The sequence below is a fragment of the Paraburkholderia sp. J63 genome (genome assembly GCF_905220245.1).
In the GTDB taxonomy this organism is placed as follows: Bacteria; Pseudomonadota; Gammaproteobacteria; order Burkholderiales; family Burkholderiaceae; genus Paraburkholderia.
This window is the reverse complement of sequence record NZ_CAJMZF010000003.1, coordinates 286,920-344,590: the sequence shown is the minus strand read 5'-3', so window position 1 is coordinate 344,590 and position 57,671 is coordinate 286,920. Positions and strand designations below refer to the sequence as shown.

The window sequence follows — 57,671 nt, the reverse complement described above, 5'->3', positions numbered from 1 at the left end:
CGAACTCAGCGCGCGCCTCGCTGGCGCGGCCCAGTTTCGCGAGCAGGTCGCCGCGCGTGGCTGGCAGCCATGGATAGTGGCGCAACGCCGGCGCTTCGCAGAGCGTATCGACGATGGCGAGCGCCGCTTGCGGCCCATTCGCCATGCCGACCGCCACCGCGCGATTGAGCTGCACGACGGGCGAAGGGTCGATGCGTAGAAGCGCATCGTAGAGCGCGACGATGCGCGCCCAGTCGGTTTCCTGCGCGGCCGGCGCGCGCGCATGGCAGGCGGCGAGCGTGGCCTGCAACGCGTAGGGCCCGAGCGCTGGGGTGGCATCTCGTTGTGTCGATTGCGCTAGCGCATGCGCCTTCGATTGAGCCTCCGACGGCTCCTGCGATTGCACCGCGCACTGCTCCGCGCGCGCGAGCGCGTCAAGGCCGCGACGGATCAGCAACGCGTCCCAGCGCCCCCGGTCCTGGGCGGCGAGCAGCACGGCGCGGCCTTGCCTGTCCACGCGCGCCGGCATTCTGGACGCCTGCAATTCCAGCAGCGCCGCCAGCCCGTGCACTTCGGATTCCTCAGGTATCAGTCCAGCGAGCATGCGGGCAAGCCGCAGCGCTTCCTCGCAGAGTGCCGGCCGCATCCAGTCCGCGCCCGCCGTCGCCGCATAGCCCTCGTTGAAAATCAGATAAATCACTTCGAGCACCGAAGCAAGCCGCGCCGCGCGCGCCTCCCTGTCCGGCACCTCGAACGGCACATTCGCCTGGGCCAGCGTGCGCTTCGCGCGCACGATGCGCTGCGCGACCGTGGCCTCGGAGACTAGAAAGGCGCGCGCGATCTCGGCCGTGGTCAGCCCGCCCAGCAGCCGCAACGTAAGCGCCACGCGCCCCTCGCGCGGCAGCACCGGATGACTGGCCACGAACAGGAGCCGCAGCAGGTCGTCGCCGATATCGTCTTCGCGCACGGCGTCCAGTGCCTCGACGAAGTCGGGCGCGAAATGCGCCTCGAGCGCTTCGAGATCGGCGCCCAGCGCTTCGTGCGCGCGCGCATGCGAAGCGGCGCGCCGCAGGCGGTCGAGCGCACGATGCTTCGCGGCGGTCATGAGCCATGCTCCGGGATTGACGGGGATGCCGCTCGCGGGCCAGCTTTCGAGCGCCGCGACCAGCGCGTCCTGAGCGGCGTCCTCGGCCAGTCCCACGTCGTGCAAAAGCCGCGCGGCGTGGGCGATCACCTTGGCGGATTCGATGCGCCAGACCGCGGCAATCGCGCGGTACGTCGCGGCCTGTCCCGCATCGTCGCGATCGCCATGATCCTCGCCGCCCTCCTCGTGCATCACGAGCCGTTCGCCCCCTTCTCGATCGCTTGCGCAGACATATACATCAGCTCCCAGATGTGGCCATCAGGGTCTTCGAAGCTGCGGCCGTACATCGAGTCGCCGCACTCCATCGGCGGGCGCTTCGAGCTGCCGCCCGCCGCCAGCGCCTTTTCCACGAGCGCGTTGACTTCGTCGCGCGACTCGCACGAGAGGCACACGAGCACTTCGGTCTGCTCGCGCGCGTCGACGAGCGCCTTGTCGGTGAAGCCGCGCATGAAATCGGTGGTGAGCAGCATCGCGAAGATGTTCTCGCCGATCACCATGCAGGCGGCCTTGTCGTTGGTAAATTTGGGCTCGAACGTGAAGCCGACTTTGCCGAAGAAGTCCATCGAGCGCTTCAGGTCGCGCACGCCCAGATTGACGAAGATATGTTTGTGCATGATCGTGTCCTTTTCTATATCGTTCGGATTGCTTACTTTGCGTGGCGCTCGTTTTCGAGCTTGCGAAAGCGTTCGATGCCCTCGCACTGCGCGAAATCGTCGAGTTCATAGAGCTGGCGCACTTCGATCTCGCCGTCGTCGTGCTTGCCGAACGGCGCCGGGAAGCGGCGCGCCCATTCGAGCGCTTCGTCGCGCGAGCGCACCTGGATCAGCGTATAACCGGCGATCAGCTCTTTCGTCTCGGCGAACGGGCCATCGACGATGGCGGGCTTGCCTGCGGTGTAGCGCACGCGAAAGCCGCGCGCGCTCGGCTGCAGGCCCGAGGCGTCGAGCAGCACGCCCGCCTTGGCCAGTTCCTCGTGGTAGGCGGCCATCTCAGCGAACATCTCCAGGTCGTCGGGCGTCTCTCCGGCTTCGCTCAGCGCGTTGGCACGCACCATGATCATGAATCGCATTGCTTTCTCCTGGCTAGATGAGGTGAAGGAAGCGGCATCTTTTCGATGCGCTCATCCCCACGACGCGCGATGCTCACGCCAATCGACATCGCCCGGCCATTTTTTAGCTAACCCAGGGAAACACCCTAAGTCGATGTCGACGGTCGATCCTGATGGTTAGCCGCACGAGACTAACGAAAGCACGGCCCCGTCTCGCGCACCTCCACGCTCGCCCACTCCGCCGCCGGGCACGCGCGCGCGATGGCGAGCGCCTCCTCGCGCGTCGCGCAGTCGAGCAGAAAAAAGCCGCCTACCATTTCCTTGACCTCCGTGAACGGCCCGTCGACCACGCTCGCCCGCCCTTCACGCACCTGCACGCGGGCGGCCTCCTTGTCGGAGACCAGCGATTGCGCGTCGATCAGCACGCCGCGCGCAGCGAGATCATCGGCGAAGCGCAGCATGCGCGCGTAAAGCGCCTCGCCCTCGGCCTGTGTGCGCGAGTCGCGCTGGCCGCGCGGCTCGGCGATGAGCAGCATATATGCCATGAGATGCCCGGTCCTATATCGATGCGCCGATGAATGCCGGCGCCGGGGAAGCGCGTTGCCGCGCAGGGATGAAAGCAACCGAAAGGATATCGCAGGGAAAGACGGCCGAAAACACAGCCGTCAGCGTGAGGCCGATGCCGAGCCAGCCGCATGCCCGCCCCATGACGGGGATTTCCCCAGGCTGACACAGGCTGCTTTCCGACATTAAATAAATCAACTTGATTTATTTAGTCGCCAGCACCGCTGCATCAGGTCGCGGGCGCAACCGGAGGAGACGCGTGAGAAGTCCGCATGTCGGTCAGGGCAGCAACTCGGCCAATGTACGCCGCTTCAACGAGCGCCTGCTGCTGCAGGCGCTGCGGCGCGCCGGCGAGGCCTCGAAGGCCGATCTCGCCCGCCTTGCGAATCTCACCAGCACGGCCGTGGGCAGCATCATCACCTCGCTCACGGCCAGCGGCCTGATCGAGATGAGCGGGCGGCGTCTCGACGGCGGACGCGGCCAGCCCGCCTCTCTGCTGCGTCTCGCACCGCGTGGCGCATTCGCGATCGGCGTGCGCCTCGACCGGACCAACATCGAAACCGTGCTCGTGGACTTCGCGGGCCGGATGATCGCGCGCCGCTCGCACGACATGCTGCTGCCCGCGCCGCCGCTCGCGCAGGAAATCGTCCAGCGCGACATCGGCGAACTCTCAGGATTGCTTGATAAATCCGAGCGCAGCCGTCTAGCGGGCATCGGCGTCGCGCAGCCGTACAACCTCGACAGCTGGCTGAGCGAGCTGGGCCTGCCCGCCGACATCTTCCGCGCATGGAGCAACGTCGATTTCGCGGGCGAGCTGGGGCGCGCGCTCGGGCTGCCCGTGTTCAGCGAAAACGACGGCAACGCCGCCGCCATCGCCGAGATCTTCTACGGCTGCGGGCGTCAGCGCGACGACTTCCTTTATCTGTTTCTGGGCCCGGCCATCGGCGGCGGCATCGCCATCGGCGGCGACTGCGTGCGCGGCCTCACCGGCAATGCGGGCGACTTCGCCGTGATGCCCGTGCCGCCGAGCGCGCTGCCTTCGGCGCACAAGCCCGCTGGCAAATGGGACATCCTGCTCTCGCGCGCCTCGCTCATCGCGCTGCGCCGCCATCTGCAATATCACGGCGAGAAAGTCGACAACCGCGCCGATATCGAGGCGTGCATCGCGCGCGGCCATCCGGCCGTCGAGGAATGGCTCGACGACTGCATCGATGCGCTCGCGCCCGCGCTGCGCGCCGCGCTATGCGTGCTCGACGTGCCGGCCGTGGTGCTCGATGCCGACGTGGACGCGGGTCTCATCGACACGCTCATGCAGCGCCTGCGCGTGGCCGTGGCGGCCACCGCGCCCGAGGCGCGCGGCACGCCGGCGCTGGTGCGCGGCACCTTCGGCCCCGACGCGGGCGCGCTGGGCGCCGCCACGCTCCCCATGTTCTTCAACTTTTCGCCACGTGCGGGCATCCTGATGGGCGCCGGCGCACAAACTTACGTACAAGCGCAGGAGGAGAGCCATGTCGCGCTCTGAATCGACGCCCCCGCTGCTGGAAATGCGGGGCATCAGCAAGACGTTTCCCGGCGTGCGCGCGCTCGACAACGTGCGCCTCTCGGTCTGGCCCGGCGAGGTGCACTCGCTGATGGGCGAGAACGGCGCGGGCAAATCCACGCTCATGAAGATTCTCTCCGGCGCCTATCAGGCCGATCCCGGCGGCGAGATCCTCATCGGCGGCAAGACCGTCACGATCGACGGCCCGCTCGCCGCGCGCGAGCTGGGCGTAGCCGTGATCTATCAAGAGCTGAGCCTCGCGCCGAATCTATCGGTGGCCGAAAACATTCACGCGGGCCGCGAGCTGCGCCGTGGCGGCCGCCGCTTCGGCATGGTCGACCGCGCGGCCATGGAGCGTGGCTGCGAAGACGTGCTCAAGCGTCTCGGCGCGACCTTCGGGCCCACGACGCTGGTGGGTTCGCTCTCGATCGCCGAGCGGCAACTGGTCGAGATCGCACGCGCCGTACATAGCGACGCGCGCATCATCGTGATGGACGAGCCCACCACGCCGCTCTCCTCGCGCGAGACCGAGCGCCTCTTCAAGCTCATTCTCCAGTTGCGCGAGGAAGGGCTCGCGATCATCTACATCAGCCACCGCATGGCCGAGATCTACGAGCTATCCGACCGCGTTTCGGTGCTGCGCGACGGCAGCTACGTGGGCACGCTGATGCGCGACGAGCTCAACGCGGAAAGCCTCGTGAGCATGATGGTGGGCCGCGATATTTCGGGGTTCTACAAGAAACAGCACGCGCCCTACGACCCCGGCAAGGTGGTGCTCACCGTGCGCGACGTGGCCGATCACAACCGCGTGCGCGGCTGCAGCCTCGACCTCCACTCGGGCGAAGTGCTCGGCATCGCGGGTCTCGTGGGCGCGGGCCGCACCGAGCTCGCGCGCCTGATTTTCGGCGCGGAGCCGCGTGCGCGCGGCGATATCGCCATCGACGGGCGCACGCTCAACGTGCACGGACCGCGCGACGCCATCGAAGCCGGCCTCGTCTATCTGACCGAGGACCGCAAGCACCAGGGTCTCTTTCTCGACATGAGCGTGCGCGACAACATCAATGTGGCCGTGGCCGGACACGACGCGCGCCTCGGCGTGCTCGATCTCGCGCGCGGCTCGTCGCGCGCGAAGGACGCCATCCGCGCGCTCTCCATTCGCGTGCCGAGCCTGCGCGTAAATGTGGGCGCGCTCTCGGGCGGCAATCAGCAGAAGGTGCTGCTTTCGCGTCTGCTGGAGACGAAGCCGCGCGTGCTGATCCTCGACGAGCCGACGCGCGGCGTCGACATAGGCGCGAAGTCGGAGATCTACCGCATCATCAACGACCTCGCCAAAACCGGCGTGGGCATCATCGTGATCTCGAGCGAACTGCCCGAGATCATCGGCGTGGCCGACCGCGTGCTCGTCATGCGCGAAGGCGTATTCGCCGGAGAGCTGGGCGGCTACACCGGCAAGCCCATTACCCAGGAAGCCATCATCGAACTCGCCACCGGCTCGCAAGGCGCGCTGGACGAGGCCGCCTGATTCCGACGGACCTGTCCGACGAACCCGCCGAAGAGATATTGAGGAGCACGACACCATGAAGAACATTCTTCCCCGCCACGGCGTTGCGCCATCGCCCGCCCAGGGCGCCCAGCCCGCGCAACCGCTCCAGGCCGCGCGCGGCAGCACCGCGATCGACGGCCATCGCGCACGCATGAAATCCCTCATGCGCACGGCCGGCATGCTGCCCGTGCTCGTGCTGCTGTGCATTGGCTTCGGATTCCTGACCGATGGCTTCGCCACGCTCCAGAATCTTTCGATCGTCACGCAGCAGGCGTCGATCAACATCGTGCTCGCCGCCGGCATGACCTTCGTGATTCTCACGGGCGGCATCGACCTCTCGGTGGGCTCGATCCTCGCCGCATCGGCGGTCGCGGCCATGCTCTGCTCGACTATCGCGGGCTGGGGCTGGCTCGGCATTCCCGCCGCGCTCGGCGTGGGCCTCGGCTTCGGCGTCATCAACGGCGCGCTGATCTCGCTGCTGCGCCTGCCGCCCTTCATCGTCACGCTCGGCTCGCTCACCGCCGTGCGCGGCATCGCTCGCCTGATGGGCCACGACACCACGATCTTCAACCCGCAGCTCTCGTTCGCCTTCATCGGCAACGGCACCGTGTTCGGCGTGCCCTGGCTCGTGATCATCGCGCTCGTGGTGGTGGCCGTCTCGTGGTTCGTGCTGCGCCGCACGGTGCTCGGTCTGCACATCTACTCGGTGGGCGGCAACCCCGAAGCGGCGCGCCTCTCGGGCATCAAGGTCTGGGGCATCGAGATGTTCGTCTACGCGGTCTCGGGCCTGCTCGCGGGCCTCGGCGCGGTGATGTCGGCCGCCCGCCTGTACGCCGCGAACGGCCTGCAGCTCGGCCAGTCGTACGAGCTCGACGCCATCGCCGCCGTGATCCTGGGCGGCACGAGCTTCGTGGGCGGCGTGGGCTCGATCGTCGGCACGCTGATCGGCGCGCTCATCATCGCGGTGCTCTCGAACGGCCTCGTGCTGCTGGGCGTCTCGGACATCTGGCAATACATCATCAAGGGCCTCGTGATCGTGGGCGCCGTGGCGCTCGACCGCTATCGCCAGCGCGGCTCGGCGCGCACCTGAAACGGTTTATCCCATTCGAAAGCGGGCGCAGGCGGTCCTCCTGCACCCGCGCTGCACGACACACACCAACCGGACCCCTCTGGAGACAAACTCATGTTCAAGAAAAAGGCCGCTTTCGCGGTTCGCGCCGCTGCCGCGCTCGCACTCGGCTTCGCCCTGCAAGGCGCGCACGCCGCCGACAAGCAACTGAAGTCGATCGGCATCACCGTGGGTTCGCTTGGCAATCCTTACTTTGTGACCATCGTGAACGGCGCGACGGCGAAGGCGAAGCAGATCAACCCGAACGCGAAAGTCACCGCCGTGTCCGCCGACTACGACCTGAACAAGCAGTTCACGCAGATCGACAACTTCATCTCGGCGCACGTCGACATGATCCTGCTGAACGCCTCCGATCCCAAGGCGATCGAACCCGCCGTGCGCAAGGCGCGCGCCGCGGGCATCGTGGTGGTGGCCGTGGACGTGTCCGCGGCGGGCGCCGATGCCACCGTGCAAACCGACAACGTGAAAGCCGGCCAGATCTCGTGCGACTACCTTTCGAAGAAGATCAACGGCAAGGGTAACGTGATCATCGAGAACGGGCCGCAGGTCTCGGCCGTGATCGACCGCGTGAACGGCTGCAAGCAGGTGCTCGCGAAGTCGCCGGGCATCAAGATCCTCTCCGACGATCAGGACGGCAAAGGATCGCGCGAAGGCGGCATGAACGCGATGCAGGGCTATCTCACGCGCTTTCCGCAAGTGGCCGGCGTGTTCACCATCAACGATCCGCAGGCCGTGGGCAGCGATCTCGCCGCCAAGCAGCTCAATCGCAGCAATATCGTGATCACCTCGGTGGACGGCGCGCCCGATATCGAAACGGCGCTCAAGTCCAATACGCTCGTGCAGGCCTCGGCAAGCCAGGACCCGTGGAAGATGGCGCAGACGGCCGTGCAGGTGGGCTACGACATCATGAACGGCAAGAAACCCGCGAATCCGATGATCGAGATGACGCCTACGCTCATCACGCGCGATAACGTCGGCAGCTACAAGGGCTGGTCGTCGCCGCACTGAGCGCGTTTGCAATACGTGCGACCGCCCGGGGGCGGTCGCATTGACGTGCTCATCATCAGCCGCGCGAGCCGGTCACGTCCTCACCGGTGCATCGCCCGTTTTCCATTTCCACCAGGCCCAGTTGGCATCCGGATTGCCATCCGCATAATCCGGCCAAAGGCTCGCGTCGTGTTGCTTCGCCAGCAGCCCGACCCGGTTCCAGTCGGTGTCCCAAGCGTACATGTACTGGGTATAGAAGGGTTTGGTTTCTCCCTTGTTGTAGTAATCGAATGTATATCCCTGCCAGATGCGATCATAGGGATAGGTATTCGCGATAGCTGCCCCACCGCCTGCACCAGCCGCCCCTCCGACCATTGCGCCCACTGGGCCGCCAGTGACAAAGCCGACTACGGCCCCGCCAGCAGATGCACCTGTCACCGTCATCGTCTGCTCGAACTTGCTGAGGTCGCTGGTGGTCAATTCCGGCACATGCGCGCTGGCGATAACCTTGCTCCCATCCGGAAATTCGAACTGGCGCACGTGTGGATTGCCGTCCACGGGCTTGCCGTACTGAAAGAACCGGCCCTGCGTGTCCCAACTGGCGCCGGATGCCGCATACGCGCTCTGGTAGCCGGTGGGTGCGCCGTTCGGGGCGCTGTCGGCGAATGAGAAGAGCGTCACCGTGCCGTTGTTGTCGAATTGCAACTGGGCAAGACTGCCCGGTGGTTGTTGGGCGGTAAAGCCATCCGTCTGGTTATGGTGTGTGCCATCGGGAGATGGTGCTCCGATCTCGTGAAAATCACGACTTGCCGGTTGAGCGGAGCTGATGGTGGCGAGCCGCTGAAAGAATTCCTGCTCGTAGCCGGCATTGCGTTCCATTGCATCGCGGAGCGCTGCCCGATCAGATGCAAATGCCTGCGCTTCACGGGTCAATGAAGCATAGTTACTGGGGAGCCGTACCGGATAACCCAGTTCATGCATCACACGCTGCGCGAGAATCTCTGTCGGCCCCACATGGTTTCGACGCTCGTCGCCGACCGGGTCTTTGGCACCGGTAAGATGATGCACGAGTTCGTGAATCAATTCGTCTCTCCATATGGGCAGATTTTCCGAGTTCTCATTGGGTGCGACCCCGATGTTCACATTCCCCCAGCCGCTCCCCATGTGCGGTTGGTCCGATCGCAGGGGACTGGCAAAGATCGGCATGGTCTCTCCCGGGTGGTCTCGCAGATAGTTGGCCATGTCGCTAAAACGCACAGGTGCACCTTCATAATTCGGATTGGATTCGTACAGGTTAGAAAAAATGATTTGATTGAGTCCTCCGCCATCATTGTTCGAGCCATAGCTCACCATATTCCGGAAAGTGGGTGACCGGTCCAGAGCATCAACAAGGGTTCTTCCGATCGTGGCGGCCGTATAGGAGTCGGCCAGATAGGGGAGACTCTGCTCGACGGACTGGACGACGTTCCAGCGTTCGGCGTCCAGGTTAGCCCCGGTAAGCGGCGTTTGCTGCCCCTGCGAGACGACATAGTCCGCAAAAGCATCGTCCGTTCGCTTGGGCGCGTTAACTGCGTCTCGCTCGGGACGCGAGCCTGATTCGGGCAACGGTTTTGGATCTGCGGAGTTTGAACCTGCGGAGTTGATGAAATTCTGGGACGGTACCGAGCCCTCGATTTTCTGCAAGGTCGCTCCCTGTGCCACAGGATTCCCCGGAACGTTGCCATCATCAGCGGATGACTTGCCAAAGCCCACAGCGGCGCCCGAAACGGCCGACGGGGTTCCTTCAGGCAAGCGATTCTGCGATCCGGAGTCGGCGCCTTGCTGTATGCCTTCCCCACCGGGCATCCGAGGGGGGACGCTATATTCGCTGGTCGGCTGAGGCACTCCGCCTGCAGCCGAACCACTCCGTGTTTCGGAAGACTTATCGTTCTGTACACCGGAGTATTGGTTTGCTTGATCGTGATTGCCGGTATCGCTCCGTGTCGGCGACGCATTGTCCGATGGAGCATTCGCCGCCTTTTCAGGGACATCGATTTGCTGACGGCCATCGTTTGCCGATGCCAAGGTATCGCCCCCGTTGGCCTCCTTCGAAAGTTGCGGCGTGCCGGTCGACGACGAACTCGGCGCTGCTTTGGAGACATCGTCTCGATGAGAATTGTCGTCGGCCGGTGCTTGGGAATCGCCGCTGCCACTGCTCGAAGACGGCGACGTATTTGCCGGATCAGAACTTGGCGTCGCTTTGGAGGCATCGTCTTGATGATCGTCGGCCGCCACATGCGCTTCGTCGCCGCTACCGCCCGAAGATTGAGGCGCATTCTCCGGCTGCTGAGAACTCGTCTGCTCACTCGTCTTGTCTTCCTCCCCGCTATAATTCTGCGCCGCATACGGGTCACTGGAACTCACGCTAGACACGCTCATACAAGGACTCCTGAAAAGATAAGATCGCGCGCCCGTTGACTACTGGCGAGCGACCGCTTTCAGGTCGTCACGCAGTATCGTGCCGCGCTACTGATCAGTTTCCGGAATCCTTCGCTTGCGAGGTAATACGCCGTCATGCGGCGGCTATTTTCCCTGAAAGTTGCGTTAGCAACTAGTTGGCGTCCTGACTATCCAGGTTTGGGAGCGCCCGCCCCAAGTGCAGGCCTCGGCGCGCCAGGACGTCGGCAGCTACAAGGGCTGGTCGTCGCCGCACTAAGCGCGTTTGCAATACGTGCGACCGCCCGGGGGCGGTCGCATTGACGTGCTCATCATCAGCCGCGCAAGCCGGTCACGTCCTCACCGGTGCATCGCCCGTTTTCCATTTCCACCAGGCCCAGTTGGCATCCGGATTGCCATCCGCATAATCCGGCCAAAGGCTCGCGTCGTGTTGCTTCGCCAGCAGCCCGACCCGGTTCCAGTCGGTGTCCCAAGCGTACATGTACTGGGTATAGAAGGGTTTGGTTTCTCCCTTGTTGTAGTAATCGAATGTATATCCCTGCCAGATGCGATCATAGGGATAGGTATTCGCGATAGCTGCCCCACCGCCTGCACCAGCCGCCCCTCCGACCATTGCGCCCACTGGGCCGCCAGTGACAAAGCCGACTACGGCCCCGCCAGCAGATGCACCTGTCACCGTCATCACCTGCTCGAACTTGCTGAGGTCGCTGGTGGTCAATTCCGGCACATGCGCGCTGGCGATAACCTTGCTCCCGTCCCCAAAATCGAACTCGCGCATGTGCGGGTTGCCATCCACGGGCTTGCCGTACTGAAAGAACCGGCCCTGCGTGTCCCAACTGGCGCCGGATGCCGCATACGCGCTCTGGTAGCCGGTGGGTGCGCCTTCCGGGGCGCTGTCAGCGAATGGGAAGAGCGTCACTGTGCCGTTGTTGAAATGCATATGGCCGAGATCTCCCTGAGGATCAAGAGCATACGTGTGGTTGTTTTGGTACGGCTGCGGAGGGGGTTGGACATACGTGTGGTTATTGCCAACGGCTCCAGGAAGTGGCGCCTCAAGTTCGTGAAAATCAGGACTTGCATCTCTACTGCCATCCACAACTATATTTCCGGCTCTATCGGCTGTTTCTCGGATGGTTTCGAGGCGCTGGAAGAAATTGCGCTCCTGGCCCGAATTACGTTGCACCGCTTCAAGGAGTGCTGCCCGATCGGCCGCATCGAAATAAGCATCCCGCGCTCGCGATGTATAGCCGGGAAAGCTCGGCGGGTTCATACCCAAGTCGTGCAGGACACGGCTTGTGAGAATCTCGGTCGGTCCCATCTGACTTCGCCGTAGATCCCTGGGCGGGTCGTCCGAATGAGTAAGTTCATGTACGAGTTCATGCACCAGCTCCTGTTGCCATGCCGCGAAGTACGGCGAGTCGCGGTTTGGTGCCGCGCCGACATTCACAACTGGCCCCTCACCGTCGTACCTTGGTATCGAAGACGAATCGGCCCCGATCGGCATGTTATTGGCACTGAATTGTTGCAAGTAGCTTAGTGTCATATCTGGAATCGGTCTACGTTCACCTCTGACGTCTGGATTGAATAGATACGAGTTGGTGTACATGACATCACCGAGCTGATCGCCGCCATGGTTCAAGCTGTAACTTATGAGCGCGCGAAAAGTTGGCGACTGGTTGATAGCGTCGAGCACAGTGTTTCCGATCGCGTCCACCGTAGCTGGATCGGCGAGCCTGCTATGACTCGCGGTCACAGCGTTGATCAGCCCCCTGCGTGCTTCATTCAACTGGGACTGATCAAGAGGTGATTGTTCGCCGAGGCGTTGCACGTAGTCGGCATATTCTTCGCTCCAGGCGGGGGGAATATCCGTATCGTCGCGCTTCGGCCTGGTTGAGGAAGGTACCGGGTATTGCTTATCGTTGCCGGCACCGACAACCGGACGGAACTCGTGTACTTGCGACCCATATGGCTCTTGCCCTAGTCTATTCACCTGCTGAACATCGGGGTTCCCAAGAGGCTGATTGTGGCCGCCGATAGTACCCGGTTGCGGTAACAAGAATTCCCTTGTGGTCCGATTCTCGTCGTGTTCGTCCGAATTCGGTTCATGGCTCCCATGGTCCCCGGCGGCGCCAGGGAAGAGCGGCTGGTTACTTTCAGGCGGGCGATTCTCCGATCCGGGGATACGGGAATATTCGTTCGCTTGATCGTGACCACCAATATCGCTCCGTGTCGGTGGCGTGTTTTCCGAAGGAACACGCCCCGTCTTTTCGGGGACTTCGATTTGCTGACGGCTGTCATTTGCGGACGCATGGGTATCGCGATCGTTGACGTCCTTCAGGGGCTGCAGCGTGCCACTCGACGTCGAACTCTCCGTCGCTTTGGAGACATCGTTCCGATGATAATTGTCGTCGGCTGGTGCCCGGGAATCGCCGCTGCCGCCGCTCGAAGACGGTGACGTATTTGTCAGATCCGAACTCGGCGCCGCTTTGGAGACATCCTCCCGATGAGAGTTGTCGTCGCGCGGCGCCTGGGAATCGCCGCTGCCGCTGCTCGAAGACGGCGACGTATTTGCCGGATCAGAACTTGCCGTCGATTGGGAGACATCGTCCTGGTGGTCGTCGGTCGAAGCGTGCACTTCGTCGCCGTTACCGCCCGAAGATTGAGACATATTCTCCGGCTGCTGAGAACTCGTCTGCTCGCCGGTCTTGTCTTCCTCCCCGCTATAACGCTGCGCCGCATACGGGTCGCTGGAACTCACGCTCGACACGCTCATACAAGGACTCCTGAAAAGATAAGATCGCGCGCCCGTTGATTACTGGCGGGCGACCGCTTTCAGGTCGTCACGCAGTATCGTGCCGCGCTACTGAACAGTTTCCGGAATCCTTCGCTTGCGAGGTAATACGCCGTCATGCGGCGGCTATTTTCCCTTCATGTTGCGTTCGCAACTAATCGGTGCGCTGCTTATCCAGCATTGAGGGCGTCCGCCACAACCCCGCTTCTATCTACGCCAGCACCGCATCCTTCGTCACCACCCGGCGCGGAATGATCTTGAGGTCGTAAAACGTATCGGCGATCTTCTGCTGATCGGCGAGCACGGGCGCGTCGATGGCCCGGTATTCGTGCGCGTAATGCTTGAGCCCGGTCTCGAGGATCGCGGCGTCCAGACCTTGAATCGGCGCGAGCTGCGCGGCTGCGGCCGCCGTGTTCTGGCGCACCCATTGCCCCGTCTTGCCGAGCTCGTCGAGAGCAATCGCAATGACTTCGCCGCGCTTTTGCGCGAACTCGCGCTGGCTCAAGAAGAACTGATGATGGCTCGCCACGCCGCTCGCGTCCGCGATGAGGCGCGCACCGTCCTGCGCCTCCACGGCGGCGAGAAACGGATCCCAGATCGCCCATGCGTCGATGGAGCCGCTTTGCAGCGCCGCGCGCGCATCGGCGGGCGCAAGCCACACGGTCTGCACGTCGCGCACGCCAAGGCCGTGCTTCTCCAGCAGCGCGACGAGGAACCAGTGCACGTCAGAGCCGCGATTCAAGCCGATTTTCTTGCCCTTCAAATCGCTCACCGAGCGGATGGGCGACGGCTTCGCGACGACCACGCCTTCCGCGCGCGGCGTGGGCAATTCATAGGCGCTATAGACAAAGTCCGCGCCCGCAGCCTGCGCAAAGATGGGCGGCGCTTCGCCCACGTAGCCAAAATCGATCGCGCCCACATTCAGGCCTTCAAGCAGTTGCGGCCCGGCGGGAAACTCGTTCCACGTCACCTTGATGCCTTGGGGCGCAAGGCGCTTTTCGAGCGCGCCATTGGCCTTGAGCAGCACGAGCGTGCTCGCGGCCTTCTGGTAGCCGATGCGGAACTGGTCGGGCTGAAACTTCGCCCAGGCGGGCAGCGCCGCACCGGCCAACGTGGCGCCGAGCGCGGCAAGCACGGCGCGGCGGCGCTCGCGGTGGTTCAACGGGGTCGTTTTTTCGCGGGTCATGGTCAATGCGTAGCGTGAAAGTTTTGCGCGCGATGGCGAACGGCGCGGGGCAAGTCTGCAAAAAATGCTACCTGTCACGCCGCGCGCGCAGAAGTAACGAATCGCGCTAAGCAAATCACGCTGCAGGGATAGCGCTTCCGACGTTCGCGCGTCGGGGCGTCAATGCCCCGCTGTCACGGCCGGATCGGCGCACACCTCGGTGCCGGCGCCGCGATACCAGCGGCTGAAGACGTCGGCCGGCATCGGCTTCGCGTAGAGGAAGCCCTGAATATAGTGCGCGCCGCGTTCGCGCAGATACTCGAACTGGGCCTGCGAGGCCACGCCTTCGGCCACGATGCTCGCGCCAAGGCTATGCGCGAGGCCGATGATCGCATCGAGCACGACGGCGCTACGTCCCTCGGCGTCGATCGTGAGCACGAAGCCGCGATCGATCTTCAGGATATCGAACGGAAATTTCTCGAGGTAGGACAGCGAACAGAAGCCCGTGCCGAAGTCGTCGATCGCCACTTGCACGCCGTCGGCGCGCAACGCCTCCAGGTTGCTGCGCGCCTGCTCGGTGTTGCGCATGATCGAGCGCTCGGTGATCTCCAGCACCGGCTGAATCCGGCGTCCCGCGATCACGCCCATGAAGCGCCGCACGTCGGGCAGCAGATCTGCGCCCGAGAGATGCTCGGGCGCGAAGTTGATGCCCAGGTGAAAGCCGGGCCGCGTGCCCCAAAGCATGACGTCGCGCGCAATCAGCTTGAGCAGATGCTGCGTGAGCGGTACGATCACCCCGTCTTCCTCGGCGCCCGGGATGAACTCGTCGGGACGCACCGTGCCGATGCCGGGGCGCGTCCAGCGCAAGAGCGCCTCGGCGCCCTCGCAGCGCCCCGACTCCACGCCGTAGAGCGGCTGATATTCGACATGGAATTCGCCCGCGCGTATCGCGCGCAGCAACTGCTCGCGGCGCGACTGGCGGCTGCGCTGCGCGCGGTTCACGAGCCACACGAGCAGCGCCGAGAACGCCACGACCCACGGCAGGTAGCGCAGCAGCAACGCGCCCCAGGTTTCGTTGAGGTGCGCGGGCTCGCCGTAAAGGCGCAGGTCGATCACGCTGCCGACGAACAGCTTGCGCGTGTCGGCGACGAGCGGGCTCGATGCCACCGGCGTATCGGCGCTCGCCTCGCGCAGCGACGTGCCCGTGCCCACGCGCAACTCGGCCTGGCGGTACGCGGAGAGCGGCGCGGCCGCGTGCAGCAGATCGAGCAGATATTGCGAATCGACCACGGCGATCACGGCGCGCGCGCCCGGCGCACGCACGCCCACGAGCAGCGCCGGGCGATCGGTGACCATCGGCGTGCTGGGCACGATCGCGAGCCAGTCGCCGCGCGGCAGGCGCCCTTCGCCGGCCATGAACGCGTGCGTGGCGATCGCCTGCTGGCCGAGCGCGGAGGAACAGGCGAGACGATCGCCGTCGACGATATTGAGCGTGCGGATATAGGGCTCCGTGGCCGTGCCCAGCGTGAGCTCGGCTGCGAGCTTCGTGCACGGCTCGGCCGCGCGCGAGACGAAGCCCTGGGCCGCCTCTCGCGCACGCCCGGCAATCGCCACCACCTGATTGACGACGAAGTTGGAGGCGAGCTCGGCTTCGGTGCGCACGAGGCGCGCCGCCTCGTAACGCGTCAGCACCACGCACAGCAGCACCGGCAGCGCCGCCGCGAGCGCCATCACCGCGATCTGCGAGGCGCGCGCCCACCCGCGCTTCGCGCCGGAGTACGCGCGGGTCTGCGGTTCGGGCGACGCCCTGGAATCGAACTCCGGCACATGCGCCTCCATGCCGCCAGGTGGCGGCGTGCGGCGATACCCTCGGCCGCTTCAGTGCCCCTTCAGACGGCATGCGCCGCGACTGCGGCGAACGCCACCGGGGCCATCCGCGTGCGAAAGCTATCGGCCTGCTGGAACGTTACACCAAGGGCCAGAATGAAGAACGGACCGTGCCGCGCAAGGGCGCCGCCGGTCCTTCGCTCACGGAGCGCGGCTCAAGCGCACTCGATGCGGTTGCGCCCGCCTTTCTTCGCGCGATAAAGCGCGATGTCGCTGCGCGAGAGCGCGGCTTCGGCGCTCGGGTCGTCGGCGCACAGCTGCGTAACGCCGATGCTGACCGTGAGCATCACCGTGCCCGCCGCGCGCTCGAGCGGCGCGCCGGCGATGCAGTCCTGGATGCGGCGCGCGACCGTGCACGCGCCGTCGCGGTCGGCGCCGTCCAGCAAGACCGCGAACTCCTCGCCGCCGATGCGCCCGGCCACGTCGCCCACGCGCAAATGCGTGCGCAGGATCCCGGCGAAATGGCGCAAGGCTTCGTCGCCTATCGCGTGGCCAAAGCGGTCGTTGATCGACTTGAAATGATCGAGGTCGCACATGAGCACGGCGGCGCTCATGTTGCCCACGTTGTTCATGTTCCCCACGCCGCCGGCTTGCTCCGCGCGCCGCAACAGCGCGTGCTGCGCCTCGAGCCGCGCCATGAAGTGGCGCCGGTTCGCGAGGCCCGTGAGGCCGTCGGTCGTGGCGAATTCGTGCAGCTCGGCCTCGATGCGCTTGCGCTCCGTGACGTCGGTGATGAAGCCATGCCAGACGATGGTGCCGTCGGCGAGACGCTGCGGCTTCGCATCGCCCTGCCGCCAGCGCAACCCCTGGCGCGGCAGGCACACGCGATATTCGAGGTGCCACGGCGTGAGCATGGCCGCCGAGACCGCGAACGACGCGCGCCACGCGTCGAGATCGTCGGGGTGGATCAGCGCCTCGATCGCGTGCCCATGCGCCGCGATCTGCGCCGGCGCGAGCTCGTAGATCTCGGCAATGCCCGCGCTCGCGTAGGGAAAGCTGGTGTGGCCGTCCGGCGTGCGGCGGCACTGGAACACGAGGCCCGGCACCTCGTTCGTGAGATTGGTGACGAGGCTCGCCGACTCGCGCAGGCGCTCGGCCATCTCGTGCATCGACGTCACATCGGTCGTCGTGCCGATCATGCGTAGCGCCCGGCCTTCGTCATCGCGCGCGGTAACCTTGCCGCGGCTGCAGATCCATTTGTAGCGGCCGTCCTTGCAGCGGATGCGGTGCTCCACTTCGTACTGGTCGGTGCGGCCTTCGAAGTGGGCCAGCATCGTCGCCTTCACGTAGTCGACGTCGTCGGGATGCAGGCGCAGGTAGCTGTCTTCGATGCGGTTGCTCACCTCGTCGTCGGCATAGCCGAGCATCGCTTTCCAGCCCGTGGAATAGCGGATCTCCCCGGTGGCCACGTCGCGGTCCCAGATGCCCGTGCCGCTGCCCGCGATGGCGAGCGCGAGCAGACGCTCGCGGGCGCGCAATGCTTCGAGTTCTTCGTGGAGCGCTGTATCGGGGGGAAACGGCGCGTCGGGCGCGCCGCGAGGCGTGAGTTCGTCCGTGCCTTGCGTTTCGATGAGCGTTTCCTCGGCCGCCAGCGCCGCGATCACGCGCGCGAAATCGTCGAGGCTCGCGCGCTCCGTGGACGAGAACGCGCGCGGCGTTGGATCGAGCAGACACAGGCTGCCCAGATGATCGCCGTTCGCGCCGCGCAGCGGCCAGGCGGCCACGAAACGCAACGGCAGCGCGCTTGCCTGGGACAGGCACACTTGCCATGCGGGGTCTGTCCCGAGATTACTGGCGAAGAACGGCTCGGCCGCGTTGGCGATGTCGTCCGGTTCGGCGTCACCGTTCGTGCCGATCGCCCTCTGCGCACGCCGGATTTCGAACAACGCCTCGCGCAACGGCCCAGCGACGCCTGGCGTGGTGATATCGAACGCAGCAGCGATATCCGCCGCAGCAGCGTTCGGCGTAGCAAAGCCCGCCGTAGCCCCGCCTGCCGCGTCCACGCCGGCCCATGCCGGTGCGCCCGCAGCGGCATCGCCGGGCAGCACGCAGGCGGCCGCCACGCCGAAATGCCGGGCCACGAGGCGTATGAGCCCATCGAGCAGAGGATCGAGGCCGCTCGCGGTGCGCAGGGCGGCATCGTGTGCGCCGGGCGCGTCACAGGCCGGTGCCGTGGGCGGGACGATCGCGGGTTCGGCGGAAGGCTGGGAGACGGGCATGGCGCACGCGGGGGCAAGGAAATCGAGCGCCCAGTATACAGCGCGCATTTTTCATCCGGATGGCGCGCCAGGCTGCGGCTACAACGCAAGCGCCATACGCTGCTGCCCACGACTACGAGCCGCCATGAACCGCCGCGATCACCACGGGCCGCTACGATCCACCGCTAATCAACGCGGATCACTGCGGCGGCGGAACACCCACCAGCCGAGCAGCACGGTGAACGTGGTCACGAGCAGCACCATGATCTTCCTGGAGCAGCTTCACGCGTTCGACGAGCCCCGCCATGTCGCCGAGCACGAGCGAGAACTCCTCGGTCGCCTCGCGCAGGTCCTGCATGTCCGGCGCCTGCAGCCAGCGCGGCGGCCGCGCGAGCAGGCGGAACACCGAGCCCGGCTCCGGCGCCAGCATTCGTTGCAGACGCACCAGCACGCGCCGCATAGCCGCGAGATCGTGACGGTTCCCGAAACCGCGCGAAGCGAGGAACTGGTCCTCGGCGCGATCGACGTCCACGCTCGTGCGGCGCACGATCTCCACCATCAGGTCGGCCTGGTCGCGCATCAGATGAATGAGCAGATCGGCGGGCGAGCGGAAGGTCTCGCCGTTGCGCACGTCGCCGCGCAAGCGGTCGATCGAGCGCAGCGGCTTCATGCGCGCCGTCACGAGAATGCGCTCGTGCGTATAGGACCAGAGCGTGGCGATCTGCGAAGGCGCGAACTCGAAGTCGAACATCACGTCGTTGACCACGGCATGAAGCGCGCCGTCCACGTGCTCGATGCGCGTGGAGTGCGAACCCTCCACGAGCATTTCGAAAAACGCTTCGGGCAACTCGAGATGCGCGCGCATCCACGACGCGCTCGCCGCGTGCGCGAGATTGAAGTGCAGCCAGTAAAACGCGTCGTCGCGGCTGGCGTGAGGGTCTTGCGCGCGCCGCAGCGCGTCGAGCACGTCTTCGCCCTTGACGGGCTGGCCCGGCTGGCCCGGCGTGAAGCGGAAGCCGCATATTAGCCCCGTCGTGTCGGCGCCGTAGGTTGCAATGGACGAGGCAAGTTCCATGTTCGTGTGACCGTTCGATCGGCGCAAGGATGCCCTATCCGCGCTTTGACGGGCAAGCGCTCGCGTTCGCCCGCCAGACATGGAACGGTCACGTTATTCGTGTAGGACGGCGGCGCGGACAACCCGCGGACAGCCCTTGAGCCGCCGTCAAAACGCGCGCAAAAACCCGTCCCGGACGGGGCGCAAAACTTTCCGTACGCTACAGGACAAACCCTCCTCCCCACTCGCCTCGTCACGTGACTACACTATTTTTGTCGGCGCCCGCTTGCAACACAATTGCATCGCGGTCCACGTCCGCCAGCACGATTGCCAGTGGGAGGTGTGCTGTGCTCTGCCTGATTCTCGCCCGCACCTCGCGCCCCGCGGCGGCGCTCACGCTGGCGCTCGCCAGCACATTTTGCCTCCCGGCGAACGCGGCAACGCCGGTCCCGGCGCCCGACGGCTCGAACGCTGACCACCCCTCCGCTGCCCCGCCCGCCACGGTCAACGCCGCCGAGCGCGCCGCCGCCGAGCACGCGAGCGTCACGCCCGCGGCCATGGCCGCGCCGGACTTCTTCTCGTTCGCCGAGCGCTACGGTCCCGCCGTCGTGCACGTGATCGCACGCAGCGCCGACGATCCCTCCGCGCCGCCCGAACAGGAAGCCATCGACACCGACGACCCGTTCTTCGCGTTCTTCAAGCGCGCGCCGCGGCCGCCCGGCGACGCTCAGCCCGGCGCTCCGCGCGCGATGACGGGCACCGGCTCGGGCTTCATCGTCGACCCCAACGGCCTCGTGCTCACCACGGCGCACGTGGTGGACAACGCCGAGGAAGTGACCGTGCGGCTGACCGACAAGCGCGAATTCAAGGCGCAGGTAGTCGCCGTCGATCCGCAGAGCGACGTGGCTGTGCTGCAGATCGACAACGCACGCAATTTGCCGTTCGTGAAGCTTGGCGACTCGTCGAAAGTCCGCGCCGGCGAACCAGTGCTGTCGATCGGCTCGCCCGACAGCTTCCAGAACACGGTGACGACAGGCATCGTCAGCGCGACCTCGCGCACGCTGCCCAATGGCAACGCGTTTCCGTTCCTGCAGACCGATGTGGCGGTCAACCCCGACAACTCCGGCGGACCGCTATTCAATCGCGTGGGCGAAGTGATCGGCATCGACGTGCAGCTTTATGCCGATAGCGGCCATTACGAGGGTCTGACGTTCGCGATTCCGATCGAGGCGGCGAACCAGTTCCGCGCGCAGTTGCAGGCCGCGCGCAAGCCGGCGCCCGGCGCCGCTGCCGACGCCGCCAGCGCGGACGGCACCGGCAATGCGCGCACGACCCGCACCTTCGGGATGCAGGTCGAAGACGTTAGCCCGGGGATCGCCGCGGCCCTCGGCTTGCCGCATGCGGGCGGCGCGCTCGTCGATGCCGTCGATCCAGGCTCGCCCGCCGCCGCTGCGGGCGTGAACCCTGGCGACGTGATCCTGCAGGTGGGCAACAAGCCCGTCGACGGGGCCGCGGCGCTCGCCGAACAGCTCGCAGCCGTGCCGCCCGCGACGAAAACTCCGCTCGCCGTGGTCCGCAACCGGCAGACGACGCAGGCGGGCTTCATGAACGCGGCCGTTGAGACGAAGGCCACGCAGACGGCGCAAGCGACTCAAGTGACGCAAGCCACTCAGGCAACGCAGACGAAGCATGCGGCGAAGGCGGCCCGAGTGGCGCAGACAGCGCAAGCGATCCAGGCAACCCCGGCAACCCAGGCGGCCCAGCCCGCAGCAATGGCCGACGCGACAGCCGCGCCACCCGTAACGGCCATAGCAGCCGTAGCAGCCCCGCCAGCCCCCGCCGCGACGCCAACCGCGGCCGATGCGGCGAGCGTGCACGACGTGAGAGCCGTGAAAGCGGTGATGACGGACGCGAACCTCCAACCGCCCGCCGCCCCGGCCCCGGCGGCCCACACCGCGGATCGGCTCGGCCTCATCGCGCACGCCCTGACCGAGGACGAAAAGCAATCGACCGGGCTCCCGCTGGGGCTGATGGTGGACGACTCGATCGGGCCCGCCGCGAAAGCGGGCGTGCGGCCCGGCGACGTCGTGCTGACGCTCGACGAAACCCTCGTCGAAACGCAGGACCAGGCCGCCGCGCTCGAGGCCAAGGCGACGAAGAGCATGGAGGTGCTGATCCAGCGTAATCACGCGCGCAGCTTCCTCGCAGTCAATCTCAGGTGAGGACGAGACGCACGAAGCGCTTCATTCCCGATAGCTCCATGGCGACACAAAGCACGACGATACAAAACCGCGCGGAATAACTCCTGCACACGGTGCGTTTGTGTCTATGTCGGCTGCGTTGAATCGAACTGCTCGATTCCGGCCGCCAGACCCATCCATACGATCAGGAGTTCGAAATGTCTATCCGTCGCGCGATCCATCATGTATTGCTTGCCACGTTCGTCGCAACCGCTTCCGTGGGCGCCATTGCCAGCGCGTCGGCCCAGGGGCTCACCCGCGCTCAGGTCCGCCAGGAATTGATCGAGGCCGAAGCCAACGGCTCGCGCTTCGTCACCGATGCGTCGTACCCCGAAGTAAGTCCCGTCTTCGCGCAACAGGTGGCGCACAGCGCAGCGCCGCGTGCCGCAAGCGGCATGGGCATGCCGGCGTCCGGAACGAGCGACTCGGGCGCCCCGCGCATGGCCTGCGTGGGACCCGTGAGCTTCTGCAATCTCTACGCAGGAAGCTGAGGCGCGCAAGCCGATGCCTCAACGGCCAGCGCGTGCAACGCCGATACCCCGCTCATGGAGAGCGGGGTATCGGCGTTGATATGCGAATGTCGCTGGCGGCGACGAGGTGACGTTGAAGAAGCGCGTCCGCGCGCGCTTTAGCGCGGCGTCAATTGCGCATAAACATCGTGGGCGAGCTGCAGCAGCACCTTGCGGTCGATCCCACCCGAGAGCGCATAGCCAAAGTCGCCATCGATCCAGTAGAACACGTTCACCGGACCGTCCTGGTAGAGCTTGAACGCCGTCGTATTGCTGCTTGCCTTGCGGTGCGAAATGCACAGCGTCACGCGCTCGCCCTGCGCGTTGTGATACATGAACTGCGCGACGTCGCCATCGACGCCCGGCAGCAAACGCCCGCCCGAAAGCTCGAAACCGCTCTTCTCCAGCATCGGCGCATGCACGTTGGTGCCGAGCCGGTTCGCGAGCCATTGCACGAAGTCCTGCTCCTGGCGCGCGCCCATCGAGTCCGGCCGCTCCACCTCGGGCATGTAGACCACGTGCGCGAGCGCGGCCTCGTGCACGAAGTTCATGGTCGAATCGGCGCTCACCGGGCGCAGGTCGGCGTGCTGATCGCCGCGTCCCGCCGCGCCGCCCATGAGGTCCGCACCGTAATGCGTGCCCCAGCCGATACCCACACCCAGCACCAGCATCGCCGCAAGGCCCGCGAACCGTGGCCAGTTCGCGGCTTCGCGTGCGCGACGCCCGGCCCGCTCGCGGGACGCGGTGGATTCGGCGGACTCAGGAGGCTCGATGCGCATACGCGCGGGCACCGGTTCGCTCAGCACGCGGTCGTAACGCTCGTGCAGCAGATTGTTCAGCGCGAAAAAGTCGCTCGCGCGCGCCGCCAGCTCCGGATTGCGTTCGAGCTCGCGCTCGACGTCGGCGCGGCGCGCTTGCGCGAGCGTGCCGTCCACGTAGGCGTGGATCTCGTCTTCGGTCACGGGATTATGTTGGTCGCTCATCGCACCACCTTCAGATTCGCACGCGGGACGGAACCGGCCATGAGCGCACGCAGACGCTCACGTCCCCTCGAAAGCCTCGACATCACCGTGCCGATAGGAATGTCGAGCGCCAGCGCCACGTCGGCGTAACTCATTTCCTCGAGGCCGACCAGCAGCACCACCTCGCGCTGCTCGACCGGCAACCGCTGCAGCGCGAAGTCGAGATCGCGCACTTCGAGCGTGCCGGTCTGGGACGCGCTCACAGCGTAATCGGTCTCGGGCACGCTCTCGTCGTCGACGCTCACGTGCGGGCCGCGCGACGCCGACTTGCGCACCTGATTCACGAAGATGTTGTGCATGATCGTGAAGAGCCACGCGCGCAGGTCCGTGCCCGCGCGAAACAGCGCCGTGCGCGCGAGCGCGCGTTCGAGCGTGTCCTGCACGAGGTCGTCGGCGAGTTCGCGATTGTTGATCAGCGCGCGCGCATAACGCCTCAGGCGCGGTACGTGTTCTATCAGCTCGTCACGGATGTCCATGTTCCATCCTCGCCGTCCTCTTTTGCCTGCTCATCGTAGGTGCTCCGCAGCGCCGGCCGCGTCGTCGCGAACCGCCTGCTCCTGGGTGGCGAGATCCGCCGCACGCATCAGCCCGCGCGTCTGCGCATTGCCCGCCAGCACCCAGCGCTCGCCATGCCCGGTCCATCCGAGCAGACGCAGATCGCCGACGCGGCGCGCGCTCCATTGCGGCTCGGTCCGCGCAAACCACGCGCGCGAAGCGAGCAGCACGACCGGCCTGCCGTCGCCGTTTTCGTAGACCCAGCGCCGGGCCCGCGCAAACGGCCCGAGCTCGACCGTGCCGGACGCCACGAACCGCAAGCCCGCCGGCGCGAGGTCGAAGGGCGCGGGCGCGCTGGCGGACGGCGCGGGCACGAGCGAATCCGCGAGCGCGGCGCCAGGCGAATCCGGCGCATCGGGCGCGGACGGCGCAGCCTGGGCGCCGCTGCCGGCTTCCATGAGCGCCATGACCGCCGCGTCGTTGAGCACCTGGGCGCTGGGCTCGGAAACGGCAAACCACGCCAGAGCGGCGCCCGCGAGCAGACACGTGAGTGCGAGCGCGGCGATACGCGGGCGACCGGCGCCGCCGGGTTCGGCTGTGCGACGGCGCGGCGTTGACGCGGGCCGCCTGGCTGACTTGGCAGCAGGCACGGCTTCGGGCCCGGGCCCTGCCTCCCCGAATGAGTGACGAAGCTGGGCGTTGAGCCGGCGGTAGAACAGGATCCGATGCCATTCGCCAGGGCGCGCCGCCAGATAGCGGCGCACGCGCGCGGCCCGCTCGTTCGCCAGCGAACCGTCAGTGTAGGCCTGGATATCGCCCTCGGAAACCTGCCGCTCGCCGTGCGGCCTCTGCGAAACCATGATGTGCCGTCGCGTGGGTGGAGATGATGGGCTAACACCCGGCTTTTGCGCCTATTCCACGCGGGGCGAGATTTTATGGGCTGTGAGGGGGGCGGTTCGCGCTCGTTTGGATGCGGGATATCAGACGGATGTGTCTTGATTTGAAGTCCCGGCTACATTTAAGAATTTTCTCCTGTTCAGGATAAGTGAGGCTCCTTCAGGATATGCCCTGCGGGTGGCGTGCACCGCCATTCATGGCATTGCGGGAGATTTCATCAGGAGGAAGTGGCCTATGAAGAATGCAGTGACGGGACGCGATTTCGCCTGCCTGGGCGACAACACGCATGGCGGCGTACGCCTGGCGCCCTTGGGTGACACGACAACATGCAGCACGGCGCTGCATAAGGCGACGTGATTCATGTGGCCCGTTACGAATTACGTCAGCCCGGTCCGGATGCATGGCCCCGCGTTGCCCGAGCAGGTCGTCGTCTTGCAGTTCCGAAGGCGGGAAAAGGAAGTTCGCCACAGTGTGCTGATTCCACGGCGCATTTCAGGCCGCGAGGGAATCGGGGAGCTTTTCGAGTACCGCATCGAGGCAGTCCGGTCGGCCGCCAACCCCGATTATTTCGGGCACGACGACACGCCGATCGATCTGAAAGCCATCAAGGGTACGGCCATTACGCTTACGTTCAGCGAGGTTTACTGGAAGCAGCGGGACTGGGCTTCTGCCCGTGAGTGCACCGGAGACCGCGAAATCAGCGGCATGGTCGAGTCCGCCGAAATACTGGGCACCGAGGGAAACACGATCGTCTATGAATTCGTGATGCGCCCGTGGTGGTGGCGCGCGACGCTATGCAAAAACTCGCGCATCTTTGTGGGTGCGGAAGCGGAAATTCTCGAGGTCCTGAACACCGCCCTGAAGCCGTACAGCAACGATATCGAATTCCGTGTCGGCCACAGTGCGGCCCACCGGCGCGATTTCATCCGGCAGGCATGGGAGACGGACTGGGACTTCTGCATGCGCCTGTGCGAGGAATTCGGCTATCTGATCTGGTTCGAGCATCATGATGGCAGACATGTTCTTGTCATTGCCGACAGCATCCACACCTGCCAGAAGCATAGTGATCCTTATGATACGTTGCGCTATCGCCCCGATGGCGGGCATCTCGACAAGGGGCACGTCACATCCCTGTCCTGGCGGACTTCGGTTGCGATCGGCACAGTGACGGTGCACGACCATAGCTATGTGTCGCCGCGGCTGAACCGCCACAGCCTGCCCTATCGCGAGCAGTACGGGATTGCACTCGACGACGACGAAGCGCGTCTCGAATCCTATGAGCCCGCCGAATACGCCCAGCCAGATACGACCGGATACGTCCAGCAGGACGGGACCCCATGGCGCGAAGACGCGCGATATCTGGCACGCGTGAAACTCGAAGCCGCGCGATGCGCGCAGCAACGTGCGAAAGGCCGGGGTGCCCTGCGCGGCATCGAAGCCGGCAGGACGTTCACGTTGACGGATCACCCGCACGATGAGGTGAACGGCGAATATCTCGTGCTCAATTGCACACTCGATATTCGGGGAACGCCGGGCACGTCGACTACGTTGCCGGAGTTTTCGTTTGAAGCCGAATTCGGACTGCATCCAACGAGCGAGGCCTGGCGCATGCCGCAGGTGACGCCGCGCCCGCGCATCGACGGTTGCGAGCATGCCGTGATCGTGGGGTATGGCGATCAACCCCTGACGATCGATGAATACAACCGCGTGCGCATCCAGTTCGCCTGGGACCGCGAAGGCGAGTACACCGGCAAGTCGTCGATCTGGGTGCGCGTCGCGCAGCCGTGGCAAGGCAACCAGATGGGCACGGTCATGCACGGACGCCATGGGCAGCCGGTGCTTGTTGCGTACGTCAACGGCGACCCTGACCGGCCCATCGTCACGGCGTTCGCGCCGGATGCGCTGAACATGCCCCCCTGGAAACTGCCCAATAACCGCGCGTTGACCGGCATCGTGAGTCGCACGCTCGGACAGGGAGACACGTCGAATCATCTCGCACTGGACGACACGGAAAACCAGCAACAGGCGCAGCTTGCAAGCGATCACGCGAAAAGCAGCTTGAGTCTGGGGTATATCACGCGTATCGAGGGTAATGCGGGGCGGCAGGATGCGCGGGGCGAAGGCTTCGAGCTTCGCACAGACAAGCATGGGGTGTTGCGTGCGGCGCTTGGGCTGCTGATAACGACGGTCGCGCGGCTTGGCGCGCAGGGTAAGGTCAAGGACATGGGCGAGACCGTCGCGCGTCTCACCGGTTCGCGAGATATTCACGACGACCTCGCGCGGCAAGCCCGGCGGCACGATGCACAAGACCCGATGGGCGATCAGGTGGACGTTACGGAGGCGATCAGGCGCGCCATCGCCGAATTGCGCGGCAAGACAAATGCGGGCCATGATGCGTTCCCCGAGTTCGAAGCGCCGCATCTGACGCTCTCCAGCACGGCAGGTATCCAGTCGACTGCGGCAGGCAGCACGCATATTGCGAGCGAGCAGCATACGGCACTGACTGCGGGTGGGCACGTATCCATCGCCACTGGTAAGTCGTTCTTCGCATCGGTGCGAGAGAAGGTCGCTATTTACGTCCAGCGCGCCGGATTCAGGCTCGTTGCAGCTGCGGGCAGGATAGACCTTGACGCCAGATCAGACGGCATGCGCTTGCTCGCACGTCAACTTGTCGAAATTATCAGTACGGGGGACTGCATCGATATCGCTTCGGCCCGACGCGTGAGGATCAAGGGCGGCAGTTCCGTGCTGGAGATATCGGACGAGGGTATCGTTGGCTATACCGGCGGGCGATTCGTGGTGCATGCGGCGGACCACGCCACCGACAATCCCGTGAGCAGTCCGGTTGATTCTCCGGTTACACCGGAAAATCCCGGCAAGCTCGCCGCGCATCATGTGCTGGTCGAGGACGGCGGTGGCTTTGCCATTCCCAATCAACCGTATCGTCTTATGCTGGATGATGGACGGGTCATTCAAGGCGTGACGAACGAGTTGGGCGAATTGCAGATGGTGACGAGTCATGCCGTATCGTTCGGCACGATCGAACTCATGTCGCAAAGTGCCCCGGCAGACGCGATCGCCGTCACCAACATTTCCATTCATCGCGATATCGATTCTTCGTCCCTCCCTTTGGTGCCGGCCGCCGCGAAACGAACAACACAAGTAGGCGGGAAGCCGATCAGTACGCCAGACGATGGACCAACGACCCAAAGCAGGCCTGCCGAATACTTCAGTTGCGACCCACTGAATTTCGGGCTCCGTGCCTATCGGCTTATCAATGGTGCAAAGCAGGAGGACACCTCCCCGGCATTTCGATCAAGGCACAATATCGAGTATCCGGTCGCTAAATCCTATACGGCGGCGGTGAAGAAACGACTTATCGCTATCGACTGGTCCGCCCTGTCAGACAAGACGCCAGCTGAAATTACCGACGGTACTTCGAAAATTCGCAAATACGCTCTACCATGAGGCGAGGCACGCGCAGCAGAAATACTGGATGATTTCCCTGAAAAAATCTTATCCAGATGATTACAGTCGATTCACATCACTGGATAAATATTATTATGAAACAACAAGAGATAGTATCCTGACCGCCATCAGCAGGACAAACTTCCCCAATGACGACCGCATAAAAATTGGAATTCACCGGTTACTTCTGTTCGACTATTACTGGATTATCAAAAACACGCAGAGCGTGCCATATTACGCATTCATGCGCCCCGACCTGGATGCTGTAGAAAGCGAAATCTGCAAACTATTAAATATTTCTCCCGAGACGGCTCGATTAATGGTAACTACGGACGATGGCTACAGGAGTCATTTGCATGAAGAAGATGCGTGGTCATGCGGTGATCTGGTTGATTCTTATTGGAGGAGGCCTGATGACAATTTTCTACGCAATCCAGGCTCATGCACACGAGAATACGGCGACGCAGTCCGCGCCATCGGAGGCGCAAGAAATGGCCAAGCGAGAAGCTAATTCTCAGAGGTTTGCATTTCTCGCATTGCTCGATGAAGTTATTTCGATATTGCGCGATGACAATCCATTCAACCCTGAAAAGCCTGTGTTTGGAGAAATAAAATCTACCGATATCGGCCCCGAGGGTACTGGACATGTCTATAGATATAAAAATAATGCAATTCCATCGGCGAAGGAAATATTTACCACGCAAGCAGATCCTCTTGGTTATTCCGAAGACAGAACCAAGGTTCGAGCTGTACCCTCGTATTTTCATCTCTACTTCTTCGACTCGATCACTGGAATTAATCGAACAGAGATGGAGGAGCGTCTGGATCTTGCCGATTTCAGACCGGGTCCCCATGGCGAGAAGGTCGAAGGCAACTGCTATCCGGCACCGCCACCGGCCATCTCGGTGCTCATCTGTCGTTACCGCGCAAACGAGCGCATCAATAGTCGTTATCCGGTCAACGTCGAGTTCGTCTTTAATGAGCCGTCCAAAGACAATCCGCACGTGGAGCCAAGCTTGGCGTCAGTAACAATCGAACGAGTTTATCCAGTTTTCAGTCCGCAGAAACGCAAACAGAAACGCGAAGAAGGGAACTAGCGCGCGCACAACTGGGCGAGCAATCAAAGGCCACTCCAACGACGGACATTCTCGTCTGCCAGACGTGAACGATGGCAAATCACGATAAAGGCTATAGACGTCACCTACATGAAGAAGATGCATTCACGTGCGGCGAAATTGTTGATTCTTACTGGCGTAAGCCTGATGATAACTTCCGGATCAATCCGGGTACATGCACAAGAGAATATGGTGAAACCGTCACTGCCATCAGGGGCAAGTCCAATGGCTGAACATAACACGGACAAAAGACATGAAGCCATCCTCCTGTTGCTCGGCGAAGTCATGGGGATCTTGCGAGACGGAAAAACGTTCAACCCGGAGAACCCCATTTTTGGGGCAATCGACTCTACGGACGAAGGTCCTGAAAACACAGGACGTGTCTATCGATATAAAAACAAAGCCATACCCCCTTCTAAAATGATAATAACAACAGAGGCAGATCCATGGGACTATTCTGAAGTCCGATCAAATGTTCCGGTTGTTCCATCGTATTTTTCCTTCTGTTCTATGAACCGGTTCCAGGATTCACCTTGGCCGAGATACAAAATCGGCTCGATCTCGCCAGATATCGGATCGACGTAAACGGTGAAAAGCAGGAAGGAAATTGCTTCCCGGCGACGCCACCTGATATGTGGGTCACCATTTGTCGTTACCGCGCGAATGCGCGCGCCGATAGCCGCTTCCCGGTTAATGTAGAACCCGGTTTCTTTGGTCCGCGAAAGGATGGGCCTCCAGGTGAATATGATCTGGATGAAGTGACAATTTTCCGTGCCTATCCCTACCTCACGCCCGAAACGCGCAAGCAAAAGCGAGAGGAAAAAGAGCGGCGAGTGCGCGACCTCTATGGCAATCCGGAGTCGACAAAATAACGAATCGATTCGAGCACACCGAAGGAACCCCTATGGACCACACACGCGAAGAAATACACGTGAAGAGAATCGATTTCGTTGCCATGGGCCTCGCCGTGTCTGCCATGAGCGTTGCCGCGCCGCCAAGCGAGAATATGGTGAAGAGTTGTCTGCTGGCGCATGCTGCAACGCCCTCCGTGACCATTCGTAGTCTTGATACCAACGATATTGCGACTGCCGACAACTACGCCAACGGCTTTGACGCGCCCTATCTGTTTGAATATCGCGGCACCGATGCCGGCTATGCCGAAAGCAAAACGGATCAGGCTTTGGTCTACACGGGAAAAATTTATCGATTATCCAAGTCCATACCGGTAGGCGACAGCCATGGAATCTCCCCCGGTGCCTTCAATCCAGCGCTCGCTCAGTGGGGCATCGCAAAAGAGAGGAAGCAAAGCTATTTCTGCGTCAGCTTCAACTTCGATGGAATTGGGCGGAGCGGCAGATTCCAGAATGTTCGTGGCGGATACCTGCTGGACGAAAAAACCAGATATCTGTACTTTGCCGTAAGAAATATTAAAAATTGAGACCACCACCTACCTCGCCGCATCCCCCGCCAGCTCATACGCTCCCCAATAATACGGATGCCGAAACAACTCTCCATCCTTTCCCTCAAGCATGTCGCGTTCGGCGTGCGCAAGCGCATCGGCCTTCGAAAGCGACGAATTCGCCGCATAAGCCGCAAACACGCCCGTGGTAATCCTCGCAGCCGACTGAGATTCCACAGCCCACTGCGTAACGAGCAACGAACGCGCCCCCGCAGCAAAAAACGCGCGCGACAGCGCCGAGATGGCGTCGCCCGCGTTGCCCGTCGAGAGTCCTGTATTGCAGGCCGAGAGCACGACCCAGTCGGCGTTCAGGCGCAGCGTCACAATGTCGTCGGCGGTGAGGATGGAGTCGGCGAGGCCGCGCCCTTCGTAGGCGAGCGCAAGCCCGGACTTGCGCCAGCCCGGCACTTCGCCCGGCGTGATGCCATGCGTGGCGAACAGCACGACGCGATCGTTCGACAGGTCGGCTTTCATGACCGCGCTACGCGTGGCGCGCGTGCCCCATAGCACGCTGTCCTTCGGTGCGCCAAGCGCTGAAGCAATCGCATGCGCTTCATCGAGCGTTTCCGGAAGCGGCGCAACGCGGTGATAGTCGAACTCGCGCGTGCCGTTGTCGACCGGAAAGGCACGCGCGGCTACGGTTGTAGCCGATGCTGCCGAAGGCGCGGTGGCCAGCTGGGGCGCCTGCGCATTCGCGCCGCTGAAGCTTGGGTCGGCAAAGGCCGCGAGCGGATCCGAGGCACGCGCGGCCGGATGCTGACGCGCCAGCACGAGCGCGGAAGCGTTGGGGATGCGCACTGGCGTCGCTGTTTCGATCCACCATTGCGCGTCGGCAAGATTCGTTGCTGGGCGCGTAATCAGGACATCGAATGGAATGCTCGCGAGCTCCCCGCTCGTCGCCAGATAAACGGTCTGCGTGCCGTGCAAATCGTCGGCGATGGGGCCGAGCAGCGCCTGATAGAGCGCAGCCGCGGCGCTCAGATCGAATCCCGCCAGTTCGCCGGCGCGGCTCGGCGGTCTGCCCGCGTCGAACCCCGTGCGCAGCGCCTCGATCCGCAGCTTCAACTGCGCACGCGTCGTGGCCAGCCGTACGGCCTTAAACTCGCCGCCAGGCCGCACGACGAAGGCGTAGCTCGCGTCGCGGCCCGCATAGAGATCGACGTAGACCTCGCCTTCGTGCAATACCGCGCCCAGCGCGGCCGTCGACGGTACGACCGGCGCGGCCAGTTGCCCGTAAAGCGGAAACTGCACCGTGATCTGCTTGCGTAGGGCGGCGAGCTTGTCGTCGGATTTCTGTAATTCTTTCTGGGCGCGCTCGACGTACATGTCCGCGTGGTTGCGCCGGTTGAAGTCGCCGGAGGCATCCGCACTCTCGAGATTCACGCTCGCGCGCGCAAGGGATTCGTGCGCGGTGTTCTCCTGATAGCGCAGCGCCTGCTCCTGTTCGACCAGCGCACGCAGCGCGGGGGTGGCCGCCGCGAGCCGCGCGGCGCCGTCCGCCATGGCGCCCTGCGTAGCGTTCATATGGAACAGCTCGGCGATACGGAACGCGAGCGCCTCGCCTTGCGGCCCATCCTGCATCAGGCGGCCCATCGATGTCGCCAGCGCGCCGTCCTCCACGTAGGCGCCGCGTGTGGGGGAGTCATTGCCCTCTTGCTCGCTGCCGACGATCGGATCAACATAAGCAGCAATGCCCGCCTCATCGAGCTGCTTCGACGGATCTTCCAGCAAGTACATCATGCGCATCGCCTGCTGGTACTTGGTGAACGGACTTTCCGGGCCCTGCCGGCGCATCTGGTTAGCGATCTCCGCGTTGATGCTGGTGATCGCCTCGGCCCATTGGCCGCGCGCCGCGTCAATCAACGAGTTCCGCTCGTTCGCCCCGACATCCTTCGCCACAACAGGATTCACCGCCGCCGCAGCCTCCCAGGCATCGGCGTCGGCACGATACGCCGCAATATCACCCCGCGCGAGCGCAACCAATAGCCGTTGGCGCAGCGCCGACGTGTAAACGCCGTCAAACGGCGTAGTGCCCGCGTGCTGGCAATCGTTGACCGCTGCATCGGCGGCAACGGCTGCGGCGTCGTAGTCGTCATTAGAGGACAGCGCGATCGTGCGCGCCATGTCGACATTGGCGCGCTGCGTGCCCAGTGGCTTCATGTCGGGCCGATTGTCGATATCCCAAAGCATTTCGTTTGCGTAGCTCAACGCTTCGCTGCGCCGGTTGTTCTGCACCAGAACTCGCACCAGTTCCGATGCATTAGTGAGCAGTTCGTTGGCTGCGGCGCGGTGGCGCCTCTCGCTCAGCGCGGGATCGTTCAGATTGTGCCATGCCAGATCGGAGAGCTCGCGGCGGTCGCGCAAAGCCTCTTCGTGGCGATTTTGATGGCGCCGCGCGATCTCGGCTGCGGCCCGCAGGTAGGTGTAGGCCGGCTCGCGCGGCAATGTTTCAAGCTCGGTGGGCGTCGCGTCGCTGGCGAGCGAACGTGCGCGGTCGAGCAGACGATCGCTGCGGGAATAGTCGTCTTCCAGCGCATAGTCGGTCGCGAGATCCGCCGCCGCGACCGAACGCCTACCCGCGCCAATGTGCCGGTCGTCGACGATCCTCTCGCGCACGCGCTGGCTGTCCACTACCCGACCCGCACGGTAATAGTCGCCGGAAAGGCCCTCGAGCAATTTGAAGCGCTGTTCGCTGTCCTCGGTCTGTGCCAGTTGCTGCAGGATCGACTTCTCGCGTGCCTCGGGGACTGCCGCCGCGCTCAACGCGGAAGCGCCTTGCGCGCCATCGGCCTGCGTCGTTGCAACGTTTCCGGACGTTGGCGCCGGAGACGAGCGCGCAGAGTGGGTGGGCGCCGTGCAAGACGCGCCCGTGAGCAGCACGGCGGCGAGCGCCAGCACCGTGGTCGAATGGCGTGGATGGATCGCTGTCACGTCAGCCTCCCCTCACACTGGGCGGCGCCCCGACGAGGCGCCGGGACGGCCCACGCCGCCCCTCATCCCGACCATTCAACTCATCGTGCCGGCGCTGTTCAAGACGTAAATGTGTGCGTGCGCACAGTCGGCGAGCGAAAACTTCCGGCAGGGGCGTTCGAGCGTGTCCGGATTGCCGCGCGGCCTACCGGGCGCCCCTCACCCCCGCCCCGTCACCGCCGTCGAATACGCCACGCGATTACGCCCTTCGCGCTTGGCCCGGTAAAGCGCCGCATCGGCTTCTTCGATCAGCGCGGTTTCCGCGAGTCCGTCCGTGGGCGTGAGCGTGGCCACGCCCACGCTGATCGTCAGATGCTCGCTCACCGCCGATCCCATGTGCGGCAGTGCGAGCCCCGCCACGTCGCGGCGCATTTTCTCGGCCAGCAGGCGCGCGAGCGTGCTGCCCGCGCCCGGCAGCACGACGGCGAACTCCTCGCCGCCGAAGCGCGCCACGAGGTCGCGCGGCTGGCTCACTTCGCGGCGGATCGTGGTGGCCACCGAGCGCAGCACGTTGTCGCCGGCCACGTGGCCATAGGTGTCGTTGTAGGGCTTGAAGTAGTCCACGTCGATCATCAGCAGCGAGACTTCCGTGTTCTCGCGCTGCGCGCGCCGCCATTCCGCGCTCAGGAATTCGTCGAAATAGCGGCGGTTCGAGAGCCCCGTGAGGCCGTCCGACTGCGTGAGCCGGCGCAGCTCCAGGTTCATCTTGAGCAGTTCCTGCTGCGAGCGGCGCAGCGCGCGGTAGGCCTCGTCGCGCTGGAGCATGTTTACATAGGAGCGCGAATGATATTTGACTCGGGCGATGAGCTCGATGCTGTCCGGCAGCTTGACGAGGTAATCGTTCGCGCCCGAGGCGAACGCCGCGCTCTTGATCGACGGCTCGTCCTTGGTGGAAAGTACGATGATGGGCACATCGCGCGTGGCGTCGTTGGTGCGGTAGGCGCGCACCAGCGTGAGGCCGTCGGTGCCCGGCATCACGAGGTCCTGCAGGATCACGGTCGGGCGCACCTGCTCCGCCATGCGCACGGCCTGCTCGGGATGCGCGCAGTAATGGAAGTCGATGTCGCGCTCGCTCGCGAGTGCGCGCCGCACAGCCTCTGCGACGATCGCCTGATCGTCCACCAGCAGCACCATCATGGGCGCGTCGGTGCCCGGCAGCGGCTGCGCGAGCGCCGTGCGCACGGCGGCAAGCGCGGCTTCGAGCGATGCCTCGTCGGGCCCGCCTTCGGCCAGCCCGGATTCGGCTGCGGTTGATGGATTCGGCTTCTCGGTCATGGTTTCTGTCGCTTTTACGGTCGCGGATTCAATCGCGGATGCAGTCGTGGATTCAATCGCTGGTTCAATCACTCGAGGTCTATCGGGCGCTTTCACGGTAGGGTCCGGAGACGGTCGTCAAGGTGCGCTCGGGCTCGCCATGCCGGACACGCCCGGCGCGCCCTGCCTCCCCAGCCGGCTAGCAATCTCGCCGGCGATCGCGGGAAGCGGCAGGATCGCGCGCGCGGCGCCCAGCGCGGCGGCCGCTTTCGGCATGCCGTAGACGGCGCTCGTCGCCTCGTCCTGGGCGATCGTGTAGTAGCCCTTGGCGCGCATCGCCTTCAGGCCGATGGCGCCGTCGCGCCCCATGCCCGTGAGCAGCACGCCGATCGCCTCGCCGGGCCAGTGCTCGACGACGCTATGAAAAAAGGTGTCCACGGACGGCCGATACGGCGTCTCGGCCGGCTCGCGCGTATAGGCGAGGCGCCCGGTGGCCGTCATGCGCAGATGGTCGTTGGTCGCCGCGAGCAGCGCTTCGCCCGGCGTCGGCCGGTCGCCTTCGCGCGCGACGCGCACCTTGAGCGCGGTTTGCCCGTCGAGCCAGTCGGCCATGCCGAGCGCGAACGACTGGTCCACGTGCTGCACGATCACGATGCCCGCGTTGAGGGTGGCTGGCAGTTCGCCCAGCACCGTCGCAAGCGCGGTAGGCCCGCCCGCCGAGGCGCCGATCGCCACGAGCGGCGTGCGCGCATCGGGCGCCGCCGCGAACGTCTCGGGCGCGCGCGCCGCTTCGATGGCGCCGTTCACGCGGCCGATCTGGTCGATCTTCGCGAGCAGCAGGTCCATCGTGCTGCGCGCGGCGGGGCCCGCGAGCGTGGGCGTGTCGACGGCGTCCAGCGCGCCCGCGCCCATCGCCTCGTAGACGCGCCAGGCGTTCGCGCCCACGCTGCTCGTGACGATCAGGATCGGGCACGGCGAGCGCGCCATGATGCGGCGCGTGGCCTCCACGCCGTCGAGCCGGGGCATTACGAGATCCATCAGGATCACGTCGGGCGGCTGCGCGGCGCAAAAGTCCACGGCCTGCTCGCCGTCGGCGGCCACCCACAGCACGCGATGCCCGGGTCGCGCGGCGATCGCGTGGCGCAGCGCCTCTACGGCGAGCGGCATATCGTTCGCGATACCGATGTTCATCAGGTCGCCTCTCCGATCAGGTCGTTCACGGCATCGAGCAGCGCTTCGTCGTGGAAGCTGCCCTTGGTCAGATAGTAATCGGCGCCGGCGTCGAGGCCGCGGCGCCGGTCGTCCTCGCGGTCCTTGTACGAGACGATCATGACCGGCACGCTGCGCTGCTGCGGGTCGTTGCGGATCATCGTGACGAGCTCGATGCCGTCCATGCGCGGCATGTCCACGTCGGTGATGACGAGGTCGTAGTGGCCGTTGCGCAGCGTGTTCCAGCCGTCCATGCCGTCCACGGCGACGCTCACCGCGTAGCCGCGTTTTTCGAGGAGCTTGCGCTCCAGCTCCCGCACGGTCAAGGAATCCTCGACCACGAGGATGCGCTTGCGTTCGCGCGTGGTGGCAGCCGCGCCGCGCGCCACGCCCGCGAGCTGGCCTTCGCGCACGAGGCGCGCGACCGAGGCCACGAGATCCTCCACGTCGACGATCAGCGCCACCGCGCCGTCGTCGAGCAACGCCGCGGCGGCCACGTTGCGCACCTTGCCGAGGCGCGCGTCGAGTGGTTGCACGGCCAAGGTGCGCTCGCCCGCGAAGCGGTCGACGGCGATGCCGTAGAGCGCCGCGTCGTGATCGGCGCCATGGCTCGCGCCGATGAGCACGACGCACACGTCGTCCGAGCTCGCCTGTGCGCCGCTCGCGCCGAGCAACTGGCGCGCGGTGACGAGCCCCACGGGACGCCCTTCATAGACGATGTGCTGCTGGCCCTCGAGCATCTCGATGGCTTCGCGCGGCACGCGCAGCGCGCGCCGCACGTGCGCGAGCGGGAACGCATAGGCCTCGCCCGCCACCTCGACGATCAGGCTGCGCAGCACCGAAAGCGTGAGCGGCAATTGCAGCACGAAGCGCGTGCCGCGCCCCGCCACACTTTCGATGCGCACCGTGCCGCGCACGGCCTTGGCGAAATTCTGCACGGCGTCGAGCCCCACGCCGCGCCCCGAGACGTCGGTCACGCGCTCGCGCATCGTGAAGCCGGGCAGCAGCAGGAATTCGAGCAGCTCGGGCTCCGACATGGCCGCGACGGCATCGGGCTGCGCGAGGCCGCGCGCGACGATCGCGCGCCGGAGCGCGGCGAGGTCGACGCCGGCGCCGTCGTCGGCCACGGCGATCAGCAGCTTGCCCGCGCTGTGGCGCGCTTCGAGCGTGAGGCGCGCCTCCTCGGGCTTGCCGGCGCGGCCGCGCGTCTCGGGGTCTTCGACGCCATGATCGAGCGCGTTGCGCAGCAGGTGGCCGAGCGGCGCGTCGAGCATTTCGAGGATGTCGCGGTCCACCTGGGTCGTCTCGCCTTCGATGACGAGGCGCACGCGCTTGCCGAGCGAGCGTGCGAGGTCGCGCACGATGCGCGGATACGCGTGCACCGCGTCGCCGAACGGGCGCATGCGGCATTGCAGGGCTTCGTCGTAGAGACGCTGCGCGAGCTGGGTGCCGCGCCGGTCGATGCGGTCGAGGTCGTCAAAGCGTTCGGCGAGCTGGCGCTCGAGCGCCGCAAGCTGCTCGCGGATGCCCGCGAGCGCGGTGCGCGCCTCGGCGCCGAGCGTCGGCGCGTGGCGCTCGTGGAACTGGCCCAGCGCCGCGAGCGCATCGCCCTGGGCGCGGCGCACCCGCAGCAAGGTGTTGGCGAACGGGCGCATGCGGCGCGACTCCACCAGCGACTCGCCCGCGAGACCCAGCAGGCGGTCGAGCGTGCCCGCGCGCACGCGCAGCATGCGGTCGCGGTCCTGGGTTGCCGTGGCGGGCTGCGTGGAGGTGGGCGTGGAAACGGATGCTTCAGGGGCGACGGCGTCGCGAGCGAGGTTGCCGTCAACGTCACGGCCAATGCCTCGGGCCAGGTCTGCGTCCATCGCGCCGCTCATGCCATCGTCAATGGCACTGCCTATGTCATGGCCGGCGTTGCCGATGGCTTCTGCAAACGCGGATTCGCCATATGCCCCGGCTTGACCCGATGACTGCGAGTCCAAACCCGATATGCCCGCGAGACTCGCGGCCAGCAGCGCCTCGGCGTCCGACAATCCCGATGGCGCCGCGCCTTGCCCCGGCTGCGCGGACACAGGCGCAGCGGAGCCCGCCGCGCTCCCCGCCCCGGCCAGCCGCGCGACAAAATCGTCGACGGCCTCGCGCGCGAGCGGTGGCGCCGACGCGTCGCCCGCCGCCAGCAGCAGATCGATGCCGACCAGCAGCGCGTCGATGCGCGCGGCGTCGACTATCAGCGCACCGTGCTGCGCGGCGACGAAGCAATCCTCCATCGCGCTCGCCACGTCCACGGCCTCGGGCAGCCCGACGATGCGCGCCGCACCCTTGAGCGAATGCGTCGCGCGCATGCAGGCTTCGAGCGTGGGCGCGTCGGCGGGCGTGGCCTCGAGCGCGAGCAGGCCTGCCGAGAGCGTGCGCGTCTGCGTCCCGGCCTCCTCGCGAAAGAGATCGAGGAGCGAGCGGCGGCTCAGTTCGTCGTCGCTCATCTGAGGCTCCGGGTCAGCGCGCCGAACAGCGCATCGGGTTCGAGCACGCCCACCGAGCGCCCGCGCCATGCGAACACGCCGCGCACGTGGCGGCCCGCCGCGTGCGCGAGCGTGGCGGGCGCGGGCAGCAAATCGTCCTTGCCGAAGTAGGCTACGCCTTCGACATCGTCGACCGGAAAGGCCGTCGTCTCGCCGCCCCACTCGGCCACGAGCAGGCGCGGCGTGGCGGGCCGCGCACCGGGAACGCCCGGCACGCCGGAAGCTGCTGACGGGGCTTTCGCCGCTGCATCCGCTTTTGCGCCCAACGTCGCGCCCGCGCTTGCGTCCGCCGTCGCATCGATCCGCAGCAACTCGGCGAGCGAGGCCGCGAGCGTCAGCACGCCGCGCACGTTCACGACGCCGAGCACCGCGGGACTGCGCCGGTGCGGCAGCGAGTGAATCGGGCGCGCCTCGCCCACGTAGCGCAGCGCCTGCGCAGTGAGCGCGAGCCATTCGGCGCCCACGCGGAACACCAGCGAGCCCTCTCCGCGCGCCGCGCTGGATGGCGCGGCATGGCCGCTGCCGGGCTCGGGCGCGCGCGCCGTGCGCTGCGCGGGGCGGTCGAGCATGCGCGCGGCGGCTTCCTCGAAGACGGGGCAGTTCAGGCAGCGCACATAGTGCGCAAGGCGCTCGCACGAGCCGTCGCCGCGCGTGCCGATGCGGTTCCAGCAGTCGTCGCGCGCGGTCGAATCGTCCATGGCGTCGGGCGCTTGCTGGATCGCGTGCATGTCGTTGAGGGGCGAGGAAGTCGAGTCACGCATCTACGCCTCCGGGACCCGGGCTGCGCTGCGCGGCGCGTTCGGCCCGGCGCATCAGGCGGCGCGCGCCATCGGCGTCGCCCTGCACTTCGAGCAGCGCCGCGAGATGCGTGAGCGCTTCGTAATGGCCGGGCTCCAGGTACAGCGCCTTGCGATAGTGCTCCAGCGCGAACGCGGCGCGGCCCTGGGCGTCGGCGATCAGGCCGAGCAGATACCACGCCTCGGCATCGTGCGGCGACGCCTGCGCGATTTGCGCGGCGGCGCGGGCGGCTTCGTCGAGCGCGCCGGCGTCGGCGAGGCGGCGTGCCGATGCCAATGTGGCGACGCCGGGCTTGGCGGCCGCGTTCGCCGCAGCGCCGGACGCTACGGCACCCGGAAGCGCGGCAGCCTTCGCCGATGTCGCTCGCGTCGGTGGGAAAGCGACTGCGCCGTTACCCGACGCGCGCATGGCGGCCGAAGTCGCCCATACGCCGGGCGACGCCGCGCCTGCGGCGTCCGCCTTCCGCACGGTCGGCATGGTCGGCACAGGCGGCGCGATTGGCACAGAGGGCGCGGGCGGCACGGCAGCCAGTGGACGCCGCGCAGGTGACGCCGCCTGTACCGCGCCGATCGTGGAGATCGTGGACATCGCCGCGCCCGGCAACGCAGCCGCCCACGCGGGCCGCAAGGTGTCCGAAACATGCGGGCCGGACACGCCACGCCCGCCGCCCTCGCCCGGCGCCGTGAAGCCGAACGCGAGCGGAATCTGCGCCGACATCCATTCATGACGCATCATGAGCCCCGTCTCCGCGGGCCCGACGAAGATCATCCCGCCATCGGCAAGACGCGCGCGCAGCAGGCCGATCGCGCGGTCCTGCGCTTCGCGATCGAAGTAGATCAGCACGTTGCGGCAGAAGATGAAGTCGTAGCGCACGGGATGCGCGGCCAGCCAGTCGAACAGGTTCGCGCGCTCGAACGACACGGCGCGCCGCACGGCGTCGGCGAGCTGCCAGCCGTCGGGCGTCGCGTGGAAGTAGCGCTCGCGAAACGCCAGCGCGTCGCCGCGAAACGCATTGCGGCCATAGACGCCGCGCGTCGCCGCTTCGATCGAGGCCGCGCTGATGTCGATGGCGTCGATGCCGAACTGCTCGTGCGCGAGGCCCGCGTCGATGAGCGCCATCGCCGCCGAATAGGGCTCCTCGCCGGTCGAGCACGGCGCGCTAAGCACCCGCACGACCTCGCCGGGCTGCACGGCCAGCCGCTGCGCCCCGCCGCGCGCGAGCGCCGCGAACGCCTCGCGCTCGCGGAAGAACCAGGTTTCGGGCACCACGAGCGCGTCGATGAGCGCCTGGCGCTCGGCGGCATCGGTCGTGAGACGCCTCCAGTAGGCGTCCCGCACCGCCTCGGGCAGAGCCGCGCCGCCTTCCCATTGCGCGGGCATCGTTGTGGCGCGCGAGGCGCGCGCGCCGTCCTGCGCGCCGGATGCCGCAATCGCGGCTGCGCGCGCGGCCACCGCACGCGCAAGCGCGTGGGTGCCCAGCGATTCGGCATCGATGCCGGTCTCCTGCGCGAGCCAGGCCGCGAAGCGCGGGTCCGTATGCTTTTGGGCCGACATCATGGCGTGTGCCCGGTTGGCATAGAGCCAGGCGCGAGATCGCCGGGCATGCCCGCGTCGCGCCACGTGGGCGGATCGGGAAAGAGCAGCGCGCGCACGCGCTCGTCGAGGAGCTGCTCGACCTTCACCCATTGCACGAAGCCATGCGCGTCGCTCGCCACGGGACCGAGCCAGCGCGCCCCGGGCGTGGCAATGCCGCCTTCGGCGAACGCCTCGGGCGCGAGCGTCTGGGTGCGCGTCGCGCATTCGAGCAGCAGCGCGATGCAGCGCGGCGGGGCGCTGTCTTCCGACGACGCCGAAGCCGACGCCGCATCCCGATTCGCGCCCGAAGTCGTCGCCAAAGCCGCCGGCGCTTTATCGTTCACGAGCACGAGCCGCGTCGACATCAGCGCGCGCGCCGGCCGGCCGAGCGCGAGCATCGCCATGTCGACGACGGGCACCGGCGCGCCCTCGTGCTCGATCACGCCCGCGATATACGGCGGCGTGCCCGCGAATGCGCGCACCGGCTGCAGCGGCAGCACGCGCACGATTTCGCGCGCATCGAGCGCGTAGCGTTCGCCGTCCAGCTCGAACACGAGAAACAGCATCGCGGCTCCGTTCAATGGACCGAAAAACGGCGGACCGACACACCGGTCCCGCCGGGACGCGCCCGCGTCCACATCAAACGACTCACGTCACTCACGCCTCGATCCTGAACCGCGAGACGCCCGTGCGCAGCTCGTTGGCGACGAGCGTGAGATTGTCGATGGCCTGCGAAGACTGGCGCAGCGACTCGGCAGTCTGCTGCGCGGCCTCGGAAAGCTGCGTGAGCGCCTGGGTGATCTGCTCGGCGCTGGTGGCCTGCGCCTGCATGCCGTCGTTGACCACCTGGAAGCGCGGCGCGAGCGTCTGCACCGCGCCGATGATCTGCGAAAGCTGCACGCCCACTTCCTGCACGTCGTGCATGCCGCGACGCACTTCCTCGGCGAACTTGTCCATGCCCATCACGCCCGCCGAGACCGCCGACTGGATCTCCTTGACGGTCTGCTCGATGTCGTAGGTCGCGACCGCCGTCTGGTCGGCGAGACGCCGGATCTCGGTCGCCACCACGGCGAAACCGCGACCGTACTCGCCGGCCTTTTCCGCCTCGATGGCGGCGTTCAGCGAAAGCAGATTGGTCTGGTCGGCGACCTTGGTGATCGTCGCCACGACCTGGTTGATGCTCACGGCCTTCTCGTTGAGGATCGCGAGCTTGGCGTTCACCGAGCCCGCGGCCTCCATCACGCTGCGCATGGTGTCCTCCATGTGCGTGAGGCCGCTCTGGCTCGTGCTCGCGAGCGCCGCCGACTGCTCGGCCACAGTCGCCACCTCGCCCATCGTGCGCACGAGGTCGCGCGCCGTGGCGAAGATCTCGCGCGAAGTCGCGCCGATCTCGGTCGTGGTGGCCGCGGTCTCGCTCGCCGTGGCCTGCTGCTCCTTCGAAGTGGCCGCCACCTCGGCCACCGAGGTGCTCACCTGGAGCGACGACTTCTGTGCCTGGGCAACGAGACTCGCGAGCTCGTCGCTCATGCGGTTGAAGCCGTCCTCGAGCACGCCGAACTCATCGCGCCGGTTCAGTTGCAGACGCTGCGAAAGATTGCCCATGCGCATCGAATCGTGGACCTCGACGAGGCGCGTCATCGGCCGGGTGATCGCGCGGTGCAGCGCATAGCCGGTCACGAGCGCCGCGAGCAGCATGACGGCGAGCGCCGCGGCGAGCGTGATCTCGGTACCCGCGACCGAGCCGCGGATGGTCTGCGCCGACTCGTCGGCCTGGTCGCGGTTTTCGTCGACGAGAGAATTGGCCGTGCCCACCACGTCCTGCCACGAGGCGTCGATCTGCATGAACGCGGCCTGCGCCGCCGCGCGCTGCGCGGGCAGTTGACGCGCGACGGCCATCAACTGCGGCAGGTAGCGCGCGTAGGCTTCGTGATAGCGCTGGTAGCGCGTGCGGTCGTCGCTGCGAAACAACGTGGCCTCGTAGTGCGTGGCGTCCTGATCGACCTGATGGGCGGCGGCGGGCAGTTCGCCCAGCACGCGCGCGATGCCCGCTGCATCGGGCTCGACGAAGGCGGCGCGCTCGACGAGGCTATAGACCTCTTTCGTGGATGAGCGTAGCGAAGTCGAATAGAACAACCCCGGCACGGAATCGCGCGTGAGGCTCAGGGCTTCCTCGTCGATGGTGCGCAGGCGGTCCCAGGAGATCGCGGCCATCACGAGCATCAGCACGAACAGCAGGCCGAAGCTCAAGATGATGCGCGTTCCGAGTGTGTAGCGGCCGTGGGTCTGGTTCGGGAGTCCGGCTGAGCCGGAACGGGGCATGGCTGTGCTCATTACGCGTGGCCTTATCCGGTTGGCAAGGGAAGACGCCCGGCGCCTGCGCAGCGCGCGAGCGTACAGACGACCTGGCAAAAGCCCGTCGGCCGGGCTTCCGGGCGACGGGCAGCCGGGCGGCGGGCATCCGGGGCGTAGTGTAATGCGTCCGGGTACTTTTATGGGATAAGGGAAGAACAGGGTGCGCTGGCGCGGTGTCCCGTGTGTTGTTTTTTGAGCTTGCCCGCTGCCCGGGACGATACCCGGGCAGGAGTGGATTACACCGGTCTCATTGCCCGGTGCCCGTCTCCAGGCTTTTATTTCTCAGCCGCTCTCGCTCGGCATCATCGATGAGGTTGACGTTGTAGAGATGCTCGATGAGCGCCGAAAAGCCGACGCCGACACTCTTTGCCAGATTGCGCACTTCGCTCTCGGTGGAGCGGCCACGCAAAGGGCCAAGCGACCGACTGATTGCGCCAGCCGATGCCAGGAACATCGCGGCAAACGCGTTAGCCCGCTTTTCTGTTCGTGCGGAAGCCCAAGGCCCGCTCAGATGCGACAGCCTTTTGGCGCGGGTGCGGTCAAAGAGGACATGGCACAGTTCATGGGCCAACGTGAAGCGGCGCCCGGCATCGTTGACGTTATACGGACTCTTCTTGTTCACCAGAATCGCCGGAGAGAAACCCTCTCCCGCAACTGCGACGCCGCGTATCGCGTCGGTATCGAGTTCGACGTCCTCCACGCGAATGCCCAGGTCGTCCAGCACCCGCTCGATATCGACATAAAGTTGTTCAGGCTCGATTCGCAGTTCATCACGCACCTCCTCTGCGAGCCGATAGCCTTCCTCGTATGGCTGCAGCCATGCCTCGTTTGCCGGATTCATCGTCAAAGCCGCGACGGCATCGCTTTCCATGCCGCCTCGTTGCGTCTTGAGGAATTCGACCAGACGCCGAATATCGGGCTCGTCCATATTCACGTGGGTGCCGCCGAACATCAACACGGCGGAATCGAGAAACTCGATCGCGGGGATGTCGTCGACGAGTTCGATCTCATGTTCGAAGCCGACCGCCTGGCGCGCGTGCTCCAGCAAAGCCTGAACACGTTCCCCAACGTACCGGAGCTCGAGCGTGCTGAAGGGTGTGCCTTTCAGATTCTCGAATGCTTTCCTGAGCGCATCGACGCTGGCCTTGTCGCCCTCGTTCGCCACCTTGGCGGACTGCGTTGCCCAATCGAGGAATTGCCATAAAGGCTCGGCCACCGCGCGCACCGGAAGCGTTGCATATCCGGGCAACAAGTTCAGCGCAAAACCATCGGGCGCATACGCAGGTTGCCGGTCAAGCCACGATATTTCGATATCGTCAGCGACGCGACGGAAATAGATGTCCGGATAGAGTGCACTGGAGTCTGCCGCCCGGAGCGCGTGCCTGTGCCACCAGGCCTGGGTGTTGCGGTACAGGTCGCGCCCGGCCTGGTTCGACGAGGCAATCGTTCGTTCGAGCGCCGCAAGCGTCGAGACTGCGGCAGGGCCACCGGATTTATCCAACCAGGCGTACCCTTGCTCGTGCAAAAGCCAGGTCCACGAAGCCATCAGCCACTGGATGACGGGCGAGAGGTACCACGACAGATAATCCTTCGACTGAGCGCCAAACCTGTGTTCAGTCAGCACCTGGCCGCCGACCGTGATGCGGAGGTCCCCGGTGGACCATCCCTCTTCCAAAGGCAGCCGTGCGCGTTGTTCCCGATCGGTCGACCACCGAGCTGCGATTTCGAACCGGTCAGGCGAACCAAACGAAATGAATTCACTCATCACAGGTCACTATTCAAGGCCCAGTGCAGATCGCCGGCATGCGTCGGGCGGCACACCCTCAAATCGCGTCTCGATACCTTCCCGGCGTCGAGCCATTCCTCGCAGATCTCAGGAGGAACGCTCTCCCACGGAACAGGATAGCCATGCCATGTGCCGTCGGCAGTCGGTTTGGCCTCAAAGGCGATACCGCGTGCCGTGGCAAAGCGCCGGCGCCCGTCGGGAGAAACGACCGCCTCACTGAACATCCGGTGAGCCTCGGTTTCTTGCCAGCAATGGCGGTACGGATCGGTCGCGAAGCTGCCCTTGCGGGTCTGATGGGTCCATTCGGGACAAAGCGTTCCCTTTGGGCCTTCGACAGGACGATTCTTGTGTTTTTGGGAGCCGCGATAAAGGGATGCTGCAGTCTTGCGGGCGGCGGCGCGAGTCATGATCTGGGGATCCGGAGGCTGTGGGCTTGCGGGGCCGGCGGCACAACCAAGGTTGCAGGCACACCCGCCGGAGCGCCGAACAAGTGTATCAGGGCAACTTCAGCGAAACCCGAACCACGCTCATGGTGGGACCACGCAACAGCCCGCCTGAACAGCTGTCTTGATCTGGAAACACCGATGCGCGACGTACTGCCTGAAACAGCGGAACATGATTCAGCCCTTTTACGCTGTCGAGCCAACCGGCATTCCGTCTTTCGCTTCGCGCGAGGCCACGCCGCGAAAACCCTCGCTCAGCCGCCCTTGCGCGCAAACCTCGCCACCGCATCCACCACCATCTCACGGTGCCGCGCGCGCAACCGCGGATGCGAGGGATCGCGCCCGAACGCCGCGCCGAAAGTATGGCGGTTGCTCACCCGATGAAAGCACATCGAGCTGATGAGCAAATGCAGGTCGATCGGATCGATGTCGTCGCGGAACACGCCCGCGCTCACGCCGCGCGCGAGCAGGTCCTCGATCGTGCGGATCACGCTGGCGTTGCGGCTGCGGAACGTCTTGAGCCGCTCGATGTACTTGGCGCCATGAATGTTCTCGATCGTCACGAGGCGCACGAAGTCGCGATGGCGGTCGTGATAGTCGAAGGTGAATTCGACGAGGCGCTTCAGGCCCGCCTCGGGATCGAGCTCGTCGATATGCAGGTCCTGCTCCAGCGCCCGGATGTCGGCGTACACCTTGTCGAGCACCGCTTCGTACAGCCCTTCCTTGCTGCCGAAGTAGTAATAGAGCATGCGCTTGGTGGTATTCGTGCGCTCGGCGATCTGGTCCACGCGCGCGCCCGCGAGACCCATCGCCGAAAACTCGGCGGTCGCGACTTCGAGGATATTGCGCTTCGTCTGCTCCGGGTCGTACTTGCGCCGGCTTTCGGATTGAGCGTCGTTGCTTTCGGCCGAAGCCGCCGGTCTTGCCATTTTTTATGGAGCGCGAGTGGGAAGGAATGCGGCCGATTCTAGCATGGGCGCCGCCGCGTCCCGCCTCGCACGGAGCCCCGCCCGGCGTCCCTTGAAGGCCGTCCGGGCGGGCCCCGGCGGCCGCCAGTGCTCGGGACAAGCGCGGGACAATCGGGGACAATCGGGCGATCCGGCGCTCTCGCCATCCGCGAGCCGCATGGGCCTTTATAGCTCGATGCGCTTGATGTCGCCCACCACGAAGATGTACGAGGCGGCGCCCACCAGCGCGATAGCGCCGATGAACGCGAGCGCCCAGACGAACGAGCCCGTCGCGCCCACGATCACCCCGACCACGAGCGGCGTGACGATGCCGGCAAGATTGGCCGCCAGGTTGAAGATGCCGCCCGTGAGGCCGAGCATGCCGGCCGGCGCGATATCGGACACGAGCGTCCAGCCGAGCGCGGCCATCCCCTGGGCGAAGAACGCCACCGAGAGGATCGCGATCACGGTCACGTTGCTCTGCACGAAGTTCGCGAGAATGATGCACGAGGCGAGCAGCAGACCGGCGATGATCGGCAGCTTGCGCGCCACGTTGGCCGAGAAGCCGCGGCGCAGCATCCAGTCCGAGAACGTGCCGCCGAACATCACGCCGATCGAGGCGGCGATGAACGGCATGATCGCGAAGAAGCCGATCTTGAGCCAGCCCATGTGACGCTCGGTGGCGAGGTAGGTCGGGAACCAGGTGAGGAAGAACACGAGCGTGGAGTTGCCCGCGAACTGGCCGAGGCAGATGCCCGCGAGCTGACGGCGGCGCAGCAGCTTGCCGGCCATGCGCCAGTCGAAGCCGCGCTGGCTTGCGTCCTTGCCTTCGCTCGTACCTTCGGCGGCTTGCGCGTTGTCCGCATCGGTCTTCGTATCGGCTTTCGTGTCATGCCTGCGGTCGTGCTTCGCGAGGCCGCCGCCCGCCTCGATATAGTCGAGCTCCGCGCGGTTGGCCCCCGGATGATCGTGCGGCTCGCGGTAGAAGCACCACCAGACGAGCCCGAACACGAGCCCCACGCCGCCCACCACGTAGAACAGCGAGCGCCAGCCGTAGGCGCCCATCAGCGCGAACAGGAAGGGGCTGAAGAACGCGAGGCCGACATACTCGCCCACCGTATACGTCCCGGTCGCGAACGCGCGCTCCTGTTGCGGGAACCACGTCGCCACCACGCGGCTATTGGTGGGAAAGCATGGCGATTCGGCCACGCCGAGACCCAGCCGGCACGCAAGCAGCGCCCCCACGCCGCCGACGAAGCCCTGCACGAGCGTGCACAGCGACCAGAACGTCATGGCGAGGTAATACGTGAGCTTGCTGCCGAAGCGGTCGAGGAACACGCCGCCCGGGATCTGCGCGACCACGTAGCTCCACGAGAACGCCGAGAAGAGCAGCCCCATGAGCGCCGCGTTGATGCCCAGCTCCTTGGTGAGCTGCGGCGCCGCGATGCCGAGCACCGTGCGGTCCAGATAGTTGATCATGGTGCCCACGGCCAGCAGGCCGAGGATCTTGTAGCGCGCCTTCGAGCGCCGCAACGCGCCTTCTGCGGGCGTCGCGGCAAGGGTAGGCGCGTCGCGCCCCGTGGATACGGGTGGTGCCATGTCTCTCTCCTGACTATTCCAACCGTCGATGACCGAGGCGACTCGAACAGCGGGTCATCGGCTATCGGCTATCTATCGGTTATCTATGCGTTATTGGCCGGCGTCCTGCGCCAGCATCGACTGCAGATGCGCATACATGCGCTCGGCGTCGGGCTCGAGGCCGGTGAAGAGCCGGAACGCGTCCACGGCCTGATAGACCGCCATCCCGCCGCCGCTCAAGATGCGGCAGCCGCGCGCCTCGGCCGCTTCGAGCAGCGCCGTGCGAATCGGGAAATAGACGATGTCGGCCACCCACAGGTGCGCGTGCAGATACTCGGCGGGCAGCGGCAAGCCGGGCAATTTCGCCATGCCGGTGGGCGTGGCGTGAATGAGGCCCGTGGCGGCGGCCAGCGTCGCCTCCAGATCGCCGCCCGCACTCACGCGCGCCGCAGGAAAGCGCGCCTGCAATTCGTCGGCGAGCGCCTGCGCGCGCGCGGGGTCCACGTCGAACAGCGCGAGGGCGCGCGCCCCCATCTGCAGCGCGGCATGCGCGACCGCCGCGCCCGCTCCGCCCGCGCCCAGTTGCACGACCGATTCGAGCGAGACGTCGGGCAAGCCGCGCCGGAACGCGCTCGCGAAGCCCGACCAGTCGGTGTTGTGGCCGATGCGCTTGCCGTCGCGGAACAGCACCGTGTTCACGGCGCCGAGCGCGCGCGCGTCGTCGGACAGTTCGTCGAGCAGCGGGATCACGGCCTGCTTGCACGGATAGGTGATGTTCAGGCCGTCGAAGCCCATGCGCTGCGCGGCGAGCAGCAACTCGGGCAGCGCGTCGGCCGTGAGGCCCAGCGCGTCGAGATCGATGCGCCGATACACATAGTTGAAGCCGAGCTCGCGCCCTTCCTTCTCGTGCATCGCGGGCGTGAGCGACCCGCCGATACCCTTGCCGATCAGCCCGCAAAGGAACGAGCGCGGTTTCGTGCGTGGTTTCGTGTTGCCTTGCGGGCTCATCTGGACACCTTCCCGGCCAGCAGCGTGGCCATGCGTTCGAGCGCGAGCACGTAGCCCTGGGTGCCGCAGCCGACGATGATGCCCTCGGCGATCGGCGAAACGAACGAATGGTGCCGGAACGCCTCGCGCTTGTGGACGTTCGAGATATGGACCTCGATCACGGGCTTCGCGATGGCCGAAAGCGCATCGGCAATCGCGAGCGACGTATGCGTATAAGCGGCGGGATTGATGACGATGCCGTCGACGCGCGTGCGCATTTCATGCAGCCAGTCGATCAACTGATGCTCGGCGTTCGACTGGCGAAAGTCGACTTCGAGTTCCAGCCGCTGCGCGGCTTCGCGGCACAGGCGCGCCACGTCGTCCAGCGTTTCTGACCCATATATCGCGGGTTCCCGCGTTCCCAGAAGATTGAGATTCGGCCCGTTCAGGACCAGTACCGACGGCAATTGCATCAGGCGCTCCCCACACATACACAAACAACATTCGACAAACCCGGCAACCCTACGAGAACGACACGAGAACTGCGCGAGCACGACGCGAAAACCATATAAGCACTGCGCGGCCTTTGCGGCATTGACAGCGCATTCGCCCTGCATCGCAGCCAACACGCTCACCCCACGCATGGCCGCCAGTGTGCCGCGCACGCGCGCTCAGGTCATCCTGGGGTTTCCGAGAATTTGTACTAACTAGTTAGTTTTATTATCCTGACAACACTCCGGCGGCGCTTGCGGCCGCGCCGAATTCGCGGCGCACGCCTCCGGGGCGCGAAAACCCGCGCCGCTGGTCCGTTGGTCCTGCTGCACCTGCTGGTTCCGTTGCTTATCGTTCATACCGTTGCATCACCACGCCATGTCCAAGCCACTCGCTTCAACCCTCGCCCCGTTGTGCCGCTCGATCGCGACCGTCTCGATCAGCGGCACACTCGCGGAAAAGCTCGCCGCGATCAGCGCCACGGGCTTCGCAGGCGTGGAGATCTTCGAAAACGATCTGCTCTATTTCGAAGGCTCACCCGCCGACGTCCGCCGCATGGCCGCCGATCTCGGGCTCGCCATCGTGCTGTATCAGCCGTTTCGCGACTTCGAGGGCGTGAGCGCCGAGCGGCTTGCCCGCAACCTCGAGCGCGTGAAGCGCAAATTCGATTTGATGCACGAGCTGGGCACGGACCGCCTGCTGGTTTGCAGCAGCGTCTCGCCCGACACGATCGGCGACGACTCGCTCGCTATCGAGCAGCTAGGGCAGCTCGCGCAGGCCGCGGCCGAAGCGGGCGTGGTGACGTGCTACGAAGCGCTCGCCTGGGGCCGCCACGTGCGCACGTACCGCCACGCATGGAAGCTCGTCGATGCCGTGAATCACCCGAACCTCACGCTCGCGCTCGACAGCTTCCACACGCTCTCGCTCGACGACACGCCCGACGCGATCGCCACGATTCCGGGCGAACGCATCGGCTTCGTGCAGATCGCCGACGCGCCGAAGATGCACATGGACGTGCTCGAATGGAGCCGGCATTACCGCTGCTTTCCGGGCCAGGGCGATTTCGCGCTCGCGGACTTCACGGCGCAGGTCGTGAAAAGCGGCTATACGGGCCCGCTTTCGCTGGAAATCTTCAACGACGGCTTTCGTGGCGCGCCGCCCGCGGCCACGGCGGCGGACGGCAATCGTTCGTTGCTGCTGCTTCAGGAATTGACGCGCGACGCACTGGGCAATGCCGATGCGGCTGCCAGGCCGCTCTACCATCCGCCTGCCGCACCGGCTCACGCGGGATGGCAGTTCCTCGAATTCGCGGTGGACGACGCCGCCCGCGAGCGCGTAGCCAACTGGCTAGAAAAACTCCATTTCCGCCGCGCGGGACAGCACCGCTCGAAGGACGTGACGCTCTATCAGCATGGCTCGGCGGCCATCGTGCTGAACGCCGAGCCCGATTCGTTCGCCGATGCGTTCTTCCAGCGCCACGGGCTTTCGCTGTGCGCTTCCGCCTTGCACGTGGACGACGCGCGCCTCGCGCTCGAACGCGCGGCGGGTTTCGGCTATCAGCCGTTCTCGGGCCGCCTCGGTCCCAACGAGCGCGTGGTGCCCGCCGTCCAGGCGCCGGACGGCAGTCTTAACTACTTCGTTAACGAACGACCCGGCGAGCCGACGCTCTTCGAAGCCGACTTCGTGCTCACCGATGTGGACGGTCCCACGGAGGTCGGCCCCATCACGGGCATCGATCACGTGAGCCTTTCACTGCCGGCCGGTTCGTTCGACGCATGGGTGCTGTTCCTCAAAGCGGTGTTCGGCCTGCAGGCGAGCGCCGCTGTCCTGCTGCCCGATCCCTATGGCCTCGTGCGCAGCCGCGCGCTCTTTAGCGCTGACCGTGGCTTGCGCATGGTGCTCAACGCCTCGGTCGATCCGCACACCGCCACCGCCGAGACCGTGCGCGCCTATCACGGCACCGGCCTGAACCATGTGGCGTTCAGCACCGGCGACATCTTCCGCGCCGTGACGGAATTCGAGGCGGCGGGGGTGCCGCTGCTGCGCGTGCCGGCCAACTACTACGACGATCTCGACGCACGCCATGCGCTGCCCGCCGAGTTCCTCGACGCGCTGCGCGAGCACCACCTCCTCTACGACCGCGACGAACAAGGCGGCGAGTTCCTGCACGCCTACACGGAAACGCTCGACCAGCGCTTCTTTCTGGAACTGGTGGAGCGGCGCGGCGGCTATGACGGCTATGGCGCGCCGAACGCCGCGGTGCGTCTGGCCGCGCAGGCGCGCCAGCGCTCACGCGCCGCGCGTCAGGACGGCGAATAAGAAAAGCGCCGGATAAAGCCCCCAGCAAGCACCCCGAGCGGCATCCATCACGCAACAAAAGGCGGCACGGAGCGATCCGTGCCGCACGCAGCGCGCGTTCAAGCAAACCGCCGCATCGATCGGCGATACACGAAAACAAATTAGCAATCCTGCCAATAACGGAGATTTACGACGATGAAGAAGACTGGCTTCGGCCCCGGTATTTTCGTAACGGCGGGCGCCGCACTGATCGCGAGCCCTGCATTCGCACAGTCCAGCGTCACGCTCTACGGCGCAGTCGACGACGCGATTACTTACATCAACAACCAGAATGGCCACTCGAACGTCTACCTGCGCCAAGGCAACGTCTATGCCTCGAAGTTCGGCCTGCAAGGCAAGGAGGATCTGGGCGGCGGCACGCTCGCGATCTTCGATCTGCAAAACGGCTTCGATCCGAACAGCGGAGCGCTCCAGTCGAACGGGCTGATTTTCAATCGCCAGGCTTACGTGGGATTGCAAAACGGCAGCGTGGGCACCTTCACGCTCGGCCGCCAGTACACGCCCTACTATCAGTTCGTGGGTCCGCTCACGGGCAGCAACTGGCTCACGGGCGCGACCGGCGCGCACCCCGGCGACATCGACGGACTCGACACCACCGTGCGCATCAACAATTCGGCGATCTACACCTCGCCCACGTGGTACGGCCTGCAGGCGAGTGCCATGTATGCGTTCGGCGGCATCGCCGGCAGCACCGGCAAAGGCCAGACATGGAGCGCGGCGCTGCGTTACGCCAACGGCCCGGTCTCGCTCGCGGCGGGCTACCTGCGCATGGACAACGCCGCGCTCACGAGCGGCTTCGACACTTCGTCGACGGCGAGCTTCGGCCGGTCGTCGCTGAATACGGGCTATGTGTCGGCGCGCGCCGTGCAGCACGTGGCCGTGGCGGGCAATTACACGATCGGCAATCTGATGCTGGGCGCGTCGTATTCAAACGTCGAATACCTCGCGGGCGGCAAGTCGCTGTTCGGCACCACGGCCGTCTTCAACACCTGGGCCGCGCTCGCCACGTATCGCTTCTCGCCCGCGTTCGACGTGGGCGGCGGCTACGCGTACACGCTGGCCTCGAAGGCCAACGGCGTCACGAGCGCGGCGCGCTATCAGCAGGTCTCGCTCAAGGAGACGTATCACCTCTCCAAGCGTACCTCGCTCTACGCGTTGGAGGGCTATCAGCATGCGAGCGGCCAGACGCTGGGCGCGAACGGCGCGGGCGATATCGTCGAGGCGAGCCCGGCGGTGGGCGACTCGCAGAACAGCACGCCTTCGAGCACGCACTCGCAGTTCGTCGGCATGGCGGGCATCGCGTTGCTGTTCTAGTCGGGCCGCGCAGGTCGCGCCGCGCAGGTCGGGCCGCGCAGGTCGGGCCAAGCAACGCACGTCTGAGAACATCCAGCCACACCTCTACGCGTCAATACGACGCAAATCACCGCGCGCCCGCGTCACGCGGGCGCGCGGCATCGAAAAGAGCTCGACACGGCGTCATTCGGGCTCCCGCGATTCGGCCATTGTGCGACACTGACACGTCTCGATCGAGCCGCCCCGGTTCTGGCGCGCTCGACGCGCCCGCCGCCCTCGGCGCCGCCGCCCTCGGCGCCGCCGCTCGCGGCGCCACGGCACATGGCGTTTCATCGTGCAGCGCGTGAGGCTCCTGAGCCCAACCATCAGCGTACATCCATGCCGGACGTTCCCTTATCCTCGCCGCGCACGGCGCCATCGCGCCGTCGCGGCTTCGCCGCCGCGCTCTTCCTTCTCGTAATCGCCGCGGGCGCGGTCTATGTTATCGATCATCTCGTCGTCGACCTGCGCCCGGTGCAGACAAGCTCCGCGCTGCCGTTCGTCCTGCTCGGCATCGCGCTCATCATCGCGCTCGGCTTCGAGTTCGTGAACGGCTTTCACGACACCGCCAACGCCGTCGCCACGGTCATCTACACGAACTCGCTCGACCCGCATACCGCCGTGATTTGGTCGGGTGCATGGAATTTTCTCGGCGTGCTCGTTTCGAGCGGCGCGGTCGCGTTCGGCATCCTGCAACTGCTGCCCGTCGAGCTGATCCTGCAAGTGGGCAGCCACGCGGGCTTCGCGATGGTGTTCGCACTCCTGATCGCGGCCATCCTCTGGAATCTCGGCACCTGGTATCTCGGGCTGCCTTCGTCGAGCTCGCATGCGCTGGTGGGCTCGATCATCGGCGTGGGCATCATGAACCAGTGGCTCAGCGGCCCCTCGGGCACCTCCGGCGTCGACTGGACCCAGGCGCTGGGCGTCGGCAAGGCGCTGCTGTTTTCGCCCGTGGTGGGCTTCGTGCTCTCCGCGCTGCTGCTGCTCGCGCTGAAGTTCTGCGTGCGCGCGCCGCGCCTCTATCGCGAGCCCGAAGCGCACGAGCCGCCGCCGCTCTGGATCCGCGCGCTGCTCATTCTCACCTGCACGGGCGTCTCGTTCGCGCACGGCTCCAACGACGGCCAGAAAGGCATGGGGCTGATCATGCTGATCCTGATCGGCGTCGTGCCCACCGTCTATGCGCTCAACAAGGCCGTCACGCCCGAGCAGACCGATGCGTTCGTGGCCGCCGCGCGCGCGGCCTCGGTCACGCTGGTGCACTACGCGCCCGAAGCCCCGCCCGACAATCCGCGCGCCGAAGTCGAAGCCTACGTAAGCACGCACCAGTTGCGGCCCGCCACGCTGCCCGCACTGCGCGCGCTCACCGACACCATCGGCGACCAGGTGGGCCTCTCGGGATCGATGGCGCAGGTGCCGCAAGTGATCGTCGACAACGTGCGCAACAACATGTACGTCGCGTCCGAGGCCATCCGGCTGATGGAGAAAGCGCATGCGCCCGCCTTCTCCGCCGCTGACGCCGCCACGCTGGACGCGTTTCGCAAGCAGATGGACCACGCCACCAAGTTCATCCCCACGTGGGTCAAGGTGGCCGTGGCCATCGCGCTCGGGCTGGGGACGATGGTGGGCTGGAAGCGCGTGGTCGTGACCGTGGGCGAAAAGATCGGCAAGCAGCATCTGACCTACGGGCAAGGCGCCTCCGCCGAAGCCGTGGCCATGCTGACCATCGGCATGGCCGACGCCTACGGCCTGCCCGTCTCGACCACCCACGTGCTGGCCTCGGGCGTGGCGGGCACGATGGCCGCCAATGGCTCGGGCCTGCAGTGGTCGACCGTGCGCAATCTCGCGCTGGCCTGGCTGCTCACGCTGCCCGCCTCGATCGCGCTGGCCGCCGTGCTGTATTGGGTATTTCGTCAGGTCTTCTGAACAAATTCACGGCAGCGCGCCAATGACGCAACCGCGGCGTTACAGCCGTGTAATAAGGGATTAATAACGGCGCGCTCAGAAGCGCGCCGCGAGATCCGTCTCGATCCTTTTGCGCAAATCGCGCACGGCCTTCGCCGCCGGCGGGAGCCACCACACGGGCGCCCGCACGCCAAAATTCCAGCCGATGCGCGTCTCGCCCGCGCTCATGGCACGTGCATGGCAGCGGAAGGTCACGGCCTGATGCGCTGCGCGCTCGCCGGGCCGCGCCATCGAATAGCGCAGGACTGCGCACAGTTCGAAGCCCGCGTCGCGGGGCAGATACTCGCCGGCTTCGATACGCCATTCGGCGCCATGGCGTCCCGTGCCGCGCAGCGCCGCGTTCACGCGCTCCCACGTTTCGCGCGCGGGCAGCGGCATGCCGTGCTCGATCCCCGCGTGATCGGCCCGATAGAAGGTGCGCTGCGCCCATGCGAAGCCGCCCACCAGCACCACGCCCGCCGCAATCAGCAGCCATTGCAAGGTTTCGCCGAGCCAGCGCCACGAGCCCGTTGCGCTGAATACGCTGAAGACGATCTTGTGGGCCACGACAAAGAGCACGATCAGCATCACGACGATGCCGCTCAATCTCATGAGCCAGCCGCGCGAGGGATCGTCGAAACGCGAGAAGAAGAAGTCGCGCAACGCGTGTCGTTCGACTGGTGCGAGGCCCGCGCCGTGGTTGTTACCGTTGCCGCCGCTGTTGCCAGCACCATTGCCAGCACCGTTGCCCGCGCCATTGCCACTGCCGTTGCCAGCACCACCGGAAACAGGATCAGCGGAACCGGCTGCCTGCGCCGTGCCGAATGCCCGCGCCTCCTCCTCGCGCCGAGCGGCGGCACTCGCGCGCTCGCGCACGGCTTCCTCGCGCAGGCGCACGAGTTCGCCGAGCAGGCGCTCGCGTTCGGTCTGCATGCGCGCGAACTCGGCGAGGCCACGCAGCTTGGCGCTCTGCAACGCGTCTAGCTCGCCGTGCAGATGCTCGCGGCGCCGTTGCAGTTCGCGCAGTTGCTCGCGCTCGCGGCCGAGCTGCGCATCGCTCAGGACCACGCGGCTCGCCGGCGCCTCGTGATGCACGGACCAGTAGTCCTCCAGCACCTCGCGCGCTTCCTTGATCTTCTTGAATTGCTCGGAGGCCCAGTGCAGCGACGCGGGCGTCGGATGCCGCCACTTGTCGGGATGGAAGATCTGGGCGAGCTGCCGGTAGTTGTGCTTGATTTCGGCCGCGCTCGCGCCGGGCTCGAGATCGAGCCGGTAGTAGAGGCGGTCGTAATCTTCGCGGGTCCTCGGGTCGGGGGCTGGCATGACCGAAGTATCGATTCCGTGGCTAGAGTCTGTTCACGTGAGACAAGGTATAACACGCGAGCGCCCGCGGCAAGAAACGCGCCGGCCGCGCTCAAGCTCGACGCGAGCGCCGCGCGAGCATCCGGCTCAGCGTCGCGAACGCCACAGCGGGTAGTTCGTGGAGCTTGCGCACGACCACGGCGTACGGATAAAACGCCTCGACGGCATCGTCCTGAATGCCGATGCCGACGAGCTCGATGCCCTGCTCGCCCACCTCGGCCACGCGCGCGTGCAGGTCGCTGCGCAGGACCGCGGGATCGCCGTCGCTCGTCGACGGGTAGCCGTCCGAGAGCACGAAAAGCAGGCGCCGCCGCGCCTTGCGCGCCATGAGCCGCGCGGCGGCCCACGCGAGCGCCTCGCCATCGGGATTCTCGTGGCCGCACTCGATGGCCGCGAGGCCGCTTGCATCGTACGAATCGTTTGACCGGCCCGCGCCGAAACGCTTGAAGACGCGCAGATCGAGCCGCTCCACGAAGCGGTTGTAGCGGCGCAAGTCCGTGCCCGCCGCGCGGGCGCGCTCGAATTGCGCGCGCATTTCCGGGCATTCGACCGAGCTGTAGCCGAGCACTTCGCAGTCGAAGCCGAGCTGCATGAGCGCGTCGGCAAGCGCGGCCGCGCACAGCCGCGCGAGCTCGATCTTGCGCCCCGCCATCGATCCGCTCAGGTCGAGCAGCAGCGTCACGGCGGCATCGCGGCCGCTCGCGTGCGTGGCCACGCGAAACGGCGTGCGATAGCCGCGCGAGGTCGCAAGCCGCGCGAGCGCCGCGCGGTCGATCTCGCCGCGCTCCTGCTCGCGCTTCCAGTGCGTGAGCTCGTCGGCTTTCAGGACGCGTTCGAGATGCGCCTTGAGCGCGCCGGTCTCCGCGCGCGCCAGCGTGCGCAGCTTGCGCCACGCCGTGGCGTCGCCGCTGCCGGTGAGGTCGGTCACGACGTCGAATGCCGTGGTGAGCGGGATCGAGCGGACCGGCTTCGCGAACGGCGCCTCGCCAGCGGCCGCGCGCGGCGGCGCGGCATCGGCGTCGGAGAGCGTGGCGCCGGGCACCGAGGCGGCGTCGCCGAGTGCCTCGCTTGCCGCGTCCAGCGCCAGTGCGCCGGGCT

At 65.7% G+C, this 57,671-nt stretch carries 41 protein-coding genes and 3 pseudogenes (2 of these 44 cut by a window edge); 14 read left to right on the top strand and 30 right to left on the bottom strand.

Annotation, left to right across the window (positions count from 1 at the left end; all coding sequences use genetic code 11):
• From U5775_RS05725 to U5775_RS05710, 4 genes are all read right to left on the bottom strand, one after another.
• Positions 1-1,315, bottom strand: partial view of an RNA polymerase sigma factor gene (locus tag U5775_RS05725; protein WP_322057198.1) — the 5' portion only. 98 nt of this gene lie to the left of the window's left edge; 1,315 of the gene's 1,413 nt are visible here — the first part of the coding sequence; it begins with the start codon at positions 1,313-1,315; the stop codon falls past the left edge of the window.
• The gene (locus U5775_RS05720) at positions 1,315-1,737 is read right to left on the bottom strand and encodes a VOC family protein (RefSeq protein WP_322057146.1); all 423 of its coding nucleotides are present in this window, start codon (positions 1,735-1,737) and stop codon (positions 1,315-1,317) included. The genes U5775_RS05725 and U5775_RS05720 overlap by 1 nt, the downstream gene beginning before the upstream one ends.
• 32 nt (positions 1,738-1,769) lie before the next feature.
• The gene (locus U5775_RS05715; protein ID WP_322057145.1) at positions 1,770-2,192 is read right to left on the bottom strand and encodes a YciI family protein; all 423 of its coding nucleotides are present in this window, start codon (positions 2,190-2,192) and stop codon (positions 1,770-1,772) included.
• 170 nt (positions 2,193-2,362) lie between these two features.
• Positions 2,363-2,716 (bottom strand): YciI family protein, encoded by a 354-nt coding sequence (locus tag U5775_RS05710; RefSeq protein ID WP_322057144.1) that lies wholly within the window; start codon positions 2,714-2,716, stop codon positions 2,363-2,365.
• 278 nt (positions 2,717-2,994) lie between these two features.
• Between U5775_RS05710 and U5775_RS05705 the strand changes: the two genes are divergently transcribed.
• The 4 genes and pseudogenes from U5775_RS05705 (at position 2,995) to U5775_RS05690 (ending at position 7,955) form a co-directional block, all read left to right on the top strand.
• Entirely contained in the window at positions 2,995-4,257 is a 1,263-nt protein-coding gene (locus U5775_RS05705; RefSeq protein WP_322057143.1) for an ROK family transcriptional regulator, read from the top strand.
• Positions 4,244-5,797, top strand: coding sequence for a sugar ABC transporter ATP-binding protein (locus tag U5775_RS05700; RefSeq protein WP_322057142.1), 1,554 nt, complete (start codon positions 4,244-4,246; stop codon positions 5,795-5,797). The genes U5775_RS05705 and U5775_RS05700 overlap by 14 nt, the downstream gene beginning before the upstream one ends.
• A gap of 157 nt (positions 5,798-5,954) precedes the next feature.
• Positions 5,955-6,908: pseudogene (locus U5775_RS05695) on the top strand (ABC transporter permease subunit); the annotation flags it as partial.
• Between the two features lie 93 nt (positions 6,909-7,001).
• Entirely contained in the window at positions 7,002-7,955 is a 954-nt protein-coding gene (locus U5775_RS05690) for an ABC transporter substrate-binding protein (RefSeq protein ID WP_322057141.1), read from the top strand.
• Between the two features lie 72 nt (positions 7,956-8,027).
• Here the strand turns inward: U5775_RS05690 and U5775_RS05685 are convergent, their stop codons facing one another.
• The 6 genes from U5775_RS05685 to U5775_RS05660 all read right to left on the bottom strand — a co-directional run bounded on the left by U5775_RS05685 (position 8,028) and on the right by U5775_RS05660 (position 19,486).
• Positions 8,028-10,352, bottom strand: coding sequence for a M85 family metallopeptidase (locus U5775_RS05685; RefSeq protein WP_322057140.1), 2,325 nt, complete (start codon positions 10,350-10,352; stop codon positions 8,028-8,030).
• A gap of 349 nt (positions 10,353-10,701) precedes the next feature.
• A complete protein-coding gene (locus tag U5775_RS05680) occupies positions 10,702-13,143 on the bottom strand; it encodes a M85 family metallopeptidase (RefSeq protein WP_322057139.1) in 2,442 nt (813 codons plus the stop codon).
• A gap of 229 nt (positions 13,144-13,372) precedes the next feature.
• On the bottom strand, positions 13,373-14,347 hold the full coding sequence (locus U5775_RS05675) for a sulfonate ABC transporter substrate-binding protein (RefSeq protein WP_322057138.1): 975 nt from the start codon (positions 14,345-14,347) through the stop codon (positions 13,373-13,375).
• Positions 14,348-14,506: 159 nt separating this feature from the next.
• A complete protein-coding gene (locus U5775_RS05670; protein WP_322057137.1) occupies positions 14,507-16,153 on the bottom strand; it encodes an EAL domain-containing protein in 1,647 nt (548 codons plus the stop codon).
• 215 nt (positions 16,154-16,368) lie between these two features.
• Positions 16,369-18,480 (bottom strand): diguanylate cyclase, encoded by a 2,112-nt coding sequence (locus U5775_RS05665; RefSeq protein ID WP_322057136.1) that lies wholly within the window; start codon positions 18,478-18,480, stop codon positions 16,369-16,371.
• A gap of 130 nt (positions 18,481-18,610) precedes the next feature.
• Complete coding sequence (locus U5775_RS05660) at positions 18,611-19,486, bottom strand: CorA family divalent cation transporter (RefSeq protein ID WP_415913514.1); 876 nt, start codon at positions 19,484-19,486, stop codon at positions 18,611-18,613.
• A 326-nt stretch (positions 19,487-19,812) separates the two neighbouring features.
• Here U5775_RS05660 and U5775_RS05655 point away from each other — a divergent pair, with 326 nt between their 5' ends.
• Positions 19,813-21,687, top strand: coding sequence for a trypsin-like peptidase domain-containing protein (locus tag U5775_RS05655; protein ID WP_322057135.1), 1,875 nt, complete (start codon positions 19,813-19,815; stop codon positions 21,685-21,687).
• 176 nt (positions 21,688-21,863) lie between these two features.
• Positions 21,864-22,196 (top strand): DUF4148 domain-containing protein, encoded by a 333-nt coding sequence (locus tag U5775_RS05650; protein ID WP_322057134.1) that lies wholly within the window; start codon positions 21,864-21,866, stop codon positions 22,194-22,196.
• A 137-nt stretch (positions 22,197-22,333) separates the two neighbouring features.
• Here U5775_RS05650 and U5775_RS05645 read toward each other — a convergent pair whose 3' ends face one another.
• From U5775_RS05645 to U5775_RS05635, 3 genes are read right to left on the bottom strand one after another with little or no spacing between them, the layout of a single operon-like run.
• Positions 22,334-23,197: an anti-sigma factor gene (locus U5775_RS05645; protein ID WP_322057133.1), complete on the bottom strand. Its 864-nt coding sequence runs from the start codon at positions 23,195-23,197 to the stop codon at positions 22,334-22,336.
• Positions 23,194-23,712 (bottom strand): sigma-70 family RNA polymerase sigma factor, encoded by a 519-nt coding sequence (locus tag U5775_RS05640; protein WP_322057132.1) that lies wholly within the window; start codon positions 23,710-23,712, stop codon positions 23,194-23,196. The genes U5775_RS05645 and U5775_RS05640 overlap by 4 nt, the downstream gene beginning before the upstream one ends.
• A gap of 30 nt (positions 23,713-23,742) precedes the next feature.
• A complete protein-coding gene (locus U5775_RS05635; protein ID WP_322057131.1) occupies positions 23,743-24,591 on the bottom strand; it encodes a transcriptional regulator in 849 nt (282 codons plus the stop codon).
• Positions 24,592-24,862: 271 nt separating this feature from the next.
• On the opposite strand from U5775_RS05635, the gene U5775_RS05630 reads away from it, so the two are divergent.
• From U5775_RS05630 to U5775_RS05610, 5 genes are all read left to right on the top strand, one after another.
• A complete protein-coding gene (locus U5775_RS05630) occupies positions 24,863-24,985 on the top strand; it encodes a hypothetical protein (protein ID WP_322057130.1) in 123 nt (40 codons plus the stop codon).
• Between the two features lie 3 nt (positions 24,986-24,988).
• On the top strand, positions 24,989-28,096 hold the full coding sequence (locus U5775_RS05625) for a type VI secretion system Vgr family protein (RefSeq protein WP_322057129.1): 3,108 nt from the start codon (positions 24,989-24,991) through the stop codon (positions 28,094-28,096).
• Between the two features lie 356 nt (positions 28,097-28,452).
• The gene (locus U5775_RS05620) at positions 28,453-29,193 is read left to right on the top strand and encodes a hypothetical protein (RefSeq protein WP_322057128.1); all 741 of its coding nucleotides are present in this window, start codon (positions 28,453-28,455) and stop codon (positions 29,191-29,193) included.
• A 551-nt stretch (positions 29,194-29,744) separates the two neighbouring features.
• A complete protein-coding gene (locus tag U5775_RS05615; protein ID WP_322057127.1) occupies positions 29,745-30,083 on the top strand; it encodes a hypothetical protein in 339 nt (112 codons plus the stop codon).
• A 32-nt stretch (positions 30,084-30,115) separates the two neighbouring features.
• Positions 30,116-30,649: a hypothetical protein gene (locus U5775_RS05610; protein ID WP_322057126.1), complete on the top strand. Its 534-nt coding sequence runs from the start codon at positions 30,116-30,118 to the stop codon at positions 30,647-30,649.
• A gap of 9 nt (positions 30,650-30,658) precedes the next feature.
• On the opposite strand, the gene U5775_RS05605 is transcribed toward U5775_RS05610, so the two are convergent.
• From U5775_RS05605 to aroQ, 15 genes and pseudogenes are all read right to left on the bottom strand, one after another.
• Positions 30,659-33,601 (bottom strand): CHAT domain-containing protein, encoded by a 2,943-nt coding sequence (locus tag U5775_RS05605; RefSeq protein ID WP_322057125.1) that lies wholly within the window; start codon positions 33,599-33,601, stop codon positions 30,659-30,661.
• Between the two features lie 198 nt (positions 33,602-33,799).
• Positions 33,800-34,915: a diguanylate cyclase gene (locus tag U5775_RS05600; RefSeq protein WP_415913513.1), complete on the bottom strand. Its 1,116-nt coding sequence runs from the start codon at positions 34,913-34,915 to the stop codon at positions 33,800-33,802.
• 117 nt (positions 34,916-35,032) lie between these two features.
• On the bottom strand, positions 35,033-36,085 hold the full coding sequence (locus U5775_RS05595; RefSeq protein WP_322057124.1) for a chemotaxis response regulator protein-glutamate methylesterase: 1,053 nt from the start codon (positions 36,083-36,085) through the stop codon (positions 35,033-35,035).
• Positions 36,085-38,583 (bottom strand): hybrid sensor histidine kinase/response regulator, encoded by a 2,499-nt coding sequence (locus tag U5775_RS05590; protein ID WP_322057123.1) that lies wholly within the window; start codon positions 38,581-38,583, stop codon positions 36,085-36,087. The genes U5775_RS05595 and U5775_RS05590 overlap by 1 nt, the downstream gene beginning before the upstream one ends.
• Positions 38,580-39,320, bottom strand: a complete 741-nt coding sequence (locus U5775_RS05585) for a chemotaxis protein CheW (protein WP_322057195.1) — start codon at positions 39,318-39,320, stop codon at positions 38,580-38,582. Before U5775_RS05585 ends, U5775_RS05590 begins: the two co-directional genes overlap by 4 nt.
• 55 nt (positions 39,321-39,375) lie before the next feature.
• The gene (locus tag U5775_RS05580; RefSeq protein ID WP_322057122.1) at positions 39,376-40,977 is read right to left on the bottom strand and encodes a CheR family methyltransferase; all 1,602 of its coding nucleotides are present in this window, start codon (positions 40,975-40,977) and stop codon (positions 39,376-39,378) included.
• On the bottom strand, positions 40,974-41,561 hold the full coding sequence (locus tag U5775_RS05575) for a chemotaxis protein CheW (RefSeq protein ID WP_322057121.1): 588 nt from the start codon (positions 41,559-41,561) through the stop codon (positions 40,974-40,976). The genes U5775_RS05580 and U5775_RS05575 overlap by 4 nt, the downstream gene beginning before the upstream one ends.
• A gap of 91 nt (positions 41,562-41,652) precedes the next feature.
• Positions 41,653-42,804, bottom strand: a pseudogene (locus U5775_RS05570) (methyl-accepting chemotaxis protein); the annotation flags it as partial.
• Between the two features lie 3 nt (positions 42,805-42,807).
• Positions 42,808-43,206 (bottom strand): annotated as a pseudogene (locus U5775_RS39410) (methyl-accepting chemotaxis protein); the annotation flags it as partial.
• A 388-nt stretch (positions 43,207-43,594) separates the two neighbouring features.
• Positions 43,595-45,112 (bottom strand): ImmA/IrrE family metallo-endopeptidase, encoded by a 1,518-nt coding sequence (locus tag U5775_RS05565; protein WP_322057119.1) that lies wholly within the window; start codon positions 45,110-45,112, stop codon positions 43,595-43,597.
• Positions 45,112-45,540: a hypothetical protein gene (locus U5775_RS05560; RefSeq protein ID WP_322057118.1), complete on the bottom strand. Its 429-nt coding sequence runs from the start codon at positions 45,538-45,540 to the stop codon at positions 45,112-45,114. The genes U5775_RS05565 and U5775_RS05560 overlap by 1 nt, the downstream gene beginning before the upstream one ends.
• Before the next feature lie 290 nt (positions 45,541-45,830).
• Positions 45,831-46,505 (bottom strand): TetR family transcriptional regulator, encoded by a 675-nt coding sequence (locus U5775_RS05555; RefSeq protein ID WP_322057117.1) that lies wholly within the window; start codon positions 46,503-46,505, stop codon positions 45,831-45,833.
• Between the two features lie 204 nt (positions 46,506-46,709).
• Complete coding sequence (locus U5775_RS05550) at positions 46,710-48,122, bottom strand: MFS transporter (RefSeq protein ID WP_322057116.1); 1,413 nt, start codon at positions 48,120-48,122, stop codon at positions 46,710-46,712.
• Between the two features lie 90 nt (positions 48,123-48,212).
• Complete coding sequence (locus U5775_RS05545; RefSeq protein WP_322057115.1) at positions 48,213-49,109, bottom strand: shikimate dehydrogenase; 897 nt, start codon at positions 49,107-49,109, stop codon at positions 48,213-48,215.
• Complete coding sequence (aroQ, locus tag U5775_RS05540) at positions 49,106-49,561, bottom strand: type II 3-dehydroquinate dehydratase (RefSeq protein ID WP_322057114.1); 456 nt, start codon at positions 49,559-49,561, stop codon at positions 49,106-49,108. Before aroQ ends, U5775_RS05545 begins: the two co-directional genes overlap by 4 nt.
• Positions 49,562-49,991: 430 nt before the next feature.
• Here aroQ and U5775_RS05535 point away from each other — a divergent pair, with 430 nt between their 5' ends.
• From U5775_RS05535 to U5775_RS05525, 3 genes are all read left to right on the top strand, one after another.
• Positions 49,992-51,899 carry a bifunctional sugar phosphate isomerase/epimerase/4-hydroxyphenylpyruvate dioxygenase family protein gene (locus tag U5775_RS05535; RefSeq protein WP_322057194.1) on the top strand — a complete coding sequence of 636 codons (1,908 nt, stop codon included), beginning with the start codon at positions 49,992-49,994 and terminating at the stop codon, positions 51,897-51,899.
• 174 nt (positions 51,900-52,073) lie between these two features.
• On the top strand, positions 52,074-53,252 hold the full coding sequence (locus U5775_RS05530; RefSeq protein WP_322057113.1) for a porin: 1,179 nt from the start codon (positions 52,074-52,076) through the stop codon (positions 53,250-53,252).
• Between the two features lie 357 nt (positions 53,253-53,609).
• Positions 53,610-55,193, top strand: coding sequence for an inorganic phosphate transporter (locus U5775_RS05525; protein WP_322057112.1), 1,584 nt, complete (start codon positions 53,610-53,612; stop codon positions 55,191-55,193).
• Between the two features lie 75 nt (positions 55,194-55,268).
• Here the strand turns inward: U5775_RS05525 and U5775_RS05520 are convergent, their stop codons facing one another.
• Both U5775_RS05520 and U5775_RS05515 read right to left on the bottom strand, forming a co-directional pair.
• A complete protein-coding gene (locus tag U5775_RS05520; RefSeq protein WP_322057111.1) occupies positions 55,269-56,534 on the bottom strand; it encodes a J domain-containing protein in 1,266 nt (421 codons plus the stop codon).
• Positions 56,535-56,625: 91 nt separating this feature from the next.
• A protein-coding gene (locus U5775_RS05515) for a cobaltochelatase CobT-related protein (RefSeq protein ID WP_322057110.1) crosses the window boundary here: on the bottom strand, positions 56,626-57,671 show its 3' portion. 799 nt of this gene lie beyond the right edge of the window; only the last 1,046 of its 1,845 coding nucleotides appear in the window; its start codon lies off the right edge, out of view; its stop codon occupies positions 56,626-56,628.

Coding starts and splice junctions, on each gene's coding strand:
- U5775_RS05565 (WP_322057119.1), bottom strand. CDS start 45,112: ATGAGTGAATTCATTTCGTTTGGTTCGCCTGACCGGTTCGAAATCGCA.
- U5775_RS05650 (WP_322057134.1), top strand. CDS start 21,864: ATGTCTATCCGTCGCGCGATCCATCATGTATTGCTTGCCACGTTCGTC.
- U5775_RS05560 (WP_322057118.1), bottom strand. CDS start 45,540: ATGACTCGCGCCGCCGCCCGCAAGACTGCAGCATCCCTTTATCGCGGC.
- U5775_RS05700 (WP_322057142.1), top strand. CDS start 4,244: ATGTCGCGCTCTGAATCGACGCCCCCGCTGCTGGAAATGCGGGGCATC.
- U5775_RS05555 (WP_322057117.1), bottom strand. CDS start 46,505: ATGGCAAGACCGGCGGCTTCGGCCGAAAGCAACGACGCTCAATCCGAA.
- U5775_RS05625 (WP_322057129.1), top strand. CDS start 24,989: ATGTGGCCCGTTACGAATTACGTCAGCCCGGTCCGGATGCATGGCCCC.
- U5775_RS05595 (WP_322057124.1), bottom strand. CDS start 36,085: ATGAACATCGGTATCGCGAACGATATGCCGCTCGCCGTAGAGGCGCTG.
- U5775_RS05630 (WP_322057130.1), top strand. CDS start 24,863: ATGAAGAATGCAGTGACGGGACGCGATTTCGCCTGCCTGGGCGACAAC.
- U5775_RS05645 (WP_322057133.1), bottom strand. CDS start 23,197: ATGAGCGACCAACATAATCCCGTGACCGAAGACGAGATCCACGCCTAC.
- U5775_RS05575 (WP_322057121.1), bottom strand. CDS start 41,561: ATGCTGTTTCTCGTGTTCGAGCTGGACGGCGAACGCTACGCGCTCGAT.
- U5775_RS05550 (WP_322057116.1), bottom strand. CDS start 48,122: ATGGCACCACCCGTATCCACGGGGCGCGACGCGCCTACCCTTGCCGCG.
- U5775_RS05690 (WP_322057141.1), top strand. CDS start 7,002: ATGTTCAAGAAAAAGGCCGCTTTCGCGGTTCGCGCCGCTGCCGCGCTC.
- U5775_RS05525 (WP_322057112.1), top strand. CDS start 53,610: ATGCCGGACGTTCCCTTATCCTCGCCGCGCACGGCGCCATCGCGCCGT.
- U5775_RS05715 (WP_322057145.1), bottom strand. CDS start 2,192: ATGCGATTCATGATCATGGTGCGTGCCAACGCGCTGAGCGAAGCCGGA.
- U5775_RS05635 (WP_322057131.1), bottom strand. CDS start 24,591: ATGGTTTCGCAGAGGCCGCACGGCGAGCGGCAGGTTTCCGAGGGCGAT.
- U5775_RS05680 (WP_322057139.1), bottom strand. CDS start 13,143: ATGAGCGTGTCGAGCGTGAGTTCCAGCGACCCGTATGCGGCGCAGCGT.
- U5775_RS05545 (WP_322057115.1), bottom strand. CDS start 49,109: ATGAGCCCGCAAGGCAACACGAAACCACGCACGAAACCGCGCTCGTTC.
- U5775_RS05520 (WP_322057111.1), bottom strand. CDS start 56,534: ATGCCAGCCCCCGACCCGAGGACCCGCGAAGATTACGACCGCCTCTAC.
- U5775_RS05610 (WP_322057126.1), top strand. CDS start 30,116: ATGGACCACACACGCGAAGAAATACACGTGAAGAGAATCGATTTCGTT.
- U5775_RS05580 (WP_322057122.1), bottom strand. CDS start 40,977: ATGATGTCGGCCCAAAAGCATACGGACCCGCGCTTCGCGGCCTGGCTC.
- U5775_RS05720 (WP_322057146.1), bottom strand. CDS start 1,737: ATGCACAAACATATCTTCGTCAATCTGGGCGTGCGCGACCTGAAGCGC.
- U5775_RS05585 (WP_322057195.1), bottom strand. CDS start 39,320: ATGGACGATTCGACCGCGCGCGACGACTGCTGGAACCGCATCGGCACG.
- U5775_RS05640 (WP_322057132.1), bottom strand. CDS start 23,712: ATGGACATCCGTGACGAGCTGATAGAACACGTACCGCGCCTGAGGCGT.
- U5775_RS05530 (WP_322057113.1), top strand. CDS start 52,074: ATGAAGAAGACTGGCTTCGGCCCCGGTATTTTCGTAACGGCGGGCGCC.
- U5775_RS05675 (WP_322057138.1), bottom strand. CDS start 14,347: ATGACCCGCGAAAAAACGACCCCGTTGAACCACCGCGAGCGCCGCCGC.
- U5775_RS05685 (WP_322057140.1), bottom strand. CDS start 10,352: ATGAGCGTGTCTAGCGTGAGTTCCAGTGACCCGTATGCGGCGCAGAAT.
- U5775_RS05665 (WP_322057136.1), bottom strand. CDS start 18,480: ATGCGCGCTGTATACTGGGCGCTCGATTTCCTTGCCCCCGCGTGCGCC.
- U5775_RS05590 (WP_322057123.1), bottom strand. CDS start 38,583: ATGAGCGACGACGAACTGAGCCGCCGCTCGCTCCTCGATCTCTTTCGC.
- aroQ (WP_322057114.1), bottom strand. CDS start 49,561: ATGCAATTGCCGTCGGTACTGGTCCTGAACGGGCCGAATCTCAATCTT.
- U5775_RS05600 (WP_415913513.1), bottom strand. CDS start 34,915: ATGACCGAGAAGCCGAATCCATCAACCGCAGCCGAATCCGGGCTGGCC.
- U5775_RS05710 (WP_322057144.1), bottom strand. CDS start 2,716: ATGGCATATATGCTGCTCATCGCCGAGCCGCGCGGCCAGCGCGACTCG.
- U5775_RS05660 (WP_415913514.1), bottom strand. CDS start 19,486: ATGGAACTTGCCTCGTCCATTGCAACCTACGGCGCCGACACGACGGGG.
- U5775_RS05620 (WP_322057128.1), top strand. CDS start 28,453: ATGAAGAAGATGCGTGGTCATGCGGTGATCTGGTTGATTCTTATTGGA.